This window comes from Cutibacterium modestum (assembly GCF_008326345.1).
GTDB classification, from domain to species: domain Bacteria; phylum Actinomycetota; class Actinomycetes; order Propionibacteriales; family Propionibacteriaceae; genus Cutibacterium; species Cutibacterium modestum.
On the sequence record NZ_BJEN01000004.1, the window covers coordinates 173,015 to 230,685 of the forward strand.

At 58.6% G+C, this 57,671-nt stretch carries 49 protein-coding genes and 6 pseudogenes (2 of these 55 running past the window's edge); 33 read left to right on the forward strand and 22 right to left on the reverse strand.

Annotation, left to right across the window (positions count from 1 at the left end):
- From truB to F1563_RS12435, 13 genes are all read left to right on the forward strand, one after another.
- A protein-coding gene (truB, locus tag F1563_RS12370) for a tRNA pseudouridine(55) synthase TruB (protein WP_002526968.1) crosses the window boundary here: on the forward strand, positions 1-795 show its 3' portion. It extends 102 nt beyond the left edge of the window; the window shows 795 of its 897 coding nt (coding positions 103-897); the start codon falls outside the window, past its left edge; its stop codon occupies positions 793-795.
- 320 nt (positions 796-1,115) lie between these two features.
- Positions 1,116-2,450 (forward strand): quaternary amine ABC transporter ATP-binding protein, encoded by a 1,335-nt coding sequence (locus F1563_RS12375; RefSeq protein WP_002526967.1) that lies wholly within the window; start codon positions 1,116-1,118, stop codon positions 2,448-2,450.
- 5 nt (positions 2,451-2,455) lie between these two features.
- Positions 2,456-3,322 carry an ABC transporter permease gene (locus tag F1563_RS12380; RefSeq protein WP_002526966.1) on the forward strand — a complete coding sequence of 289 codons (867 nt, stop codon included), beginning with the start codon at positions 2,456-2,458 and terminating at the stop codon, positions 3,320-3,322.
- Between the two features lie 42 nt (positions 3,323-3,364).
- Positions 3,365-4,372: a glycine betaine ABC transporter substrate-binding protein gene (locus F1563_RS12385; protein ID WP_002526965.1), complete on the forward strand. Its 1,008-nt coding sequence runs from the start codon at positions 3,365-3,367 to the stop codon at positions 4,370-4,372.
- Positions 4,373-4,561: 189 nt separating this feature from the next.
- The gene (locus F1563_RS12390; protein ID WP_002526964.1) at positions 4,562-5,464 is read left to right on the forward strand and encodes a bifunctional riboflavin kinase/FAD synthetase; all 903 of its coding nucleotides are present in this window, start codon (positions 4,562-4,564) and stop codon (positions 5,462-5,464) included.
- A 242-nt stretch (positions 5,465-5,706) separates the two neighbouring features.
- The gene (rpsO, locus tag F1563_RS12395; RefSeq protein ID WP_002514283.1) at positions 5,707-5,970 is read left to right on the forward strand and encodes a 30S ribosomal protein S15; all 264 of its coding nucleotides are present in this window, start codon (positions 5,707-5,709) and stop codon (positions 5,968-5,970) included.
- 332 nt (positions 5,971-6,302) lie between these two features.
- The gene (locus F1563_RS12400; RefSeq protein WP_002546415.1) at positions 6,303-8,510 is read left to right on the forward strand and encodes a polyribonucleotide nucleotidyltransferase; all 2,208 of its coding nucleotides are present in this window, start codon (positions 6,303-6,305) and stop codon (positions 8,508-8,510) included.
- Positions 8,511-8,671: 161 nt separating this feature from the next.
- Complete coding sequence (gene dapB / locus F1563_RS12405; RefSeq protein WP_007433516.1) at positions 8,672-9,412, forward strand: 4-hydroxy-tetrahydrodipicolinate reductase; 741 nt, start codon at positions 8,672-8,674, stop codon at positions 9,410-9,412.
- A gap of 16 nt (positions 9,413-9,428) precedes the next feature.
- Positions 9,429-10,235 carry a DUF2993 domain-containing protein gene (locus tag F1563_RS12410; RefSeq protein WP_172623720.1) on the forward strand — a complete coding sequence of 269 codons (807 nt, stop codon included), beginning with the start codon at positions 9,429-9,431 and terminating at the stop codon, positions 10,233-10,235.
- A 53-nt stretch (positions 10,236-10,288) separates the two neighbouring features.
- Entirely contained in the window at positions 10,289-12,082 is a 1,794-nt protein-coding gene (locus F1563_RS12415) for a pyruvate dehydrogenase (RefSeq protein WP_007433514.1), read from the forward strand.
- A gap of 321 nt (positions 12,083-12,403) precedes the next feature.
- The gene (locus tag F1563_RS12420) at positions 12,404-13,363 is read left to right on the forward strand and encodes a glycosyltransferase (RefSeq protein WP_002527137.1); all 960 of its coding nucleotides are present in this window, start codon (positions 12,404-12,406) and stop codon (positions 13,361-13,363) included.
- A gap of 169 nt (positions 13,364-13,532) precedes the next feature.
- Positions 13,533-14,009 carry a lysophospholipid acyltransferase family protein gene (locus F1563_RS12430; RefSeq protein WP_002527138.1) on the forward strand — a complete coding sequence of 159 codons (477 nt, stop codon included), beginning with the start codon at positions 13,533-13,535 and terminating at the stop codon, positions 14,007-14,009.
- 10 nt (positions 14,010-14,019) lie between these two features.
- On the forward strand, positions 14,020-15,711 hold the full coding sequence (locus tag F1563_RS12435) for a ribonuclease J (RefSeq protein ID WP_002527139.1): 1,692 nt from the start codon (positions 14,020-14,022) through the stop codon (positions 15,709-15,711).
- 572 nt (positions 15,712-16,283) lie between these two features.
- Here the strand turns inward: F1563_RS12435 and F1563_RS12440 are convergent.
- Entirely contained in the window at positions 16,284-16,667 is a 384-nt protein-coding gene (locus F1563_RS12440; RefSeq protein ID WP_002527141.1) for an MFS transporter, read from the reverse strand.
- A 197-nt stretch (positions 16,668-16,864) separates the two neighbouring features.
- The gene (locus F1563_RS12445; RefSeq protein WP_081414847.1) at positions 16,865-17,098 is read right to left on the reverse strand and encodes an MFS transporter; all 234 of its coding nucleotides are present in this window, start codon (positions 17,096-17,098) and stop codon (positions 16,865-16,867) included.
- Between F1563_RS12445 and F1563_RS12450 the strand changes: the two genes are divergently transcribed.
- A complete protein-coding gene (locus F1563_RS12450) occupies positions 17,052-17,414 on the forward strand; it encodes a hypothetical protein (protein ID WP_162096747.1) in 363 nt (120 codons plus the stop codon). The genes F1563_RS12445 and F1563_RS12450 overlap by 47 nt on opposite strands.
- 215 nt (positions 17,415-17,629) lie before the next feature.
- Here the strand turns inward: F1563_RS12450 and F1563_RS14470 are convergent, their stop codons facing one another.
- From F1563_RS14470 to F1563_RS15005, 10 genes and pseudogenes are all read right to left on the reverse strand, one after another.
- A complete protein-coding gene (locus F1563_RS14470) occupies positions 17,630-17,974 on the reverse strand; it encodes a MarR family transcriptional regulator (RefSeq protein ID WP_227432018.1) in 345 nt (114 codons plus the stop codon).
- A gap of 738 nt (positions 17,975-18,712) precedes the next feature.
- Entirely contained in the window at positions 18,713-20,089 is a 1,377-nt protein-coding gene (locus F1563_RS12465) for an MFS transporter (protein ID WP_227432019.1), read from the reverse strand.
- Between the two features lie 28 nt (positions 20,090-20,117).
- The gene (locus F1563_RS12470; protein ID WP_002527147.1) at positions 20,118-21,227 is read right to left on the reverse strand and encodes a sugar kinase; all 1,110 of its coding nucleotides are present in this window, start codon (positions 21,225-21,227) and stop codon (positions 20,118-20,120) included.
- Positions 21,224-21,721, reverse strand: a pseudogene (gene eda / locus F1563_RS12475) (bifunctional 4-hydroxy-2-oxoglutarate aldolase/2-dehydro-3-deoxy-phosphogluconate aldolase); the annotation flags it as partial. The gene F1563_RS12470 and the pseudogene eda, both read right to left, overlap by 4 nt.
- Before the next feature lie 20 nt (positions 21,722-21,741).
- Positions 21,742-21,888: a hypothetical protein gene (locus tag F1563_RS13770; RefSeq protein WP_002527149.1), complete on the reverse strand. Its 147-nt coding sequence runs from the start codon at positions 21,886-21,888 to the stop codon at positions 21,742-21,744.
- Between the two features lie 110 nt (positions 21,889-21,998).
- Positions 21,999-22,142 (reverse strand): annotated as a pseudogene (locus tag F1563_RS12480) (transposase-like zinc-binding domain-containing protein); the annotation flags it as partial.
- Between the two features lie 1,158 nt (positions 22,143-23,300).
- Complete coding sequence (locus tag F1563_RS12490) at positions 23,301-23,819, reverse strand: IclR family transcriptional regulator (RefSeq protein WP_002527153.1); 519 nt, start codon at positions 23,817-23,819, stop codon at positions 23,301-23,303.
- A gap of 81 nt (positions 23,820-23,900) precedes the next feature.
- Positions 23,901-24,128, reverse strand: a pseudogene (locus tag F1563_RS14945) (helix-turn-helix domain-containing protein); the annotation flags it as partial.
- A gap of 1,132 nt (positions 24,129-25,260) precedes the next feature.
- Positions 25,261-26,391: pseudogene (locus F1563_RS12495) on the reverse strand (transposase).
- Positions 26,392-27,405: 1,014 nt separating this feature from the next.
- Positions 27,406-28,122 (reverse strand): annotated as a pseudogene (locus tag F1563_RS15005) (uroporphyrinogen decarboxylase/cobalamine-independent methonine synthase family protein); the annotation flags it as partial.
- 337 nt (positions 28,123-28,459) lie between these two features.
- Here F1563_RS15005 and F1563_RS12510 point away from each other — a divergent pair.
- Positions 28,460-29,200 carry a HEAT repeat domain-containing protein gene (locus F1563_RS12510; protein ID WP_002527159.1) on the forward strand — a complete coding sequence of 247 codons (741 nt, stop codon included), beginning with the start codon at positions 28,460-28,462 and terminating at the stop codon, positions 29,198-29,200.
- 97 nt (positions 29,201-29,297) lie between these two features.
- Here the strand turns inward: F1563_RS12510 and F1563_RS15045 are convergent, their stop codons facing one another.
- The 3 genes and pseudogenes from F1563_RS15045 to F1563_RS14715 form a co-directional block, all read right to left on the reverse strand.
- Complete coding sequence (locus F1563_RS15045; RefSeq protein WP_503826443.1) at positions 29,298-29,960, reverse strand: hypothetical protein; 663 nt, start codon at positions 29,958-29,960, stop codon at positions 29,298-29,300.
- The gene (locus F1563_RS15050; protein ID WP_503826444.1) at positions 29,929-30,315 is read right to left on the reverse strand and encodes a glycosyl hydrolase family 98 C-terminal domain-containing protein; all 387 of its coding nucleotides are present in this window, start codon (positions 30,313-30,315) and stop codon (positions 29,929-29,931) included. The genes F1563_RS15045 and F1563_RS15050 overlap by 32 nt, the downstream gene beginning before the upstream one ends.
- Positions 30,316-30,470: 155 nt before the next feature.
- Positions 30,471-31,723 (reverse strand): annotated as a pseudogene (locus tag F1563_RS14715) (IS256 family transposase).
- 186 nt (positions 31,724-31,909) lie between these two features.
- Between F1563_RS14715 and rpmB the strand changes: the two are divergent.
- Both rpmB and F1563_RS12530 read left to right on the forward strand, forming a co-directional pair.
- On the forward strand, positions 31,910-32,095 hold the full coding sequence (rpmB, locus tag F1563_RS12525) for a 50S ribosomal protein L28 (protein ID WP_002527166.1): 186 nt from the start codon (positions 31,910-31,912) through the stop codon (positions 32,093-32,095).
- Between the two features lie 49 nt (positions 32,096-32,144).
- Complete coding sequence (locus F1563_RS12530) at positions 32,145-34,394, forward strand: ATP-dependent DNA helicase RecG (RefSeq protein WP_002527167.1); 2,250 nt, start codon at positions 32,145-32,147, stop codon at positions 34,392-34,394.
- Between the two features lie 91 nt (positions 34,395-34,485).
- On the opposite strand, the gene F1563_RS12535 is transcribed toward F1563_RS12530, so the two are convergent.
- The gene (locus F1563_RS12535) at positions 34,486-34,908 is read right to left on the reverse strand and encodes a pyridoxamine 5'-phosphate oxidase family protein (RefSeq protein ID WP_002527168.1); all 423 of its coding nucleotides are present in this window, start codon (positions 34,906-34,908) and stop codon (positions 34,486-34,488) included.
- A gap of 160 nt (positions 34,909-35,068) precedes the next feature.
- Between F1563_RS12535 and F1563_RS12540 the strand changes: the two genes are divergently transcribed.
- Both F1563_RS12540 and coaD read left to right on the forward strand, forming a co-directional pair.
- Positions 35,069-35,677, forward strand: a complete 609-nt coding sequence (locus tag F1563_RS12540) for an RsmD family RNA methyltransferase (protein ID WP_007433433.1) — start codon at positions 35,069-35,071, stop codon at positions 35,675-35,677.
- Positions 35,674-36,150: a pantetheine-phosphate adenylyltransferase gene (gene coaD / locus F1563_RS12545; RefSeq protein ID WP_002527170.1), complete on the forward strand. Its 477-nt coding sequence runs from the start codon at positions 35,674-35,676 to the stop codon at positions 36,148-36,150. Before F1563_RS12540 ends, coaD begins: the two co-directional genes overlap by 4 nt.
- Here coaD and F1563_RS12550 read toward each other — a convergent pair.
- Genes F1563_RS12550 through F1563_RS12560 form a run of 3 tightly spaced genes read right to left on the reverse strand, consistent with a single transcriptional unit; the run spans position 36,144 to position 40,859 of the window.
- The gene (locus tag F1563_RS12550; RefSeq protein WP_002527171.1) at positions 36,144-36,572 is read right to left on the reverse strand and encodes a Rossmann-fold NAD(P)-binding domain-containing protein; all 429 of its coding nucleotides are present in this window, start codon (positions 36,570-36,572) and stop codon (positions 36,144-36,146) included. The two genes, coaD and F1563_RS12550, sit on opposite strands and share 7 nt — an antisense overlap.
- 31 nt (positions 36,573-36,603) lie before the next feature.
- Positions 36,604-37,779 (reverse strand): glycoside hydrolase 5 family protein, encoded by a 1,176-nt coding sequence (locus F1563_RS12555; RefSeq protein ID WP_002527172.1) that lies wholly within the window; start codon positions 37,777-37,779, stop codon positions 36,604-36,606.
- Positions 37,776-40,859: an alpha-mannosidase gene (locus F1563_RS12560; RefSeq protein WP_149302715.1), complete on the reverse strand. Its 3,084-nt coding sequence runs from the start codon at positions 40,857-40,859 to the stop codon at positions 37,776-37,778. Before F1563_RS12560 ends, F1563_RS12555 begins: the two co-directional genes overlap by 4 nt.
- Before the next feature lie 1,724 nt (positions 40,860-42,583).
- Here F1563_RS12560 and F1563_RS12565 point away from each other — a divergent pair.
- Positions 42,584-43,594: a LacI family DNA-binding transcriptional regulator gene (locus tag F1563_RS12565; protein ID WP_002527176.1), complete on the forward strand. Its 1,011-nt coding sequence runs from the start codon at positions 42,584-42,586 to the stop codon at positions 43,592-43,594.
- 18 nt (positions 43,595-43,612) lie between these two features.
- On the opposite strand, the gene F1563_RS12570 is transcribed toward F1563_RS12565, so the two are convergent.
- The 3 genes from F1563_RS12570 to F1563_RS12580 all read right to left on the reverse strand — a co-directional run bounded on the left by F1563_RS12570 (position 43,613) and on the right by F1563_RS12580 (position 46,853).
- Positions 43,613-44,509: a carbohydrate ABC transporter permease gene (locus F1563_RS12570; RefSeq protein ID WP_002527177.1), complete on the reverse strand. Its 897-nt coding sequence runs from the start codon at positions 44,507-44,509 to the stop codon at positions 43,613-43,615.
- Positions 44,506-45,462 carry a carbohydrate ABC transporter permease gene (locus F1563_RS12575; RefSeq protein WP_002527178.1) on the reverse strand — a complete coding sequence of 319 codons (957 nt, stop codon included), beginning with the start codon at positions 45,460-45,462 and terminating at the stop codon, positions 44,506-44,508. The genes F1563_RS12570 and F1563_RS12575 overlap by 4 nt, the downstream gene beginning before the upstream one ends.
- An 80-nt stretch (positions 45,463-45,542) precedes the next feature.
- Positions 45,543-46,853, reverse strand: coding sequence for an ABC transporter substrate-binding protein (locus F1563_RS12580; protein WP_036974110.1), 1,311 nt, complete (start codon positions 46,851-46,853; stop codon positions 45,543-45,545).
- 216 nt (positions 46,854-47,069) lie between these two features.
- Here F1563_RS12580 and F1563_RS12585 point away from each other — a divergent pair, with 216 nt between their 5' ends.
- The 13 genes from F1563_RS12585 to rimM all read left to right on the forward strand — a co-directional run.
- Complete coding sequence (locus F1563_RS12585) at positions 47,070-47,630, forward strand: YceD family protein (RefSeq protein WP_002527181.1); 561 nt, start codon at positions 47,070-47,072, stop codon at positions 47,628-47,630.
- A 61-nt stretch (positions 47,631-47,691) separates the two neighbouring features.
- Positions 47,692-47,883, forward strand: coding sequence for a 50S ribosomal protein L32 (gene rpmF, locus F1563_RS12590; protein WP_036958268.1), 192 nt, complete (start codon positions 47,692-47,694; stop codon positions 47,881-47,883).
- Between the two features lie 10 nt (positions 47,884-47,893).
- Positions 47,894-48,634: a ribonuclease III gene (gene rnc, locus F1563_RS12595; RefSeq protein WP_172623721.1), complete on the forward strand. Its 741-nt coding sequence runs from the start codon at positions 47,894-47,896 to the stop codon at positions 48,632-48,634.
- The gene (gene mutM / locus F1563_RS12600) at positions 48,627-49,475 is read left to right on the forward strand and encodes a bifunctional DNA-formamidopyrimidine glycosylase/DNA-(apurinic or apyrimidinic site) lyase (RefSeq protein ID WP_002527184.1); all 849 of its coding nucleotides are present in this window, start codon (positions 48,627-48,629) and stop codon (positions 49,473-49,475) included. The genes rnc and mutM overlap by 8 nt, the downstream gene beginning before the upstream one ends.
- A gap of 596 nt (positions 49,476-50,071) precedes the next feature.
- Complete coding sequence (locus F1563_RS12615; protein WP_172623722.1) at positions 50,072-50,695, forward strand: GtrA family protein; 624 nt, start codon at positions 50,072-50,074, stop codon at positions 50,693-50,695.
- A 60-nt stretch (positions 50,696-50,755) separates the two neighbouring features.
- The gene (locus F1563_RS13785; RefSeq protein ID WP_002527186.1) at positions 50,756-50,923 is read left to right on the forward strand and encodes a hypothetical protein; all 168 of its coding nucleotides are present in this window, start codon (positions 50,756-50,758) and stop codon (positions 50,921-50,923) included.
- 50 nt (positions 50,924-50,973) lie between these two features.
- Positions 50,974-52,164 carry a signal recognition particle-docking protein FtsY gene (gene ftsY, locus F1563_RS12620; protein WP_002527187.1) on the forward strand — a complete coding sequence of 397 codons (1,191 nt, stop codon included), beginning with the start codon at positions 50,974-50,976 and terminating at the stop codon, positions 52,162-52,164.
- 49 nt (positions 52,165-52,213) lie between these two features.
- Positions 52,214-53,356 carry an alpha/beta hydrolase gene (locus F1563_RS12625; RefSeq protein ID WP_172623723.1) on the forward strand — a complete coding sequence of 381 codons (1,143 nt, stop codon included), beginning with the start codon at positions 52,214-52,216 and terminating at the stop codon, positions 53,354-53,356.
- A gap of 75 nt (positions 53,357-53,431) precedes the next feature.
- Positions 53,432-55,018 carry a signal recognition particle protein gene (ffh, locus tag F1563_RS12630; RefSeq protein WP_002527189.1) on the forward strand — a complete coding sequence of 529 codons (1,587 nt, stop codon included), beginning with the start codon at positions 53,432-53,434 and terminating at the stop codon, positions 55,016-55,018.
- Between the two features lie 75 nt (positions 55,019-55,093).
- The gene (locus tag F1563_RS12635) at positions 55,094-56,257 is read left to right on the forward strand and encodes an amidohydrolase family protein (protein WP_002527190.1); all 1,164 of its coding nucleotides are present in this window, start codon (positions 55,094-55,096) and stop codon (positions 56,255-56,257) included.
- A 190-nt stretch (positions 56,258-56,447) separates the two neighbouring features.
- Positions 56,448-56,867, forward strand: coding sequence for a 30S ribosomal protein S16 (gene rpsP, locus F1563_RS12645; protein ID WP_002527192.1), 420 nt, complete (start codon positions 56,448-56,450; stop codon positions 56,865-56,867).
- 2 nt (positions 56,868-56,869) lie between these two features.
- Positions 56,870-57,148, forward strand: coding sequence for an RNA-binding protein (locus F1563_RS12650; protein WP_002527193.1), 279 nt, complete (start codon positions 56,870-56,872; stop codon positions 57,146-57,148).
- A gap of 107 nt (positions 57,149-57,255) precedes the next feature.
- Positions 57,256-57,671, forward strand: partial view of a ribosome maturation factor RimM gene (gene rimM / locus F1563_RS12655; protein WP_002527194.1) — the 5' portion only. 127 nt of this gene lie beyond the right edge of the window; 416 of the gene's 543 nt are visible here — the first part of the coding sequence; it begins with the start codon at positions 57,256-57,258; the stop codon falls past the right edge of the window.

Consider the following 57,671-nt stretch of genomic DNA (forward strand, 5'->3'; position numbering starts at 1 on the left):
ACTCGCAAGGTCGGCCACGCCGGAACCCTCGACCCGATGGCCAGTGGCGTCCTCGTCGTCGGGGTGAATCGTGCGACTCGACTGTTGGGGCACCTGGCTTTGCACGACAAGGACTACATCGCCACTATGAGGCTGGGGGTGAGCACTGTCACCGACGACGCCGAGGGCGATGTTACTGCGACTACCGACGCCTCTGCGATCGACGACGAGGCCATCCGTGCCGCGATGTCGCGTCAGGTCGGGGAGATTCAGCAGGTTCCCACCGCTGTCAGCGCGATCAAGGTCGACGGCCAGCGGGCCTACGCCAAGGTACGTGCTGGCGAGGACGTCGTCTTGCAACCGCGCGCTGTCACCGTTTCTCTATTTGAGGCTACTGATATTCGACGGCAGGGTGAGGTTGTTGACGTCGACGTCGAGGTCACGTGCTCCTCGGGAACCTACGTGCGGGCGCTGGCCCGTGACGTCGGGACAGATCTGGGAGTCGGGGGGCATCTCACTGCCCTGCGCCGTACCCGCGTCGGTCCTTTCGCTCTTACGGCTGCTTGCGCAGATATTTTCGCTGAGGACGCCGTTACTCCCACCCCCATAACAATGGCTGAGGCTGCTGCACTCAGTTTCCCTGTCGTCCATGTCACTGCGGACCAGGAAGCTGCCATTCGAGTGGGTCGGCGTTTAAATTTCACCGTGCCATCAAAAGCGACCGCAATGATTGCGGGAACTGGTGAATTGCTGGCCCTTTATTGTCCCGATGATGAGAAAGATGGTCAGAGTCGCGCACTATGCGTTCTGGCTTAATGGCCTTGTCGTGCCACTCTGGGTAGAGCGCGCCATGATGCCCTTAGCTGCATATTCTCGGTCGAAGTGATTCTCGGCACGCCAGTCGGTATTCCCCGCACATGAGCACCTGTTTATGCCATTGTTGTAAATGTTCCACAATAATTCGAGTTACATAACTATAGATATTCGCATTTGCAGGTGACGATATAGCGTGATACTATTAAATGGTCGAATTGCGCTGATATTGGCTCGCCATTTCGGTGCCCGATGTCGCCGTAACGTGAGGACGTGGTGTTTATTACGCCGCCTGAGTTATTCCCCAATCGTCCATACGAAAGGTGCCGTACGACGTGGATTTAGTTCGAGCATCCCACCTGTACAAGGTTTTCGGTAAACACGAGCGACAAGTGATCGAAAGACTCAAGGCAGGGGAGTCTCGAGAAGATCTCGCCTCTCTCGGCACTGCGGCTGTCATCGACGTGAGCTTTGAGGTCGCCAAGGGAGAGACCTTCGTCGTCATGGGCCTATCAGGGTCCGGAAAGTCCACCCTCATCAGGATGATTAACGGGCTGTGGTCCCCATCCGAGGGCACTGTTGAGGTTGCCGGCAAAGTTGTTTCTGACATGAACGACGCCCAGCTGCGGGAGCTGCGTCGCGACCACGTCTCGATGGTGTTTCAGCACTTCGCGCTGCTTCCTCACCTTACTGTGCGTGAAAATGCGGCCTACGGGCTGAAGTTGCAGGGCAAGCTCAAGCAGAAGGAACGCCTTGAGAAGGCCAACGAATGGCTGCATACCGTCGGTCTCGAAGGATGGGAGGACAAGTACCCTCATCAGCTTTCCGGTGGCATGCAGCAAAGGGTCGGCCTGGCTCGCGCACTCGCAGCCGAGACTGACATCCTGCTCATGGATGAGGCTTTTTCAGCCCTCGACCCGCTTATTCGTCGCGAGATGCAGGATCAGCTCCTCGAACTGCAAGGCACTCTCAACAAGACAATCATCTTCATTACCCACGACCTCAACGAGGCCATGTATTTGGGCGATCACATTGCCGTGATGCGCAATGGCCGTATTGCTCAGATTGGTACCTCTGACGAGATCCTTACCCAGCCTGCTGACGACTACGTTGCGGATTTCGTCCAGGACGTCGATCGCAGCCGAGTACTCACCGCATCGGCCGTCATGCGTCCCACCGAGGCTGTCGTCTCCCGGTCGGCGGATCCCCGGCGAGTCCAGCGGATCATGGATCAACACGATTGGGCCGGCGTCTTCGTCGTCGACGAGCATCGTCGTTTGCTCGGAATGGTCGGCGACCAGGAGGTCATTGAGGCTGCTCGCCGCGGAGATCACAGCATCGCTAACGTGGTGGAAACCGGTGGCATCCTGACGGTGCGTGTTGACACCCCACTCTCTGAGCTGTTCGCACCATCCAAGGATGCGCGAGTCCCCCTCGCTGTCATTGACGAGAACTTCCACCTCCTTGGGATCATCTCCCGCGTCACCCTGCTCGACTCCATGTCGAGGTCCCAAGATTCTGACGGCTCTGTCGTTTCCCTGGAGGAGACCGGAAAGCTGCCGGTCATTAAGGATGACGGAGACCCCGTCGGACTACCTCCTGCTGACCAGACGACCGCGACAGTCGCGCCAACCCCAACCACTGAAAAGGAGGCCTAATCGCCATGGGCTTCAGTTTCGCCAACCCCCGAATTCCGCTCGGTAGCTGGATCGAGACCTTCTTCGATTGGTTCCAGAACGCCTTCGACTGGCTCATCACGTTCACCAACGTTGTCATCGGTGGTATGTATCACGGTCTCAACCTGGTGCTGTCCAAGCCGTTGTACCTGGTCATGATGGTGGTCTTCGCCGCTATCGGCTGGGCCTGCGCCAGCTGGAAGGTGGGCCTGCTTGCTCTTATTGGTTTTTATCTGGTGAGAGCTATGGACCAGTGGAACAACACCATGCAAACCCTCGCCTTGGTGGTGGTCGCGGTCATCCTGGCCCTCATCGTGGCGATTCCATTGGGTATTTGGGCGGCCAAGTCGAAGCGATTCTCCGCCATCATCAAACCGATCCTCGATTTTATGCAGACGATGCCTTCGTTGGCATACCTAGTCCCGGTCATCGTGCTCTTCGGCATCGGGCAGGTGCCCGGTGCCATCGCGACCATCATCTTCGCCCTGCCGCCCGGAGTGCGGTTCACTGAGCTGGGCATCCGTGGAGTCGATGCCGAAACCGTTGAAGCCGGTGCCGCATTTGGTGCCAGCCCCCGCCACATCCTGTGGCGTATTCAGATGCCGCTAGCCATGCCGACGGTGATGGCCGGTGTCAATCAGGTCATCATGCTGGCTCTGTCCATGGTCGTCCTCTCAGGCATGGTCGGCGCCGGTGGCCTTGGCGGTGACGTCGTCGCAGCCCTGTCGCAGGTTGATATCGGTCTAGGTATGGAGGCCGGTCTGGCGGTGGTCGTCGTCGCGGTATACCTGGACCGCATCACCAGCGGACTAGCTAATCGCACCCCGCTTGCCCGGGCGCAGCGAGCGAGCTGAGTTAATGCACACGAATACGAGGAAGTACCGATGAGCAGAAGCATGGTTCAACGCAAGATCATCGCCGTCGCATCCGCCCTGGCGATCGGGGCCCTGGCTCTATCCGGATGCGGTGCCACCAACAGCGGAAACGGGGAACCCGGCGGTACCGACGCCGGTTCTGACAACGTCAACACGAAGTGGGCCAACTGCACCCCGGGCGAAGGGTCAAAGGACACCACTGCTATGAAGGCTGACGGCAAGAAGGACATCACTATTGGTGCCTTCAACGGCTGGGACGAGTCCTTCGCGACTGCCGGGATTATGAAGAACGTCCTAGAGAAGGACGGATACAAGGTGACGATCAAGGGCTTCGACGCTGGCCCAGGTTATGCTGGACTTGTCGCCGGGGATATCGACCTCCTCACCGACACGTGGCTGCCCATAACCCACGCTGACTATGTCAAGCGCTACGGGGACAAGATGAAGAGCCTCGGTTGTTGGTACGACAACGCTAAGCTCACCATCGTTGTCAACAAGGACTCCAAGGCGAAGACCATCGGCGATCTGAAGTCGATAGGTGATGAGTACGGCAACACCCTTTATGGCATCGAGGCCGGTGCCGGCCTGACCAAGGTAACCCAGCAGTCGGCGATTCCGAAATATGGTTTGAACAACCTCAGCTTCAAGATTTCGTCGACACCTGCGATGTTGTCGCAGCTGAAGAAGGCCGCTGACGCCAAACGTGATATCGCGGTGACTCTGTGGCGTCCCCACTGGGCCTACGGTGCGTTCCCGATCCGTGATCTGAAGGATCCTAAGAAGGCTATGGGCGATGCTGAGGTGATTTACAGCTTCGCCCGTTCGGGCTTCGAACAGGACTTCCCGAAGGCTGCTCAGCTGATGCGCAATATGGCTTTTGATGATAAGACGCTCTCCGACCTCGAGGACATCATGTTCTCTGCGGACAAGTACGGTGGCAAGAACCAGGAGAAGGCCGTGGCCGAATGGACCTCGCGCAACGAGGACTGGGTTGACAAGCTCAAGACCGGTAAACTCGCCGGGAAGTAAGTCAGGCATCGATACCGGCCGCCTTATATGGGCGGCGGGTTCCGTGTCCCGAGGGCGCGTCTCCGCGTCGCCGGGCAGCCCGACGACAATCACGGATTCACCTCCCCTGCTGCCCTCGACTCCTGTGTTGGGTGAGGGGCGACTACGGGAATTCGGGTTGAACCGAGTTCGCACCATAGACTGCCCGACGTGTCTGTTCCCGAGGAATCGTCGACTGTCGTTATCGGAAACTTCGATGGTGTGCATCGAGGCCACCAGGCCCTTGTTCAGGAGGCCAAGAGGGTCGATCCGGACGGCTGTGTCGTCGTCGTCACCTTCTGGCCCCACCCGCTGTCAGTCCTGGCCCCTGACCGGGCCCCGGCCTTGCTGTGCCCGCTGGAGCGACGAATCGAGTGGCTCAAGGATGCCGGTGCCAGCGAAGTGCGCGTGGTCAATTTCACTCCCGAGATCGCCAGCTGGACCCCCGCAGTATTTGTGGAGCGGGTGCTCGGGCCCTTGCAACCCAGGCATGTGCTGGTGGGTCAAAATTTCCGCTTCGGACGTCACGCAATAGGTACACCAGATGCTCTGACTGAGATGGGACACGGTCGCTTCCAGGTGCACGCCATGGACCTCGTGGCTATCTCGGGGGTGACGGTCTCGTCGACTCGGGTGCGCGAAATGGTTGCTGCAGGGAAGGTCGCCGAGGCGGCGTTACTGCTGGGGCGACCGTTCGAGGTTGGTGGAGTCGTCGTGATGGGCGACCAGCGGGGACGCGAACTCGGATTCCCGACGGCCAACCTCGTTGCGCCCCGGGACCGCGCCGTCCCCTCTGATGGGGTGTACGCCGGATGGCTTGAGCCCAGCGGCGGCCTGGACGCTGGCCGTCGCCTGCCATCGGCAATCTCGGTCGGCACCAATCCGACGTTCGAGGGGGTTGAGCAACGCGTCGAAACCTACGTCATCGGTCGTGATGACCTGGAGCTGTACGGAGTCGACGTTACGGTGACCTTCGCTGAGTGGCTGCGCGGCCAGATTAAGTTCGACGGGATTGAGCCGCTCATTTCTCAGATGAGCGACGATGTCGAGGCAGCTAAGCGAGCTCTGTCCTGAGGGTACGCCGCCTGAGCGGGCTCGGGACCCCCTTTGGCTACCGGTTGGCTCTGCTGGGCGAGGGATTTGATTGGAGCTTCGCCTCTGTCGGCTACACCTGGTCCAGCGTAAGGATTCGCACCCAATGGGGGAGACCTGATACACTCACCCAGTTGCCGTCAGATCGGCCGCGGCCTTGGAAGAGTCTCCTGCAATCAGAGCGTCGGGGACGCCGCGCAACGGACAGAAAGGGACCTACTGAGATGGATGCTGCTGAGAAGAAGAAGATCATTGAAGAGTACGCGACCCATCCTGGAGACACGGGTTCCCCCGATGTTCAGGTTGCCATCCTCACAAAGCGCATTGCCGAGCTCACTGAGCACCTCAAGGTTCACAAGGGCGACCACCATTCGCGTCGTGGCCTGATGCTCATGGTTGGTCAGCGTCGTCGTTTGCTCAATTACATCGCGAAGAATGACATTGAGCACTACCGTGAGCTAATTGCTCGCTTGGGTCTGCGTCGCTGAGCATTGTAGATCGTGTGTAACGGGGTGCCCTGACAAGGGCGTCCCGTTCACTGTGTCCGCTCGTTGCGTTCGCAGAATACTCTGTTGCCCAACTTGCGACGACAACCGCGTCTACCCCGGCAATTCGTGGGACGGACTGCCGATGCCCTAGACTCAAGGCCACACTAAAAAATCACTGTAACCGTCGACTGCCTCCCCATGACACATGGGTCCTCGGTAGTGGCTACCGGGGCGTGATCCCGGCGGCTTCGATCGAAGACCGGTGTGGTTTATCAAGGGGTGCCTTGTGGAGCGCCCGTGGGCGGCGGTCGGCCCTGCGAAAGGACATCCCTGTGGAGGGACCCGGACTCGAATTCACCGAGGCCATCATCGACAATGGCAAGTTTGGCAGGCACGTCGTTCGCTTTGAAGCGGGACTGCTGGCCCAGCAGGCGGATGGATCTGCCGCCGTCTACCTCGATGGTGACACCATGCTGCTGTCAGCGACCACGGCTGCTAAGACTCCCCGCGATTCCATCGACTTCTTCCCGCTGACGGTCGATGTCGAGGAACGCATGTACGCTGCCGGACGTATCCCCGGCTCCTTTTTCCGCCGTGAGGGACGCCCCTCCGAGGGCGCCATCCTTGCCTGCCGCCTCATTGACCGCCCGCTGCGCCCTTCCTTCGTCAAGGGGCTGCGCAACGAGGTCCAGGTCGTCGTCACGGTTATGGCTCTCAACTCGTCCGTCTACTACGACGTTGTCGCCATCAACGCCGCCTCGATGTCCACCCAGCTTGCTGGTCTGCCCTTCTCCGGGCCGATTGGCGGCGTCCGGATGGCCCTCATCGATGACCAGTGGGTGTGCTTCCCCTCCGTCGACCAGCGCAAGGAGTCGACTTTCGACATGGTTGTCGCTGGCCGTGTGCTCGCCGACGGCGACGTTGCCATCATGATGGTTGAGGCAGAGTCGACCCCGGCTACCTGGAGCCTCGTGCGTGGTGGGCGCACCGCCCCGACGGAAGAGGTCGTCGCTACCGGCCTGGAGGCCGCAAAGCCGTTCATCAAGGTGCTGTGTGACGCCCAGGTCGCCCTGGCCGCCAAACTGCCCAAGGAGACTTACGACTTCCCGGTCTTTAAAGACTACGAGGACGACGTTTACGCTGCTGTTGAGGAGAAGGCCGCTGACGAGCTCTCCCGCATCGAGCAGATCGCTGCGAAACTTGAGCGTCAAGAGGCTGAGTCCGAGCTCAAGGCTCGCATCAAGGCCGAGCTCGCTGAGACCTTCCCGGAACGGGAGGCTGAAGTTTCCGGAGCCTTCAAGGCCGTCATGAAGAAGATCGTCCGTAAGCGTGTCCTTGATGAGGGCGTGCGAATCGACGGTCGTGGACCTCGTGATATCCGCTCCCTCTCGGCTGAGGTCGGCATCATCCCGCGGGTCCACGGTTCGGCTCTCTTCCAGCGCGGCGAGACTCAGATCCTCGGCGTGTCGACCCTCAACATGCTCGACATGGAGCAGAAGCTCGACACCCTCTCCCCGGAAACCTCCCGGAGATATATGCACAACTACAACATGCCGCCGTATTCCACTGGTGAAACCGGCCGTGTTGGCTCCCCGAAGCGCCGCGAGATTGGTCACGGCAACCTCGCTGAGCGGGCCCTCATCCCGGTGTTGCCGACCCGCGAGGAGTTCCCCTACGCCATCCGCGAGGTTTCCGAGGCTATTGGCTCTAACGGTTCGACCTCAATGGGGTCGGTCTGCGCCTCCACCCTCGCCCTGCTCAATGCCGGTGTGCCGCTGCGTGCCTCGGTTGCTGGCATCGCCATGGGTCTCATGAGCGAGACTGACGAGGACGGCAAGACCAAGTACCTGGCCCTCACCGACATTCTCGGTGCTGAAGACGCCCTCGGCGATATGGACTTTAAGGTCGCCGGTACGAGTGAGTTCGTCACCGCGCTTCAGTTGGACACCAAGCTCGACGGCATCCCCGCCGACGTGCTCGCCGGTGCTCTCAAGCAGGCCAAGGAAGCGCGCACCGCGATCCTTGAGGTTATGAATGACGCCATCGACTCTCCTGACGAGATGGCCCCGACTGCTCCGCGCATCATCACCGTGCATATCCCGGTGGACAAGATCGGTGAGGTCATCGGTCCGAAGGGAAAGATGATTAACCAGATTCAGGACGATACCGGCACCAACATCTCCATTGAGGATGACGGCACCATCTTTATCGGGGCTGATAACGGCGATTCGGCCGAGTCCGCCCGTTCGATGATTAACGCGATCGCCAACCCACAGATGCCCGAGGTCGGCGAGCGGTACCTCGGCACCGTCGTCAAGACGACGAGCTTCGGCGCTTTTGTCTCTCTGCTGCCCGGCAAGGATGGTCTGCTGCACATTTCCAAGATGCGCGACCTCAACGACGGTAAGCGTGTCGAGGCTGTTGAGGATGTGCTGTCGGTCGGCCAGAAGATCCAGGTGGAGATCGCCGAGGTTGATGACCGCGGCAAGCTCTCATTGGTGTTGGCCTCCGATGAGGAAGATGACGACACCGACGAGTGAGTTGTAATTATTAAAAGAATTGACGTTTGCGGGCTGCCCCGGCTTTATGCCGGGGCAGCCCGTTCGTTGCGCGGAATGAATGCGGTCTAGCATCGTCAGCCCTGCTAGGTAGTCTGGATCAGGCGCCAGGAGAGGTGCCGCTGTCAGAAAGGAAGGTCCAGATGATTAAGGTTGCCGTGTTCGGAGCCAAGGGACGTATGGGAGCTGCGGTGTGCCAGGCTGTCGAGGAGGCCGAGGACACCGAACTTGTTGCGGCTATTGACAGCGGAGACAACCGATCCGCCGTTTTGGGAGCCGACGTCATCGTCGATTTCACCACTCCCGACGCTGTCATGGACAACCTGTCATGGGCGATCTCCCATGACATCAACACCGTCGTCGGCACAACTGGTTTTGACGACGAGCGATACCAGGCTTTGCGTGACCAGCTCGCTGCTCATCCGAATACCGGCTGCTTGGTGGCCCCGAATTTTTCTATCGGCGCTGTCCTCATGATGCATTTCGCCGAGCAGGCCGCCAGGTTCTACGAGTCCGTGGAGATCGTTGAGTTGCACCATCCCAATAAGGTTGACGCACCGTCCGGTACTGCCCGCACCACCGCGACCAAGATCGCCGCCGCACGTGAAAAAGCTGGTTTGGGAGAGGTCCCAGACGCAACGAAGAGTCAGCTCGATGGAGCTCGTGGAGCTGTCGTTGATGGGATCCACATCCATGGTTTGCGCCTGCGTGGTCTCATTGCCCACCAGGAGGTGCTGTTCGGGGCCGAGGGGGAGACTCTCACGATCCGTCACGATTCCATGGACCGAGTGTCCTTCATGTCGGGTGTGTTGACGGGGGTTCGCGGAGTCCTTGATCGTCCTGGTCTCACTATTGGTATCGATGGGTTGCTGGGACTTGAATGAGCGTCCTGAGTTCTCGATAACGCCAAGCGAGCCGACTCAGGTGCTTCCGCCGAGGCCGCCGGCCGGTTCTGGCGCTGTGGTGACGGTCGGACGTGATCGTCACCCCTATCGCTTTATCAAGTGGCTGGTCGCTCTCGTCGTCATCGCGTTACTTGCGGTCGTGGCAGCGATCGTCGATCAGACATTTAGGGCGAGAGCTGAGAAGGACATTGCGGCGACTATTGCGAAGTCCATAGGAGCCAATGCCTCGACAGTTGGGGTGACCATTCACAACCTGCCTTTTCTCGGAGTGCTGGTCACCGACGAGTTACAAGGGATCGACACGACCATCTCGAAGGCGACGGTGGACCGGGATGACACCACGGTGACCTTCCGTGACGTCGATATCCATGCCAATGGGATTCGGCATGCCCGCGAGGAATCTCAAGCAGTGGCTGAGACGATGTCGGCCACGGGCCGTATTGACTGGTCCGAGTTGTCACGTTTGGCGGGTGGAAAGGTCACCTATAACGACGACACCGGGGAAACCGGCAGGGTGGCGATCGTGACGGTATTGGGAGCCCGGGTAGACGTCAGTATCACTGCCGTGCCTGGGGTGAAGACCACCTCCCGGCGGGTGACTTTGAGTAGTCCGTCGGCGAGCCTCGATGACATTCCAATCCCCGACGTGTTGCTCAAACCGATCCTCGACGGGATTACCTCACGGTTCACCCTTCCCGATCTGGGAAATCTGCATTACGAATCCCTGAAAGCCACGTCACAAGGCCTGGATTTCTCTCTGGTTGGTACCGGGGTGAAGCTGTCCGACCTGACGGGACGGTGATCCGCTTCGCGCGAAGGGTGAGACGAGGCTAGGGCGATAAGACGTATGCTGGTGTGCGGCCGGTCGGCCGCTCGTCATATGTCGTCAGTACCGCGGAGGTCCCTTTCATGAATGTTGCCGAACAGCTCGTCCAACAGCTCCTCGATGCGGGGGTGCGACGGATCTACGGCATCGTCGGTGACTCTCTTAACCCGGTCGTTGATGCGGTTCGTAAAACGGGCGGCTCCGTCAAGGGTGGCATCGACTGGGTGCATGTTCGGCACGAGGAGGCCGCGGCATTTGCGGCGGCCGCAGAGGCGTCCTTGACCGGTGAGCTTGCAGTATGTGCGGGCTCCTGCGGGCCGGGCAACCTCCACCTTATTAATGGCCTTTTCGATGCCTACCGTTCCCAGGTACCGGTGTTGGCCATCGCCTCCCACATCCCCAGCGTCCAGATCGGCATGAGTTACTTCCAGGAGACTCATCCAGACCGTCTCTTCGTGGAGTGCTCCGACTACTGCGAGCTGGTCTGTTCCTCGGAGCAGGCTCCGCGCGTCGTCAATTCGGCCATCCGCCACGCGGTCTCTGGTAGCACCGTCTCCGTTATCACCCTTCCAGGTGATATTTCCGATAAGAAGGCTGTTGCCTCCTCCCCGGTCTTTGTCCCGAGCCGTCGGCCGTCTATTGAGCCGAACCCGGAGGACGTCCGCCAGTTGGTCAAGCTGCTTAACGACGCCAAGAAGATTGCCATCTTTGCCGGTGCCGGTGTGGAAGGCGCCCACGATGAGGTCCTCGCTCTGGCTGACAAGCTCAAGGCCCCTGTCGGCCACTCCTTGCGGGGCAAAGATTTTATCCAGTACGACAACCCCTTCGACGTCGGCATGACAGGCCTACTGGGCTACGGTGCCGCTGCCGCGGGCATGAATGATGCCGAAGTTCTCATCCTGTTGGGAACCGATTTTCCCTACAACCAGTTCCTCCCCGATACCCTCACCGTCCAGGTCGACAACTGCCCGGAAAAACTGGGGCGTCGTACTGACGTGTCCTTCCCGATCCACGCTGACGTCAAGGCGCTTTGCGACGCCGTCACCCCGCTGCTGAAGCAGCATGACGATAAGTTCCTCAAAGCCACTGTCAAGCGTCACGCCAAGATCATGAAGGCCCCGGTTGGCTCGTACACTCGCAATGTTGATCACATGAAGCCGATCCATCCCGAGTACGTCGCTCACGTCCTCAACGAGGTGGCTGACCGCGATGCCATCTTCACCGCCGATACTGGTATGTGCAACGTGTGGACGGCTCGGTACATCGATCCCCTCGGCACCCGTCGTCTCATCGGATCCTTCCTGCATGGATCAATGGCCAATGCCCTGCCACACGCCATCGGCGCCCAGGCCTCACACCCTGGTCGACAGGTCATTTCCGTGTCCGGCGACGGCGGCCTCTCGATGCTCCTTGGCGAGCTCGTGACAGCACGTATGCTCAACCTGCCAATCAAGGTAGTCGTCTTCAACAACTCCACCCTCGGCATGGTCAAGCTGGAGATGCTTGTCAACGGATTGCCCGACTTCGGCACCGACGTCCACGACGTCAACTATGCCGGTGTCGCCAAGGCGATTGGATATCACGCCGAACGGGTGGATGATCCGCGCAATATTCGCCGTGCTCTTCGTGACGCGCTGGACTTTGACGGTCCGGCTTTGGTCGAGGTGCTTACTGACCCCAACGCCTTGTCTCTGCCTCCTGAAATCAAGGGCGAGCAGATGATTGGATTCGCTACCGCCATGAGCAAGATCGTGCTCAACCGCGGTGCCGGGGAGGCTGTCTCGATGGCCACGTCGAATATGAGGAACATTCCTCGGTTCTGAGTGGTCGCTGTGGGGTCCGTCCGATAGGGACGGGCCCCACATGCTTTTTCGGACCAGAAACAAGGGGTCAAGGCTGAATGGCGTCTATGCAGGCAGTCGTAAAGACGATCGGTGGCGGTGCTGCCGTATGAGAATCCTTCTTGTGGTTGACACCCTCAGGCCAGGAAACGGGACGACGGCCTCGACACTTCGCTTTTCCGACGCACTGCGCGCTCAAGGGCACCAAGTTCGACTCCTCAGCGCCGCAGCGACGTCCATGTCTGATACTGACGGCATCCCGGTGGTCGGGGTGCCAACTCTTATCTACCGGTCGTCTCGCACTTGGCTGACGTCCAGAGCGTCGACCTCGCGCGTCCGGTCAAGGTAATAGTTGCCTCGACGGTGGCTAATGCGGATGTCGTGCATGTCGTCATGCCTTCGCCGATAGGTGTCTGCGCCAAGCATGTAGCGGGCCGTGCTGGCGTCCCAGTAACTGCGGGTTTTCATGTTCAACCTGAGAACATCACCTACAACCTGCACCTGGCCAATGCTCGACGGCTAGCTGATCGCACCTATCAGATTCTGTGGCGGGCTTTCTATCACGACGTGTCCCATATTCACGCTCCCAGTGAGTTCATCGCCGAGCAATTGCGTTTTCACGGTTATCGTCAGCACCTTCATGTCATCTCAAGCGGGGTGCCACCGCAGTTTTGTCCGGGCCCGCCACGCGAGACCTGGACCCTCGATAGCTCTGACCCGGCGACCATTATGACGGTCGGTCGGCTTTCTCCAGAGAAGCGCATTGAAGTTCTCATTGACGCGGTGGCTCGTTCCCGTCACCGTGACCGGATCCATCTCGTGGTGGCCGGTCGTGGGCCGCAGCGAAACGTACTGCGGCAGCGGGCGATCCGCGTCGGTGTTGACGCAACCTTCGTCCACCATAACCTACCCGACGATCTCATCGCTGAACTGCGAGCAGCCGACCTTTACGTCCACCCTGCCGACGTCGAGATCGAGTCGCTAGCCGCTTTGGAGGCATCCTCCGTTGGGTTGCCGTGCCTCATCGTTGACAGCCCGTTATCGGCGACCAGCCAGTTTTGCCGGGTAGCTGAGCACGGGTTGTGCCCTCCTCGTGATCCAGAGACGATGGCTACCGAGATCGATTGGTGGTTGGAGCATCCGCAGGAGCGCGAGGCAGCCGGCAAGGCTCAGGCGAGCTGCAGGCAGGAATACGCCCTGGACCACTCCGCCCGCCTACTGACTGCGATGTTCGATGCTGCAGTTTCGGAGTCGACTAGATGAAGAAGGTTCAGCGGATCGCTTACGTGGCGATTGTTGGCCCGGCAGCGGTTGTTCTTACCGGGATCGCCTTCGCCTTCCGTAGGCGCGGACATCATCATCTCGCCCCAGGGACGATTGTTGTTAGCAATCACGTCCATGATTTCGACTGCCTGGCCTTGGTACGAGTGTTTTGGCCGGCCAGCCTAAGGTTCAATTCTCAGCTTTCAAACTTGACATCCCGGTAGCAGGGCTCATTTTGCGGGCTTTTGGCACTATTCCGGTTAACACCACCGACGTGCGAGGGTTTTTCGCAGGCAATGCCGAGGCTCTGGCCGAGGGGGACTGCGTCGTTATCTACCCGGAAGGGGGTATCACTAGTTACGAGACCTCGGTTAACACCTTCCGCCCCGGAGCTTTCGCTTTATCGGTGCGCACGGGTGCTCCTGTCGTCCCTGTGGCCTTGGTGCGGACGGGACGCACCGTGGGAGTGAGATGGCGCTGTCCCCAATTGGAGGCGAGAGTGGGCTCGCCTATGTATCCTGATCCGACGCTGCCTACCCATCAGGCCCGAGAAGAGTTGCGGCAGCGAGCGGAGCGCTTCGTCTCTCAGGCTCTCGACGAGACTGCTGGAACACGGAAAGGCGAACCTGTCACAGGCCCCCGATAGGCTAAATGCCGTGGCAGAGATTGGATTGACGACACCCCCGGACCTTCAACCGGACGCTTTGCGCATCATCCCCCTCGGAGGTTTAGGGGATGTGGGGCGCAACATGTCGTGCTACGAGATCAATGGGGAGATGCTCCTCATTGACTGCGGGGTGCTGTTCCCGGAGGACGACCACCCGGGGGTCGACTTGCTGCTTCCTGGGCTGGATTACCTCGATGAGGAGACGCTATCCAAGGTGAAGGCGCTGGTGCTCACCCATGGCCACGAGGACCACATTGGCGCGGTGCCGTACCTGCTTAAGCGTCGCCCCGATATCCCGATCTACGGATCCAAGTTGACCTTGGCGCTGGTCGAGGCGAAATTGCGTGAGCACCGCATCAAGGGTTACAAGCTCAATGTTGTCCACGAGGGTGACGTCGCCGAGGTTGGCGAGCAGTTCGACCTGGAATTCATTGCCGTCAACCACTCCATCCCTGACGCCCTGGCAGTGTGTGTGCGCACCGATGCCGGAATTCTCATCAACACCGGCGACTTCAAGATGGACCAGCTGCCGCTGGATGGGCGTATTACCGACCTGCGTGCCTTCGCGCGACTCGGCGAGGAAGGGGTCGATCTTTTCATGGTCGACTCGACGAATGCTGAGGTTCCCGGGTTCGTGAAGTCCGAGACCGAGATCGAGCCGGCCATCGAGAGGGTGTTCGAGAAGGCAAATAAGAAGCTTATTGTCGCCTGCTTTGCCTCCCACGTGCATCGCGTCCAGCAAGTGCTCAATATGGCCGTCCACCATAACCGCAAGGTTTGTTACGTCGGTCGTTCCATGGTCCGCAACATGGCTGTCGCTCAGGATCTCGGCTACCTCGATGTTCCAGAGAACACCGTCATTGAGTTGCGCGACGTCGATCATTACCGGGATAACGAGGTCGTCATCATCTCCACCGGGTCCCAGGGAGAGCCGCTGTCGGCCCTAGCAAGGATCGCCAACCGGGAGCACCGGGACATCGAGGTGGGCGAGGGAGACACCGTCCTGCTGGCATCCTCTCTTATCCCAGGCAACGAGAATGCCGTCTACCGCGTGATCAACGGTCTGACGAAGCTCGGTGCCACTGTGGTGCATAAAGGCAACGCATTGGTTCACGTCTCGGGCCATGCGGCGGCTGGAGAGCTGCTGTACGCCTACAACATCGTGCGCCCGCGTGCCGTGATGCCGATTCACGGCGAGGTGCGTCACCTCGTTGCCAATGCCGACCTGGCCAGGGCTACCGGTGTCGACGAGAAGAACATTGTGCTCGTCGAAGACGGCGGGGTTATTGATCTTGTCGATGGTGTACCGCGCGTGGTTGGCAAGATCGACGCGTCGTACATCCTTGTCGACGGCTCCGGGGTGGGGGAACTCACCGAGGACACTCTCACTGATCGCCGTATCCTCGGGGAAGAGGGCTTCTTGTCAGTCGTTACCGCGGTCGATACCCGCTCAGCCACCGTGGTGTCCCGTCCGGCGATTCAGGCTCGCGGTGTCGCCGAGAACGATTCAGTCTTCGCGGAGATCACCGACCAGATCGTCACCGAGCTAGAGAACGCCATGAAGGGCGGTATGGACGACACCCACCGGTTACAGCAGGTGGTGCGTCGGACCATAGGTCGGTGGGTGTCACGGTCGTTGCGACGGCGGCCTATGATCGTGCCGGTCGTCGTCAAGATCTGACGGTCGTTCCTTCGGGTGTTGGAATCAGGGGCTGTGTTCTCCTTCGAGGACGAATTCCTTCCCGGTGTGTCGTTTGCCCCAGGGTGGTTTCGCCTATAGCGAGCCGTTGATGGCGCTAGGGGTGGGCTGTCCATTCGTTTGTCCTTGCGCACCGATCTCCAGAGCGATTCGACGATGCGATGGATGCTGGATTCTCTGGTGCGGTCAGAAAGAGGTTCTACGTCGATGACGAGAACGGTAGGCCCACCGCTTGATTCCATTCGTTCTTGTGGCCGTCTGGAGGTGCGGGGGCGAGTTCGAGGTGTTCGTGGCCCCCGGACCCGCCCCGTCGTGTTCCCTGGCATTGGCGTGGTTCGTCGGCGATCGTCGTCCGCGTGGTAATCACTCGCCGGTTAGGGTCGTGGGTGCTCGCGCGTTGTGGAGTTCGGACGGGAACGATTGCCTCAGATTGTCAGCACGGGATTTTGAACGCTCGATGGTCGCCTGTTGCGGTTGTGTCGGCTGTCATTGCCGCACCATCTTGCCACGTTGTAAGCCAATGGCGATGACGGCGAGGAATGCCGTCACGATGATCAAATGATCAAATGGGCGAGGGCGGCGTGTCCGATGCCGTTGGTGGCTGTGAGCATGAGGGTGCAGGCGATGAACAGGTAGGCCGTCGTCCGGGTCCCCCATAGTCCGATCAGTCGGTTAGCCAGGCTTCGACTGATGTAGGTACCGACGCCGAGCAGCGGCAACGGGAGGCTAGCCCCCAGCGGGGTGTATCCGTGGATGTCCAGATAGCACAGCGGGATGAGGAACAGGCCGCCGTAGAAGACGATGCTTGACAGGGTGAGGGTCAGCCAGGTGCTGGTGAAGGAGGGGTAGGTGAATGTGGCGAGGTCGATGAATGGCTTCGGGGGTGTGTGGCCCAGAACCCGTAACCAGTGATAAGCGCGGTCTCGGCGACCGGACACACTGTCGCGGTGGATACATGTCCAGGGGTTGCGGTGCTGATCAGACCTTGGACGGCGAGGACGAGTCTCGGCGCAAGGAGGATGAACCCGGTGACGTCGAGTCGCTCATGGACGTCTTCTGGAGTCGAGCGTGACTGGATGCGCATGGCCAGGGCGAGTGCAATGACACCGATGGGTACGTTGATGAGGAAGATGGACTACCATCTGACCTTGTCCAACAGGAATCCTCCCAGCAATGGGCCAAGCACCGGGACGATGACGGCGGGTAGTCCCACGACCGTCATGGCCTGGGTGGCTTGGGCCTTGCCGGCGCTACTGATGAGGATCGTCTGCATTGTCGGCATGGACAGCCCGGCAGTGAATCCTTGCATTACACAGAATGCGATGAGGGATTGGATGTTCCGAGAAGGGGCACATGCCAACGAGGTCATTGTGAAGATAATGTTCGCGGTGCGCCAGACTAGCGGTGACACCGAAGCGTCGGCTTGCGAAACTGGTGATGACGATTCCTACGACCGAAGCCAGTGCATATCCGGTGATGACCCATTGAGCCACGGTGACGGTTGTGTCAAAGATCTGTGTCAGCGGTCGTATTGCCACGTTGACGACGCTGGTGTCGGGTGGGAGAAGGATGACCCCGAATATCAGTGCAAAGACGGTTCTTCGAGTGCGAGGGGAGAGTGGGGTATCGCGTTTCATGGGGATTCTTCTTTTGAGATGCGTGTTTTCCCTGATGTGTTCTGGTGAATGCAGGTGGCTTGGTGGATGCGCTTTTGTGAGGTGATTTTGGGCGCACTTGACCACGTCCCTGGGTTGGCGGTCTTCTGGGGCTGTGCTGTGTTGCCGTGGTTACTTGGTGAAGGGTCTTGTCGTGACGAATGCCGTCAGCATCGTCGCAAAGGTTGACCCTTGGTCTTCGGGCCATTTCGTCGAGAAAGTCGTCGATGATAGATGACAGACGCTCACGCATCGTGGCGACAGCTTTCTGACTTTTTTTCGGTGAGTGACAACGCCGTCCAGCGTCGATCGCGTTCGTCTGGGCTGCGGGCGAGGGGTCCCGCCTGCTCCAAGATGCTCGCATGGCGGGAAATGACGGAGCGGTCGATGTCGATCATGGCACCGAGTTCGGCGGCAGTCGATGGTCCTCGACGCTCCAGGCCTGACAGAAGCCTAACAGAATTGGATGGATTGCCTCGTTGATGCAGTCTCCCATGCCGTCGGTGAGTTTCCCGTAGAGGCGCTGGCGAATGTCTCGCTGGAGCAGGGTAGCGACGGTGTCTGCGTGGGTGAAGTATGCGTGGCACCATGCACGCGTGTTAAGACACGCATCTGCAGCTGGTGTCTGCGTACTCGACGGTGTCACCTTTCCGGTTGGTCACGAGCACAATCGTCGGACATGGTCGGTTGGAATGACGGATGCATGCATCCCCCTGGCCAGTGTCGGCCGATATCGCCGAGTCGCCGATCGACTGGATGCAGCTATCTTGTGAAGCGTTCCTCTAGGTATCTTTTTAGTGAACCGCCAGGGAACCGGGACCATCTTGAACAGGAAGTTGGCGATACTGAAGTGGTTTACGGTCTACTGACGAAGTCTCAAACAGTGTAGAAAAACACGTATACACTTACGTATCTCAGGAAGCGGTCTTGCTATCTCTGACCTCATAGTTAATGGTTCTGCCTCTGCCCCCTCGGTGAGTTCGGCTTTGGCGGTCGAGGAGGGGAACCGGCGGAATGGGCTGTACCTGATGTTGATTTCATTCCCGAGCTAGGTGAATTACTGCTGGTAGTGCTCGTTTATTCCGCGCTGGGGCTTCTGGTTGCTGAGTGGGTCAGCGGGCTTCTTGTGTTCTGGATGTATTCGGGCGTTTTCTTCGGCTAGCGCATTGAATGCTAGTTGGTATTAGTTTTGGTCGAGCGGCCGTCATGGTCCGCCGCTATACGAAATACTTCTCAATTGACGCCTTTTTCGGAGAAGACGTCGACTGAGAAGTACTTCTAAAACGAGGGAAAATCAGTGATTAGGCAATGGTTGGATCCCCTGCAGTTCAATGGAGTGCCCCTTTAGCCGTGTGCGCCTCACCATTTACAGCATCGTGTAGAAGGGTAAGGTCGCGGTCAAGTGTTTCTGGTGCGAAGAGCGACGCGATCGTGGTGCATAGCATCGTGAATGCCATGTACACAGCTACTGGCCACCACATATCGAAGGTGAGCAGAAGGGCTGAGGAGATCATTGGTGCGATGCCGCCACCGAGCACTGAGCTCAGCTCGCGGGCGATAGTCACGCCAGTGTAGCGGTAGCGGGTTTCGAAGAGCTCCGGGAAGTAGGCCATCTGTACGCCTACGTTTCCGTATGCTGCGAACCAGTACCCCAGGAAAACTGCAAAGCCCATTAAGAGCACGGTTCCAGTGGAGAGAGCTGTGAAGTAGACGAACGGCAATACGATCCCTGCGGCGGCAATCAAGATGTACATAGGCTTACGGCCGAAACAATCCGACATGCGACCCCAGAAGTAGGTGCTTACCATGCCCACTAGCGCGCCGACCAGCTGAATATCAGTGATTGTGGACTTATCAACAAAATCAGTAGTGCCCGGAATCATGACGTGTGCAGTCACGAAGGTGACGAAGAATGTCTGAACTGTGTAGGACTGGGTGTTAGGCCCCCAGTTCATCGCAGCTACGAGGAGAATGCGTTTCCATCCACTCTTTACTGCGGTTTCCAGCGGTGCTGCCGCGGCTTTGTTAACTTCGGTGTTCTTCTGCATTTCCTGAAATACAGGAGACTCACTCATTTTTTGCCGGATGATCCACGCCGCGAGGGTGATCAGGATTGACAGCCAGAATACGAGTCTCCACCCCCAGTCGATAAACACTTGCTTAGGCATGAGCCACTGGACCACTGCGAAGAACAGTGTGCCCACTACGGTTCCTGCAGCTGCGCCAATCATCACAACAGAGGAGCGACGACCGCGCTTGCCGATGTGAGCAGATTCGGTAAGGAGAGTTGCTCCTCCAGCCTGCTCGGCACCGGCTCCAAATCCCTGTGCAAGACGAAGTGTGAACAAAAGTATAGGAGCGAAGAGGCCGATTGTTTGATGTCCTGGAAGGCAACCGATCAGGAATGTTGCACCGCCCATAAGGAAAAGAGTGGTAACAAGAATCCATTTACGGCCGTGTCGCTCACCGAAATGGGAGAAAAAGATTCCGCCAACTGGGCGAGCCAGAAAACCTACTGCATATCCGGCGAAAGCCATGAGCGCGCCTGCGAGCGGCGATGACTCAGGAAAGAAAACAGACGGAAAGACGAGTGCGGCTGCCAGTCCGTAGACCGCAAAGTTGAACTGCTCCAGCATGGTTTCCAAGCCACAAGCGATAACGGTTCGTCTTTCTGCTCGCGCATCAAGCTCTACTGTGGATGTCATCGTTGACCTTTCTATTATCGTATTGGCGTTAGCGGATGACTCTTGCGTTGCCGCCGTCGGCAAGCTTGAGAACGTCCGAAAGTGTTGCCATGGAGGTATCCCCAGGCGTAGTCATCGCGATTGCTCCATGGGCTGCGCCAAGGTTCACCGCGCGCTCCAGCGAGGCTCCGGTCAGTAGACCGTAAATGAGTCCTGATGCGAAGGAATCACCTCCACCTACTCGATCGAATATTTCGAGGGCATCACGCTGGATCGCTTGTACCAAGCCATCGGTGCGAGACCATGCGATCGCGCCCCAGTCGTTAATACTCGCGGTATGTACTGCTCGAAGCGTCGTTGCTACAATTTTGAAATTCGGATAATCAGTAGTGGCTAACTCGATCATGTTCCTGAAGGAATCGACCGGCAGAGTTGAAAGATTTTCGTCCACCCCTTGGACTTGGTATCCAAGCGCCGCAGTGAAGTCTTCTTCGTTTCCGATCATGACGTCGACGTACTTCGCAAGTTCGTGATTAACCTCGCACGCTCGGTCTAAACTGCCTCGGTCTTTCCATAGGCTCGGACGATAGTTGAGATCGTACGAGATGACCGTGCCGTAGCTGCGTGCAACTTTCAACACCTTGAGGGCGGTATCGGCTGCTTGCTCACTGAGCGCGGTATATATCCCGCCCGTATGTAACCAACGAACGCCAATCTCACCGAAAACCCGATCGAGATCCAGGTCTTCCGCTTTCATCTGTGAAACTGCGGTGTGCCCGCGGTCGGATACTCCCATTGCTCCTCGGACACCGAAACCGCGCTCAGTGAAGTTGAGTCCGTTGCGTGCCGATCGGCCCACGCCATCGGATTTCACCCAGTGAATCAGAGAGGTGTCAACGCCACCCGTCATCATGAAGTCCTCGATCAGCCGACCAACTTCATTGTCGACAAGCGCAGTTAGAGTACCTGTGTGTAGGCCGAAGACTTTGCGTAATCCGCGCACCACGTTGTACTCACCACCGTCTTCCCAAGCGTCGAAGGTGCGTGCGGTTCGAATGCGGCGGGTGCCGGGGTCGAGGCGGAGCATGACTTCGCCGAGGGACAACGCATCGTACATGCAGCTGGTGGCTGGCCGAAGCTGGAGGTTCTCGGTGCTCATGCTTGGTCACTTCCGAGATCATTAACTGTAGCCACTGCTGTGGAGATTAGGTCAACAAGTTCGGCGACCTTGCCTGCGTCAACCAGCTTGGATGGAACCATCCAGCTACCACCTACTGCAGGTACGCAACTGAGATTCAGGTATTCACGAGCGTTTTCCGCGTTGATTCCGCCAGTAGGTAGAAAATCAACTTGGCGGAATGCACTGAATAGGGCCTTGATGGCCTTAGGTCCGCCAGCCGTCGAGGCAGGGAAGAACTTTACTGCTGTTATACTGAGCTTTAGCGCCTTGATTAGCTCCGATGCTGTAGCGATGCCGGGCAAGCAGGGGATGCCGACTTCCTGGCACCGGACCACAACATCTTCATCTAAGCCGGGCGACACGATGAAGTTAGCGCCAGTGTCTACTGCCTCATCGACTTGTTTAGGTGTCAGGACTGTGCCTGCGCCAACAAGGATGTCTCCGCGGTGCGAAAGGCTTGAGATCGCAGCAGAGGCCGCGTCCGTTCTGAAAGTTACTTCTGCAACTGGGAGCCCGCCGCGAACAAGATTTCGCCTAGCGCATCGGCTTGATCGGCGTCGTTGATGACTACTACGGGAACAAGCTTATGAGCCGTGATTTCAGACAGGGTGGGAAAACCCGTCGACGGTATGTCAGCCACTTTGCCAACCTTATTTCAGTGAATGAAACATGTACGTCGTTGTATGAAACGATTATTGCGTGGCTGAGGCGTTGGCGTCAACCCGTCGTACGTAAAACAGAGCGCAACCCGCGGGTCACATCCTCGCGGCGCTGGAGCGATGACGCCCCACACGATCGACATCGCCATCTGGCCCGTCCGGCTGACGTCCAACTGTTCTTCACCAACTTCGCGCCACATACACCACAACACGGATGATTCCTCGCAACCTGCACCTAACATGCTCCCGAAGCACGTTCAACACAGCATCACCCCTAGCCAGCCGCCGAACAACACCCCACCCGATACACACATGTGTGCCTATAACCCGCAGAGCACAGCCCGGTTCCTTGCCTGGCTGTTGGAAACGTCGCGGCAGCCGGCCGATGGGGCGGCCAGCGCGCGGGGGTTTAGAGCGGCAACCTGGTGGTGCTGGAACACTGAGGTGCCGCAGCCTGCCACTACCGGTGAGGTCTTGGACGTGGTGATGTGTGATGGCACCTACCTCCAGGGCTGGTGCGTGCTGATCGCGTTCGATGGCGGGCACGTGCTGGGCTGGCAGTGGGTGCGAACGGGAAAGTCGCATGGGTTGCGTTACTGGAGCGGATCCCGGCCCCGGAGGTGGTCGGGATCGGCGCGGCCGTGTCCGAGTGCTGGCCTTCCACGCGCATCCAACGCTGCTACTTCCACATCTTCGAGAGTATCACCAGACACCTGACGATGCGGCCTCGGCTGGAGGCTGGCAAGGAGCTCCGCGCGCTCACACGCGCGCTGATGCAGGTCTTGGACCTGGATCAAGCGACTGCGTGGCTGGTCGAGTACGCGGCCTGGGAGTCGCGTTGGGAGACGTTCTTAACGCATCCACGTACGCCGGCAAGCATCGCGAGCGGCCGCCGGGACTGGGCGAGACTGCCACGTAGTGATGCACCCACCGCGAACTGCGCAAGTGCCAAACCTTGCTGCGAGGGTTGATCCGGCGGCGTGAGCTGTTCGTCTGGCTCGAAAAGTCCCCGACACGCCCTCGGACGACCTCACCGTTGGAGGGCGGCCCGAAGCAAGGCCATCAAGGACCTCCTGCGGGCCCATCGAGGCATGTCCGAAGACCTCGTCCGTCGCGCAGTCAACTGACTGCTCAACCAGCTCTCCTGTAAGCCCCACGATCCCTGGAGCTTGGCCCAGCCAAGAGCCCTGGAACCCGCCCCGAAGCCACCCCACGTCGGGGTTACAGAGTCCCTCGGACCATAGCCCGACACCAACTTCTCCTGGGAAGATGGCAACGGCATCCAATGAGGCCGGGCAGGCCGACACCAACCATGACACGCTCACCCCATACACACATTTGTGCCTATAACCTCAACCTGCAAAGGGGTTGCGTTCATAGGGCTATACCGGGGCTAAGTGGGGATGACTCGCGTGTAGCCGTCTGGGAGATATTGATCCACCGTCCGGAAGGCCGTCGCGGAAACCTTTGCCATGTGCTCCGGCGTCATCCGTGCAGCAGGAGCTGTGATAGATAACGCGACGATATCTCCGTCTGGAAGAGTAATGGGGATGCCAATGCAAGCGACGTCAGGCTCGTTTTCCTCAATTTCTCGAGACCAGCCGACGTGTTTGGCTCGCTCCACTTCTCTCGTGAAATGATCAAGCGCCGATCTTCTATGCTCGACAAAATCTGGAAGGTATGCGCCAAGTGACGCTGGTTCAATAGCGCGGCCAGCCAGGATCGATCGCCCTAACGCTGTGGTGTAAGCGTACGTAGTTAGGCCAATCCGTGAACGAACGGCGATAGCACGATCGGGCTCAATCTTGTCGAGGTAGCGGACGCGATCGCCGGAGAGCGTCCCGAGGTGAATGAGTTCGTGAGCGGAACCCGAGAGCGCGGCAAGCACGGGTTGCAGATCGCGGCGCAACATCGCATCTTGCGGAAAGTGATGATGAAGAGAAAGAGCGGCTGCGCCAAGCGAGTAGTTTCCGTTGTTGCTATGTTGGACAGCGAAACCTCTTAACTTCATCGTATGGAGGACACGGTAAATAGTCGACTTGTTCGAAGCCAATGCTTGAGAGAGCTCAGTGAGTGAGATCCCGTCAGGACCGGATTCTGCAAGAGTAGTTAGGACTGAGAGAGCTCGATCAATCGCAGCAATTGGTGCTGGAGCTGTTGAACTTGCCTCGGAATTTTGCATGAATAAATAATAGCACAGACGGTGCGTTCTCTTGCACATGTCGGTGTGTGGCTATCGCTAAATCATTTTCGGTCTTAGAAATATTTTGCGTGCGCTGGTGTGGGTAGGAATTTGATCTCGGAGGTGTAATTAATACCGTTTTAGATCTGCATTTATCAGGATTTAAATTTCTATGCCACTGGCGCGTGGTATTTCGTCGTGAGTACACAACTTCGCCTGGGGCGTTTTTTCAGTATTGATCCAATGCCATAATTCAGTGCTATTGATTTAATCCTACTATCCTAATAATGCTCATCTAACTCAGGATCATGGCGCTTCAGATCAGCTCTGAAGAAACTTGTGCTTGACAACATGATGACGGTTAACGCTTGTAAGTAAGTTGCCAGAAACTGTTGCTAAGTGATGTGCTGCTGGGGCTATTAAATTGGTGGTAATTGTTCATTTTGGTCGAATTTACTGTCTGTTTTCGTGGGGACAGAAGGCCTCATCGTGAACGTGTGATTCGAGCACTGCACCTATCGGGTAATACTCGTTGGCGAGTGGGTTTTTGACGCAGGAAACGATGATTAATCAGAACCTGGTGGGTGTCGATCTTGGTAGAATAGTGGTGCATCAGGGCATGACTTTTCTCCGCTTGGGCGGGAGTAACGTTATGGTGTCCAGTTGACGAAATATTAGAGCATGAATGTGATCGGGAGGTGTAATTGTGAGTGAATGAGAGATTATAGTTTGAATTTGGGTGGGTTCGGTATCGGTTTTTATTAAAGCTAGGTTTTTGCAGTCGGTTGATTAGCTGTGGCAGTTGGATTTTCTGCTTGATCCTCGACGTTAATGTACCGGTTGTGAGATGCCGGTTTTGTTGGATGCTGGTGTCCTGATAGGTAAACGTAATGATCTGTTACATGGTCAGTATCTCGATTTGGGGTTTTGTAGAATTTCTATGTGATGAATGCGTTGTGTGGGTCTGGTTTGACTGTTTGACGAGGGTGCTGACTTGTTTCGGATGGATATTCTTTAACATTACTTGAGTGATGTGAGGTTTCGCATGGTTCGTCTGAAATTGAAAGAACGGTTCGCCCTGTCCTGTTGGCTCATGTCAGGATCTCCGCTTGTTGAGTTTGATCGGGGAGAAGTAGACGGCTTTTTGGGCTCTTTACAATCGAGGGTGTAGCTAGGGCCTGAACCCGTCTGCCTCGAGTAGCGATCTGGCGATGTAGTGGGTGAGATTCCGGAAGCCCAGCGCGGTTTCGCGGAAGTGTTCGAGTCGGCCGTTGATCGCCTCAGTGGGGCCGTTGCTGGACTCATCGTGGTCGAAGAACGCCAAGACGTCACCGCGGCGCATGGTCAGGGCGCGGTCGAGCTTGCAGACCTCGACTAGGCTGGTGGGAGATGCTGATCCGAGTGAGTCGATCAGGCTGATCATGGTCTCCCTGCCTTGTGCTCTCGTACTGGCACGATAGGGGGTGATCATGCGCTGGTAGACCGCCCACGTGGCCTCGACCTGGACACGATGCCGACACAGATTGAGCGCGTTACCGACCAGGCGGATCGTGGGGAAAGGGTCCATCACGGCGGTGGCCTTGTGAGATCTCCTCGCTGGCGGCGGTTTTGAAGCCGGTGAACCCGTCCATCGCGACGATCTTCACCCCGTCTGGCCATGTTGGGGGCTGTGACGCGAGCCAGGTCTTGAAGGCTTGTTTTGAACGCCCCTCGACCATTGCGAGTAACCGGGCCGGTCCGGTGTCAGTACTGGCGGGGGTCAGGTCGATGACCACTGTGACGTACTTGTCGCCGCGGCGGATATGCCGCCAGTCATGCTAGTCGACCCCGACGACGGTGACATTATCGAGGCGGCCGGGCGGTCGATCAGGACTCGTCTACCCTCAGTCAGGACCACTTCGTTGGCCGTGTTCCAGGCGACCCTCAACGCCGTCGTGATGCGGGACATGAATAGGTGGTAACGCTCACCGCAATGCTCCTTGTGACAGGCACGAGCACGGCTGCGCCGCGCTCGACAAGTCCTGACGCCACACATCCCGCAGTCGGTGCATTGGTAACGACGGAGCCGGACTTGCAGGATGGTGGGTCGCCACCCGAACGGAACATGAGCTAACTTGCGGACTCCACTGTCGCGGAGTTGGCCAGGACAGCCGCAACGGTGGCACCAGTCGTTCGGCTCGGTCGGGCGACACAACAAGGCGGCTAGCTCGGGCTCGAAGTGTTGACCCGTGAGCGTCAGGCCGAGGTCGTCAAGGCGGCAAAACGTGGTCAGGTCAGGCGTGGTAAAGGTAGCGTGGTCCATGTCGAGGTCTTTGACGATGGCTGTGTAGGAACCTCCATTATTCCAAGGATCTCGGCTTGTATCCGGGCATGGGGTTCAATTACCGATCCACACCCTCATCTGTAAAGAGCCGATTTGGGCTTGGCGATAATCCCGGAAAACCTCCTCTGGACTTTTAAGATAATTCCTGATCGCATGCTCTTGTTCATTCTTCTTGTGGGGATCATCCTGATCCTCGACAATTCCTTGCGATGGGAACTGATCCGCACGGGTCTACTGCTGGTTATATTTCTAGCGGTAAAATGCGCAGGTGTCGTTCTGGCGGGTTTTCTCTGGTTCAACCTTCCTACTTCGAAATCCGCAGCTTACAAGATCCAGTGCTGCTGATATATCCCAGCCTACTGGTTTTCTCTAGTGGGGTTATTTATTCTTCAAAAAGAGGTCTCAGGAGACGCGAAGGAACTCTCGACAGCGAATGGAACCCTGTTCTCGTATTCGTAGTGTGGGGTAGGATCTATTGCAGCATCTTCGAAATTCCTTCCCGGCTGCTTGTTGATGCTGGAACACTATTAGCAATTGCTCTCATAGTAGGAGTGTTTCTCTTGGGGTCTTTGATATTGCTATTTGATTCTCCGCGGCGATGGACTCAAGTGAGCATTAAAACTCTCTTGGTGAGTCTTGTTTCTACAGCTGTCGCATCCTCTATAATTTCAGCTTCCTATAATTTTTCTCGCGATCTCGGGAGAGAAAAGATCTATATTGATGACTGGAAAGAGAGCTTGATTGTCGGCTCGATTCCGTGGGCGTCTATGCAGCGGCGGGATTTTTGTTTGAGTAACCCGTACCGTCGCGCTGGTGATAATTTTAGTAGATGAACTCAGAATGCTCCTGGCATGCGTTTTTCTTTACATTGTCTTTGATTTTCATATCCGAGAGGCTGAGAGCCTCATCGTAGCCGTCGCCAAGAAGCATGAAGATTCATAATGCATGACTCCGACGGGATCACCGCCGGGGTCATGGGTTCGTCAGCCCTGGTCAGGGTACGGACAGAGGATCAAAGCACGGTTTCGCGTCAGGAGTGCTGGGCTCGCAACCTCTTGGCCGCCTTGACTGTGTTGCGCAGGGAAGCCACGGTTTCGTCATACTTTCGGGTCTTGAGGCCGCAGTCCGGGTTGACTCACAACTAGTCTGGGTCAAGCACGTGAATGGCGGCCCCAGTAGGTCGTCGATCTCGTCAGTAGGGGGACGCGAGGGGAGTGAATGTCCCACATACCGGGCCCCAGGTCGTGCGTGAAGGCGTGCTCCTCGAGGGGTCCTCAGTAGCTCCATCTTCGAGCGGGCCGCCTCCACGGAGGTGACGGCGTCGTCGAAACGCTCGAAGACGCCGTACCCCTCGACGGTCGGCTTCGACAAGGCCAGCCAGGTGACGGGGCCGACGACTGGGTGCATGGACAGACCGTGGTCCTTCAACCGGGCCAGGCGCTCGACGAGGTGACGGTCGGCCAGCTCGATCGTCGTGTCCGGGCCGATTTTGGGGACGATGTAGTGGTAGTTGGTGCCGAAGTACTTCGTCATTTCGGCAGCCGGACGAGTGGCGTCGCCTCGTGCCATGGAAAAGTACAGCTCTAAGTCTTCCAACCCCGCGAACCGCTGCGGAGCTGCCCCGAGTAGGGCAGTGGTATCCAAGACCACTGGCTCGTATAGCGACATCGAATCGGTGTAAGGAGCCTTCACACCTCCCTCACGCTGAGCTTCGACGGTGGCAAGGGCTTTACCTGGCGTTCGACGTCGATCAGGTCGTCAGCCGACGACGTACCGACCCAAAACGGTTTAATGCCTTCTTGAGTTTACGATGTGCGCCGATTGTGGGTAACCGGCGATGGTGGATGATTGAGTGTTCGTCATGGCTTCCTCGGGTTGATCCGGGCGAGGTATACAGATAACAAGAAATATGGACGAAGGCGGGGCAGTTGCATAAGACTGTCCGCCCTGCGGGGACAACGAGGGAATTGATTGCAGGGGAGCTGTGTTGGGCCAATCAGCGACGCTGAATCACAGGCATCGTCACTGTTCGAAGAGAGGATAAATCATGAGCGGGAGCTCCGTGGAGGAGGTCTTGGTAGTTGCTCACAATGGCGACGTCATGATGCGTCAAAAAGCGGCCTTGTGGTTAGGGGCTAACGCTCCGGCGGAAGCCGGTCGAGCCATCGTCGATCTGTTGGTTTCCGAGGTTGACGACGCCGTCATCGAAACCCTGACATGGGCAGCGGTCGCGGCAAGGTCCCATTCGACTAAGACCATCGTTGAGGCTCTCGAACGAGACGACCTCGATGAGGTCACCACAACGCGGCTGCTGCACGCTTTGAGCAAGCTCGAAGCTCCCACTACCGTCGAGGTAGTGCGTCGGTTTGCCAATGATCAGCGCCCAATAGTTGCGGCAAAGGCGTGGTGGGCTTTGGCTCGTATTGGTGCGCCCGAGACCTTGGCTGATATTACTGACCATCTTGGTGTGAGTAGCCCTGACCAGCGTGAGGCACTTATCAGGGCCTTGGTGCAGTGGGGGCCGTCTGCTGTTGAGGAACTATCCGATGATGATTCAGTAGCTCGAAGCCAGGCTGCCGAGGCGTTGATACGCATCGCGGATCCGGACGCTCGTGGCGTGATGCCACGTCGCGACCACCAAGTCGAGGCAGGGGTTGAGCAGGCTCTCGAGGCCTTGCGCAACGCAGAAGCTCACGAGGTTGACGACGTGTTATTGCTGTTGGCTGACGATCCTCATGGTGGTCCGTTGGAGGTCATTGTAACAGACCTCATGGAAGCAAGGTCATAAGTTCGAAAAGTATTGACAAGCCCTCTCCGGGCATGCAGGTGAGGCCGACACGTCCGGAGTCAGGGCAGCGCCTAGAAGATAGGAAAAGGTTGACGATTTACTGGCCGGTCTTAGGTAAGGCGATGGGTTTGCGTTTGGGTCGGGCGCTGGTGTTGACATCGACCTTGCCACGATGTGGTGCGTCAGTATTTACCCTGTTACTGCCCGCGGTGCCTTTTTCAGGCTGAGGAGCAGCTGGTTGCGGACTATTCAGCTGAGGCTTGTCCTCGTTGATGGGTGCGGAGCCCACGTGGGGGATGACGCGGTCGTTGGTTTTTACAGAGATAAAAAGCTCGCCACTTTCTGGGTTCCATGTGTGTGAGGGTATAGGGGCGGGTGACGCCGGGTTCGGGCTGTACCGTGATCTTTGGCTCTTGGGTGGCGTTGCTGTGGAGGGGAGTGACATAGTTCGCACATCGCGGTCGGCTAGGTCAGACACTCGTTGGCCGGTTACGGTGATGACGCGATCCTCGGCGTCGGTTTTCACAGTGTTTCCTCGGAGGACGACGGCGATATTATCCAGGATGCATTTCTGGATTCTTTCTTTGTCGAAATCATCGGTTGGGGCTACACCGTAGAGGGTGCGGTGGTAAACACCGCGTAGGTCGAGTCGGTAAGTGTCGAGTCGGATTGTGAGCGCTTGGGGTGATTCGGTGATGGTGGCATTGGTGTGGCTTAGTTCGGAGATTTTAACGCGATCGAATGGTCCGGTTTTGGGGATGAATGTTGCGTGGGCTTGGTATTTGTCGGGCTGATTGTAGTTTGTCCAGAACCAGGTGCCTTTGGGTGTAGGAGACCCACGTGTTTTCGGATTCGGTGACTGGCGGGTAAAGCTTGTTGAGGATGCTGTTTTGGCCTTCAGTGTCGGGGCTGGTGAGCACGCTGGCTTGTGGGCTGAGGCGTTTAGTGAAGGTGTTGATGTCGGATTGTTTTACGCCGGTCGGTGGGTAGGGGATGATGCCGTAGCGTCCGGTAGCCGGCATGGAATCGGAGTGGCTCCAATCCCAGCTTTTGGGATGGTAAGAGCCACGGAATACTGCTGTGGTGGTGGCGTTGATTTCGTCGCGTGAGGGTATTTTTACGGTTCCGGTTACGAGGTCGCGGAAGGTGGGGTAGAGGGAGAATTGGGCTGGAGCTAGGCGATGGCCGCGGCATGCTTGGGTAAACCAGGATGCCTCAGTAAGGAAGGCGCATGCTCCTTGAGCCTGTCAAGTTGTTTGTGTAGGCGGGGTCATAGGTAGGGGGTGATTCGGTCGGGGTAGGCCGCGGCGAGTTGGGTGAGGGCTTGTTTCCAGTTCGTGATGATCTGGCCCTCGTCGAGCCGGCCTTGGGCTTTGCGCTGGTTCGCGGGTTTGCCGCGGTCTGCTGTTCGTTTGTCCTTGATATTGCAGATCGCCAACCATAGCAGCTTGACCGCCGCGTCGGTGGAGGGGAAACGGCCGCGGTTCTTGGTGACCTTCTGCAGCTGGTAGTTCAGTGATTCGATCGCGTTGGTTGTGTAGATGACTTTCGGCAGCATGGGTGGGAACTGGATAAACGGAACGAACCGATCTCATGAGTTCTTCCAGGCCGCCACTGCCGGGGGTACGTCGTGCCGAGTTGCGAGGTCTCGAACTCGACCACTGCCTTGCGCGTGGCCTTCTCTTTGGGTGCGGTGTAGATCGGTTTCAGCGTGGCGGCAACCTTTCTGCGGTCCTGGTAGGCCACGAACCGCGTCGCAGTCCGGGTCAGGTGGACTACGCAGGTCTGGATCATCGAGTCCGGCCAGGTCGCCTCGGGCAGGCCGGTGAGCCCGTCGCAGCACACGATCAGCACGTCCCGCACCCCGCGGTCGGCCAGGTCGGCGCAGACATGAGCCCAAACGCCGACCCCTCGGTGTCGTGGACCCAGATCTCCAGCACGCGCTTGACTCCGTCGAGGTCGACGCCGACCGCGATATGGGCAGCACGGTTGATGACCTGGTTGTTCTGGCGGATCTTGATCCGGATCGCGTCGAGGTAGAACCGGGTAGGATTCCTCCAGCACCGCGTTGGTGATGTTTGAGGTCGTCTCGTGGGATGGGTCGGTGTTGAGCGTGGAGGCCGGGTGATGTTGAACGTCCCGGATCGTCATCCCACCGGCATACAGCGGAGGATCATGTCGTTTAGGCCGCCCAGGCGCGGAGTGAACGACCCCTCCCGGTCCCTGGGGACCTCCAGCCGGATGGGTCCGACCTCGGACTCCACCGTCTTCGGTGTCGTCCCGTTGAGAATTCGGGTGTTCAGCGGTGTTGGCAGAGCCTCTTCTCGTAGCCCGGATGGCTAGTCAACATCAGCCTGCAAGTCCTGCTTCAACGCGGCCTTGACCAGCACGGGCACGAACCCGCCATCACCGGTCAGCTCCATCTGACCCCCGTCGATCTGCGCGAACAACGCGTCAAGCAGCCCTCAACTGCTCGACCAGGTCCTGACCCGAAAGCCTTCCTGGTGTCTTCTCGTCAGTCATCGTCATGAGTCCTACCGTTCGTCTCGGTACGACTTACACAGACAATCTGACACGCCCTGAGTCAACGCGTGAATTTGGGTTCTGAGGGATGAAGCGTATAGGATCATTCAGTTCCCGAAGGAACCCCCGAACCCAACGATTGCGTCGGGTGCGCCTTGCACCCGGCCCTGAACAGGAGATCTCCCAGTGGCTGCTGTGTGTGACATCTGCGCCAAGCGCCCCGGTTTCGGACACAACGTCCCCTGGTCGAAGAAGAAGACCAATCGCCGGTGGAGCCCGAATATTCAGCGCGTCCGTGTCGTCGAGAACGGCACGCACAAGCGCATGAACGTGTGCGCGTCGTGTCTCAAGGCTGGTCGAGTTAGCCGCTGAGCACTGCCTTCGACGATGGAACCCGCCGGAAGGCGGGTTCTTTGTCGTTATGGGTCGATACGGTGTCGACGTGAATGCAATAACCAGGTGGCATACTCGCACCCAGCAGGAGCTTCATCGCCCCTTAGCGGAGGCGGTGGGGGCCAAGACGGCCAAAGCCTTCTCTGCGTTGCATGTCAACACGGTGGGGGAGGCCCTCGGCCACCTTCCGCGTCGCTACCTCACCGGCACGGAAACCACCGATTTGTCCCACCTGGTCATTGACACTGAAGTCGCCTTGGTGGCCGACATTGTCGGCGTTGAGGTCCACACCAACAAGACCGTCACTGGTAGGGAGAGACGCCCGCGTCAACGTCTGGAAGTCATGCTTTCTGACGGTAAAGCGCACCTGCCCGTCACCTTTTTCGGTAAACCCCACATCGTTTCCTACTGGCAGCGCATTTTTTCGGCCCATACTCACGGCATCTTTGTCGGCAAGGTGGGGGAGTTCCGCGGAAACCCGCAGCTCGTCCACCCCGACTTCGTCATGATCGACCGCAACGGGAGGGTTGTGGCAGGTCGCGAGGAGGGCAAGGTGATGGCTGCCCAGGTGCAACGCCACGGCTTGCTTGGTCTTTACCCGCAGACGTCGAAATTGCGTACCTGGGAAATCGCCTCGGTGGAGTCGATGCTGCTCGAATCTACGCCCGAACTTGAGGACACCCTGCCTGAATGGGTACGTCAAGAGGCTGACCTACTGAGTTTGTGGGAGGCTTACGACGCCATCCATCACCCGCACTCGGTGGCCGAGGCTAGCCGCGGCGCCGAGCGACTTATCTGGGAAGAAGCGATAGCCACCCAGGCGACGATGGCGGTGCGACGCCGCAGTGCAGAGCGTCATGATGCCCCCGTGTGTCCGCGTCGCGACGGCGGACTGCTGGCAGCTTTTGAGAACCGCCTGCCCTTTGCCCCGACTGCTGGCCAGGACGAGGTGAGTCGGGCGATCGACGCCGATCTGTCCTCGGATCGTCCCATGCACCGGTTGCTGCAAGGGGAGGTTGGCTCGGGAAAAACCTTCGTCGCGCTGCGAGCGATGTTGCAGGTTGTTGACGCCGGGCACCAGGCCGTTCTCCTGGCCCCGACCGAAGTCCTTGCCCAACAGCATTACCGAACTATTACCAGCATGTTGGGCGGGTTGGCCTCCGGCGGCGGATTGGACGCCCCGGAGATCTCCACCGGTGTGGCGTTGCTGACCGGCTCAATGAAAGCCGCGGCTACCCGGGCATCATTGGCCGATATCGCCTCGGGAGCCGCTGGAATTATCGTCGGCACCCATTCCCTGCTGTCGGGCCGAGTGATCTACAACGACATTGGGTTAGTCGTCGTCGACGAGCAGCATCGCTTCGGCGTTGAACAACGCAGTGTTCTTACCACCGGCGACGGCGCGCGCCCCCACGAGCTCGTTCTCACCGCGACTCCGATTCCGCGGACGGTGGCGATGACGATCTTCGGTGATCTCGAGGTTTCGAGCCTGAGAGAAGTACCGAGTGGACGTGCCGACGTCCAGACGACGGTCGTCGATCTGCCCGCCCACGGATCTTGGCTGACTCGCGCCTGGCAGCGGATCCGCGAGGAGTACGATGCCGGGCATCAGGTCTTTGTGATCTGCCCCCGCATCAGTTCCGATGACGCTGACGACGTCGAAGGTGGGCGGCCTCCCACGGCTGCCGTCGAAGAGCTCGCTACTCAACTGGCTACCGGATCTCTCGCCGGACTAAAGGTCGAGGCCCTGCACTCCCGGCTGGATTCATCCGAGAAAGACCTTGTCATGGACAGGTTCGTCAAGGGTGAGTCGCAGGTGCTCATCTCTACAACGGTGATTGAGGTTGGCGTCGACGTCCCCAACGCCACCATGATGGTCATCATGGACGCCGACCGGTTCGGTGTCTCGCAGCTGCACCAGTTGCGCGGTCGGATTGGTCGAGGCAGCCTGCCTGGGCTCTGCCTGCTGGTGACGACGGCGCCGCCCGGATCAGTGGCACGCGAACGGTTGGACGCGGTGGCGGCGTCTCGTGATGGGTTTGAACTGGCTGAGCTCGACCTAGCCCAGCGTCATGAAGGCAATGTGCTGGGATCCTCCCAGGCCGGTTACTCGTCTCCACTACGCCTGCTGCGGGTGCTCGACCACGCCGAGATCGTGACGGCATCGAAAGACCTAGCAGAACGGTGGGTGACCGAAACCCCCGACGATCCGAGGCTCCTTGACGCCGTTGCTGCCACCGAGATGCTCGCTGAGGGCGACCTCATGGAACAGGGTTGAGCCGACTCGCGGTGACGACGAGGGTCGTTTCGGTTACCAGACGTGGCGAAGGTCCGAACCGCGAGAGCGATCCGAGTCGTCTGAGATGATCTCAGTTATCTTTCGGCTCTGGCCCGAAGGCGAAGGTGCGTCCGGTGATCTGATCGGCCTGGACGCGGACGTAATTACGCTTAACGGTAGGCACCCAGGGTAGCAGCGGCATCTTGTCGCATAGAGCAAGCTCGGCGTCGTCGGTAATGACGTCGGCTTTGCCACGTAGAACGACCGACCAGCCGGTCTCCTCGGTCCAGCCATCTGCTTCGAAAGCGACGCGGTTGTTCGTGACGATGTCCTCCAACTTGCTACCAGCAGCAGTACGAAAGACGATGCTCTGTCCGTCAACGACGTAGTTGACGGGGAATACCTCTGGCTGGTCATTGACACTGGTGGCCAGGCGACCAACCTCGGCGGTGTCCAGGTAGCCCCAGCAGCTATCCTCCGGGACCTTGGTGATCGGGTTCTCGTCATTGATCATGAGCCTATTCTTCCCGACTGCGGCGCATTTCGGGAGTCGACCGGCACAAAGTCGTCGAGGTTCCTGATGCCGAGACACTGTATGACCATCTTGTGGCCTGCACACGGCCAGGGAAATTACAGGCGTGGGAATGGTCAGCTGAGCTCGCTAGCCTAGAGCAGTGAGCAGGATTATCGCGGGACGTGCCGGTGGGCAGCGTCTGGCTACCCCGTCCGGACGACTGACTCGTCCGACGACCGACCGGGTACGCGAGGCTGTGTTCTCTGCGTTGGCGGCATGGAACGGGACGGCTAACGAGGCTCCTGAGGATCAACTGGCCGGTCAAGCCTTCTGCGATTTATTCGCTGGATCAGGTGCAATGGCCTTAGAAGCCGCTAGTAGGGGGGCCACGACGGTCTTTGCCGTTGACCGTGACCGCTTCGCCTGCAATGTCATGAGGGATAATTCTCGAACAACCAGATTGAGGATCCAGGTGTCATCTCAAACGGTGACGGCATTTCTCGCGGAGAATCGTCGCGTCTTTGACATCGTTTGGTTCGATCCTCCCTACGACCTCGCTGACGACGCCATGGACGGCCTCATCGCGGCGGCTTGCGAGAGGACGCTGGCCCGAAATGGCCTGTTGGTGGTCGAGAGGTCTCGGCGCAGTCGTGGTCCCGGCTTCCCCGAGGGATACGAGTCGTGGAATTCTCGTTATGGGGAGACGGTTGTCTATTACGCCCAATGCAGGCGTGAACCGGAGACAGATGTGAGCAGGGGGCAGCAGTGAAAGCAGTTTTCTCAGGATCATTCGATCCCATCACACTTGGCCATGTTGACATCGTGACCCGAGCTGCCGAGCTCGTCGACGAGATCGTTGTCGGAGTGGCTGTGAACTCCGCGAAGAACGGCATCTTCTCCATGGATGAGCGGGTAGCTTTCGTCAAGGATGCGGTCGCCGATATCCCCGGTGTCGAGGTGGCCCTCGTTGACGGCCTGTTGGTCGATTTCTGCACTGACAAGGGGGCCGACGCCATCATCCGTGGGCTGCGATTTGGTGGCGACTTTGACTACGAGCTCCAGATGGCCCACCTCAATAAGGCTATGAGCGGCATTGAAACCATTTTACTGCCAGCTGGCCGTGAATTCGGAACTATCAGCTCCTCGATGATTCGCTCTGCTGCCTGCAATGGCGGCAATGTCTCAGAATTCGTTCCGGGAATGGTTGATATCGCGTTGCGTGAGAGATTCCCGCATCAGTGATCACTCCGGATGTGGAGGAATCCCGCTTGGAGGCTCATGGCAGAGTTATCACCGTCCCGGCTGCCCCCACCCTCGACAGATTTCCAGAAAGCATTGGCCACGTCAGTGGTCTTTACCGCAGGGAAACCCGGAGAGAATTCGTCGTAGACATCCAGGCTTTCGGCGAGTACTGAAGGGCTCACAATGTTGATACGTCGAAGCGCAATTTCCATCGCTGCTACGCGCACGAACGCCTCGAGCGCTCCGTTAGCTGCAGCGGCTGCCGACCCCTTGAGAATGGGATCGCGCGAGAGGATTCCACTCGTCAAGGTGAAGGATCCGCGCTCGGAAATGTGATTGATGCCAGTGCGTACTAGATTTATTTGCGCAAGTGCCTTATTTTTCCAGGCGCTGTCGAAATCGGTTGAAGTCAATTCGTTCAAGGGTGCGAATGGGGTCGCCCCGGAACTGCGTTCACACTCGGCGGAGCCTCGGAGCCTTTCCGGTTCGCTCAGCCTGGTCGACCCACTGGGAAAAAAGATCGCCCGTTGGGGAGCATACTGAACGACCTTCTCCGGTATCCCAGTTGGCGCTGAACTCTAACGGCTCATCGCGTTGGTGTTGAGGCTGGTCATTGTGGAGATCTGGTATTACCTCCGCCAAGGCGAGCGCTTCTGGTTTGGGTGTGCCGTCGTTCGTAAATAGGCCTAGCGAGTACTCCAGCTCTGGAAAATCGAGCAGATCGCGGGAGACGTCGTGGGAGCACCACCAGGTGACGGCTTCCAGGCCAGGCGTCGAGGCTAGTGACGCCATGGTTGTCGTCATGAAGGCGGCAGCATTGTCGTCGGGCACATGGGTTCGAGGCGCCCCTACCTCCTGCAGCCACAGTGGACGTTTCGGGTCTGGACTCCACGCCCGAGCCAACTCCAGCAGATAGCGCGGGAACCATGTCAGGGCAGGATGTCCCTCCCCGAAACGCGGCCCGACCTGGGCAAATACCCAGGAATGGACGGTCGTAGCAAACCCCTGGGTTACAGCGTGACGCGGAGTAAAGGGATGATTGTCAACGAACCACAGGTCATCGTCGAAGCCGAACCAGAATCGCCCCTCAGGCCATTGGTCCTTCATGGCGTTGTGCATCGTCTCCAGCCAGGTCTGTGCCTCGTCGATGGTGCACTCGCTGCGTGTCGGATGGGTGTGCCCTGGAGCCAGGGCTGCGTATTGCGGAAATTCGTTGCCAACCGTCATGCCTGTGGCGTTGGGTTCTTGCTTCAAACGCTCCGCCAACTGACGGATGACGTCGCTTTGCCCAGACTTGACCAGCGGATCGGTGAAGAGATTCAACTGGTGCCAGGTGATCACCCACGCTGGCAGAAAATCGTAGCTTGACAAATGCCCGTTGAGGGTATCGACGCTGACCTGAAGGTCGAACTCATCAGCGGCCCGTACCACCGAGATGACGTCATCGAGGGCCCGTGGGCGAACGAGACCGCGGTTGGGTTGCAATAACGGCCACAGCGGGAACAGGCGCACATGGTCCAGGCCGAGCTGAGCAATGCCCTCAAAGTCACGGCGGGTAGCGTCGAGATCAAGGTCAAGCCAGCTGTGGAACCATCCTTGGGAGGGTGTGTAATTGACGCCAACCTTCATCGGGTACGTCCCAACCGGAGGGTTGCAACCTGGAATGGGCGCAGTGATAGGCCGGTAGTGCCGTCTGTTAGGTCAGTGGTGACGACCGACGGCGCCACCTGGGCGCGCGGGTTGCCGTCGAGGGGGTCTTCGAGCAAGTCGACTTCGACGGCAGAGGTGGCTTCAAACCCCAGGGACATCGTGGTGTGAACATGGCGTCCATAGGGCTCATAGAGCCGGACGATGACGTCGCCAGAGCCGTCCTCAGCCAACTTGATGGCCTCGACTGCAACCCCCTCCACGCTCACCAGCGGCTCGACCGGTGATCCCTGATGACGACGCACGCACAGGTTTGCGGCATATCCGTCGCGGATAGCGTCGGTCAGTTCTGCGCCGACATGCAGCGTGTGAAAGAAGTCGTGTTCGCCCTCGTCAGCGCGCGGATCGGGGAAACGGGCTCCTTTGAGGAGAGAGGCACGAGCAACCGACCAGGTACCTCCGTTGTCTTTGGGGTGACGCGACACGTTCCATCCGTAGGTGCCCGAGTTGGCGATGGCAACGCCAAAACCGGGCTCGGACAGGTAAACCCATCGATGGGCATGGACTTCGAATCGGAAAGCATCCCACGAGGTGTTGGTGTGGGTGGGGCGAGTGATGTGGCCCATCTCGATCTCGTAGTCAGCATGATCCGTGTGGACGTCCACCGGCCACGCCAGCTTCAAGAGGCTGTCCCGCTCGTGCCAATCGACATGGGTGCGCACCTTGACGCGCGGGTCTCCCGGATTGATAGTCAGGGACTGGGTCGCGCTGGAGCGGCCAAAGGTCCTCGTTACACTGATGGTTACTGATTCACCCTTGCGGCTCATGGTGGCATGGCCGTCGTCGAGGTTAGTGACGTTGTTGGCGTAAAAGGGGTCGATGTCCCAGGCATCCCACATATTCGGAAAATCCGGATGCATTTGGAGGAGGTTGCCGCGCTGACCTGCTGGGATGGCGTCTCGGCCACTAGCAGTATCGACGAGGTGTGTAATGAGGCCGTGCGCGTCAACAGTCATGCGCAACAAGCCATTATCGACGATGAACCCGTCCTCAGTCTCCTCGGTGTGAACCCCCTCGGTGATCGACGGGGCCTTGCCGCCGCCCATCGCGACTGTGGAGGCCCACGGGCGGGCTATCGGCGCGGAGTCAAAGACGATTTCCTCGTTCCCGTCGCCGGCCAGCAGCTGCTGGGCGTGGTGAATGAGTTCAGTCAGTTCATTGGAGATGCGATGGTGATCGGCGATGACCTCGCGGTACACCCAGGCAATGGCTGATCCGGGTAGGATGTCGTGGAACTGATAGAGGCAAATCGTCCGCCAGATCTCAGCAAGGCGCTCTCCAGGGTAATCCATGAGGCCGCGTACAGCCGCAGTGGTGCACCACAACTCAGCGTCACGCAGCAGGTGTTCGTTACGACGGTTCCCCTTCTTGACCTCGTACTGGCTGGTGAACGTGCCACGGTGCAGCTCGAGGTAGAGCTCTCCGACCCAGGTTCCGGGCTCTTCATGCTCGGACTCGGCCCGGGCGAAGAAGGTGGCCGGAGGCTCGATGGCTAGCTTGGGAGATCCGTCAAGATCAGCAACGCGGTGGGCCTGAGCGAGCATCTCGCGAGTGGGACCGCCGCCGCCGTCACCGTAGCCAAAGGGCACCAAAGAAGAATTGGCGCGGCCTTTGTCTTGGAAGTTGGCTCGGGCGTGCTCGAGATCGTGAGCCGATAGGTCGGAACCATAGGTATCTGCTGGCGGAAAATGAGTGAAGATGCGGGTGCCGTCGATTCCTTCCCACCAGAATGAATGGTGGGGGAACTTATCAACCTGATTCCACGATATCTTTTGGGACAAAAACCAGCGAGCGCCAGCCAATTTGGCTAGCTGAGGCAGTGCGCCAGAGTAACCAAAGGAATCAGGCAGCCACACTTCGGGGCAATGGTGGCCGAATTTCGCCATGAAATAGCGTTGCCCGTACAGCAGTTGACGGCACATCGACTCGCCACTGGGAAGGTTAGCGTCAGACTCCACCCACATGCCGCCGACCGGGATAATGTGGCCATCTTTGACAGCCCTTTGCAACCTGGTGAAGAGATCAGGATGATCGGCTTCTAGCCAGGCCGAATGCTGGGCTGCTGGGAAAGCGAAAATGTGGGTGGGATCGTTGTCGATGAGGTTGAGCTGGTTGGAAATCGTTCGAGCGACCTTGCGTCGGGTCTCGCGCAATGGCCACAGCCAGGCGGAGTCAATATGGGCATGGCCGATGGCGGTCATCGTCTGGGCCGAGTCATGCGCGAGACGGGCTAGGGCTGGGGCTAACTCGCAGCGAGCTGTTGGCGCGGTGGCGACAACGTCGAATAGGTCGAGACGATCCATGGCCCGATCTAGGGCACGACGGATTTCCCAGCGACGTTCGGAGTCCTCCAGCAACTGGGCGGCTAAGTCAGACAAGGTGACGATGTCGGCAATGAGCTCGCGTACCTCATCATTGACGATGACGAGGTCGGCGCGCTTGAGGGTGTAGTACGCCTCGGCAGAGGCAGTGAGTTTGTCTCCATCCTCGGTGGGTTGGAACGGTGGCTGGGCTAGCAAGATGGGGTTCGATGCAGCCTCGACGTAGACATCGATGTGCCCCTCGGCATCAGCCTCGACAGGAATCCAGGTATTACGCGGATTGAGAGCTTTGACGATGGACCCGTCCGGGCGTACGACCAGCCCCTCGGACTGGAATCCGGGGGAGTTCCAGACTCCACCGAGGTCGACGATCATCTCGAGGTGGTCGTCGCGATGCTCTGGCGGCACGGTCGCGGAGAAGTGAAGCCACGTCGTTCCCCATGGCGGTCCCCATTTGTCGCCCACCCGGAAGGGCTCATATTTCAGGGCCAGGCCTGCACTGATTGAGATCGGTTCGCCCTGGCCGAGAACTCCGGGCCGACTGTTCGGCCCCTCGACGGTGTCGGTGACGGGGGCCCACTCGACGTCAAGATGGCACACCGTTGTGGTCTCGGCGGGACGAATCTTTTCAGCGAGATGGCGCTGCACCCGGCCATCAAGAATGGGAGCGTGATCATGCATGGGAGTCCCTGGCGGTTGCGGCATTGACAACGGATAGTTCAGTTAGAAGTGTAGTGACTAATACGGTTTAGTCAACTTGTCGACGGCCTCGCATCAAGTCTCCCGCGAACGAGGGGCCGTTCCTCGCGTGCTTTTTCGCGAAACGGGGGTGGTGGCCACGAAGGGGCTGTAGGTCTAGGAGTGGGGCTTGACCGACTGGGGCTGAATCCATGTGCACCAGTCTTCTCAATAACAGTGTTTAGGACGGGGATTGACGTGCGTTCTGATTCTCGGTCACAGAAGGCTGGGGGCGAGTCCCTCGAACATCAATGGCGAACCCGTTTACCGTCCTGTCCTCCTCGTGGAAGGGATGATCAGAAGAACGCATAGGTGCACAACTACCTCTCCGGCATTCCTGATCACATCCGGCAACGATGCGTCGTGCCGACCCTGATAGAGCACAGTCACAACAAGATAGACATGCCTTCCACTAAAACCGATGATAATGCCATTAACTATGATGATACTGATAGTGATGTATAGATTATGTTGTCCTCGCTTTGGGGAGCGGTGTTGAGGTTTCGAAAACATCCAGGGAGTAGGGGAGTTTGGGCTTATTCTCAGCATTATCGGCATCCGTCACATTGATAGAATATGGGTATAAAAATCTGCACAGATTGCTCGAGACTAGTATTGAGATTTCCCAACGCATCCAATGCAGCTTCCCGAGCTGTTTCGCAGCCGTTCCCTAGGTGACAGGTGGGAGGTCACCTTGCCGAGAGAGGCCGACATCGATCCTTCGCTGGAATGACTGATGGCGATGGTTCGGCATTGGTGAGTCCCGCCGTGGTTCGACGGCAACGGTGACAATCCTCGCAAGAACTCCCCGTAAACTGCGTCGAATAAGTAGTCCTGTCGCTCTTCCATGGGGTGTACGGCACGCCGTGAAGAAGACCACGTCGCCCCGCGGTAAGTCACAAGCGAACGGACGGCACTCACATGGAGTGCGCCTATGGTGGGATGTACTTATATTGGCTTCCTGCGACATGGCAGCAGTGTTAGCGCGGGGGCTGGTCGCGCTCGCGGGGTGGATCCATGCTGGTCAAGGTGTGAATCGTCAGGCATGACCCATCCTTGTGTGCTGAAGATGCCAGCCCCGTATCCAACGGCTGTTGACGCAGTCGAGGGTGCGCGCGGTTCTCCCGAAGTTCGTCGGTGTAGTGAGGGGATCGTGCAATAACGGGTCGTCACACCAATGCCATACTGCGTGGTAATTGTCGACGTACGAGACCGAGGCATGCAGGCCCTCGGGCGAGAGGGGCCGCCGTCGAAATGAAGCCCGTAATACGAGTTCTGAATAACGATGTCCTGGCCCGTGTGGTCGATGGTGCTGGTTACATGGTGTGCAGTCCGGCCGACAACGACCTGGGGGTGATCCTCAAAGGATTCATTGGGGTCATCGCGCCTTCGAGTCGGATGAGTCTATCCGTGATGAGGATAATGCGGTAGTGATCAGTGGAAAACAGGTTGTCTGAGCCATGACATCTTCCGGCGTCGGGGACTTTCACGCTAGTGACGGATATCTAATTGGCAAGATCGACTCAAAAAGATGCTGAAGCGTTTTACCTATCCCAGTGGATAGGCCTAAAATATTGCCGCGCGGGTCGAGACAGTGGGCCTCAGGCGACGACAGGTCTAGGCCTCACCCGACAGAGCATTCATGCTTCGGGAAGGACCGTGGCGTCATGGACAGGACGACAATCAAGGACATCGCCAGGGTTGCCGGTGTGTCTCCCGGTGCGGTGTCTTTCGCCCTCAATGACAAGCCGGGTGTCTCCGATGCCACGAGAGCCCGGGTGAAGGCAGTGGCCAAGGGCCTGGGTTGGCGGCCCAATGTGGCTGCGAGAGCGCTATCAGCCAATCGGGCCGGAGCCGTCGGACTCGTCATCGCACGCGACGATCGCAGCTTCGCTGGTGAAGGCTTCTTCCTCCATCTGATCGCCGGCATGGAGGAGGTCCTCACTCCCGCGCGCACCGCATTGGTGTTGCAGTTGGTTGCGTCGCGTGAGGAGGAATGCGAGGTCCATCGTCAGTGGTGGGCGCAGCGTCGGGTTGACGGTGTGGTCCTCGTCGATCCGGCCCGTAATGATCCGCGGTGGCCGCTTATGTCAGAGATCAACATGCCGTGCACGGTTGTTGGGGCTATGGGTGACACGCCGTTGCCCGGTGTCCATATCGATGATGCAGCTGCTGCGGGATGCATCGTCGCTCACTTGGTTGATCAAGGCCATCGTCGCATTGCCCATATTGGTGGCGACCCCACTCTTGAACACAGTATGGTCCGGCGACAGGCTTTTGCTCAGGAAGTCGCAAGACTGGGGGTTGTTGTTATCGAGGCTGCAGCCACGGATTATTCCGAGCAGTCCGGGTTGCGAGAGACGAGCGCGCTGCTGGAGGCCGAGGATCGTCCCACCGCAATCGTCTATGACAACGAGGTGCTGACACTGGGCGGTCTGGCTGCCGTGGCCGAACACCGGTTAAGGGTACCTGGTGACGTTTCGGTGGTGTCGCTTGAGGACTCCCCGGCATGTCGGGTGATGTCGCCAGGAATTACCGCTTTGCGACGCGATCCATCGGTTCTGGGCCGGGATGCCGTCACAATGCTGATGGAAATCATTGGTGGTGAGGACGTCGAGGACGTCACTGAGCAACCTCCCGAACTTGTCGTAAGAGGATCCACCGGTCAAGCTCGGTAAGGAGCCAACACGACGATGTCAGCCCTTGACCCCGCCGCCCTCAACTCCGCGGAAGAACACCTTCTGCATCGACGCGAAGATGATGACGATCGGAATGAGGGCAATCACCGTGCCGGACGCGACTTCGCGTGGATCGGTCGACATCGTTGAGCTGAGGTATTGCATACCGACCGTTAGTGTGTACTTTTCCGGATCATTGAGGACGACCAGTGGCCACAGGAAATCGTCCCAGGCCCCGATGAATGAGAACACTGCGACCACGGAGGCCATGCCTTTAATGTTCGGCCACACAATGCGGCAAATTTTCGACCACGTGTTCGCGCCGTCAACAGTTGCGGCGTCTAACACCGACGGAGGGACGGCCCGACAGGCCGTCGCCATCAGTAGGACATTGATGGCACCGACGACCCCCGGAATGGCCACGCCGGCGAGCGTATTCGCAAGACCCATGCTTTTGACGATGAGGTACTGGCTGGTCAATGTCACTTCGCCCGGAAGCAGGAGAACCGACAACAGGATGCCCATCACAACCTTCTTGCCGCGGAACTTCATGCAGGTCAATGCGTAACCGGCCAACGACGCCAGCACGACATTACCGACAACGCATACCGCGGCAACGATTACTGAATGCCAGGCATACCGGAAAATCGGCACCACGTGGGCAACGCGCCGGTACGCGTCAATACTGAACTCCTGGGGGATGAGGTGGGGTGGAAAGGAATAGATGTTCTCATTGACGCCCTTGAAGGAGGTCGAGAGCTGCCACAAAAACGGTCCGATCGAAATGATGACGACGAAGATCAAGAGAAGGTAACGCCCAACGAGCCCGGCCAGGGTGGGGCGGGTCGGGTCGAAGGCGCGTTGGCTGCGCCACGGCTTCTGCCTGGGCGGAGGGGTTGCTCTTGCAGTGCTCATGCCGTGGTCTCCTTGGTGGCGTTCTTGATGGCGGCGGTTTGGCGGACGCGACCGTCTCCCCGACCGGTCCGATGCCCTGATCGGAGGTCCTTGTTGTTGGCCCATCCGATAATCGTCAATGGGATGAGTGTGAGGAGGAATAGCACAACTGATAGGGCAGAGGCGTATCCGAGCTGTCCAGACAGTCCGGTTCCGACTTGTTTGATAACCATGACGAGGCTGGAGTCCTCACCGCCTGGGCCGCCTGTGCCGTTCGTGAGAACGTAAAGTTCGGAAAACACCCGCATGCCGGATACGGCGATGAGAGCGATGATGAGGATCATTGCAGGGCGGATGCCTGGAATGGTCACGTTGCGGAACCGCTGGAAGGCGCTCGCCCCATCCAGGGCGGCCGCTTCGTAGAGATCATGGTTAACGTTTCCCAGCGCAGCGAGGTAGACGATCATGTAGTAGCCGAGACCCTTCCAGACCGTCAGGAGGATCGCGCAGCCGAGCAGCTTCCAGCGATCGACGAGAAAGGGAATGGGGCCATCCGTGACGCCCATCCATTGCAAAGACTGGTTGATGAGGCCGCGCGAATCGAACATCCAGCTCCAGATGAGAGCGACCACGACGACCGATGCGATGACGGGGAAGTATGCCACTGTGCGAAAGAACGAGATCCCTGGGATCTTCTTTTCGAGCAATAGGGCTAGCAGCAATGGCAGGATCGTCAACAGCGGGATGCAGATGATGACGTAGACGAATGTCGTCACCATGGCATTCCAAAACACGTCGTCGTGCCACAGCTCGACGTAATTCGCGAAGCCGATGAACTCCCCGCCGACGAGGGGCCGGGTGTTCGTAAAGGACAAAATGATCGTGTTGATGAAGGGGTAGAGGGCGAACACGACGGTCCACACGACTGCCGGAGCCACCAACAACCACGGTGTGTACCAGCGGTGGGAGTTCATGGAGCGCAATCCTTGGGCAAGATAGGTGTAGCAGTGTCGATGATTGCTGGCTCCGCAATGAGGCGGAGCCAGCAGACAGGTCATTTGGCGGCGTGGTCGTTGCAGTACTTGACGGCCCTGTCGAGTGCGTCTTTAGCGGAGATGTCGCCTCGCATTGCCGAGGAGATCTGCTGGCCGACATAGGTCTTCATAGCGTCGGTGTAGGCCATGGGCTCTCCGATCTTGGCGGTCTTCATCTCGTTGGCAAGAGCTTCGGCAGCCTTCTTCATCTGCGAATCAGAGATAACGGAGGTGAAGGAACTTGGGTTCTCGTTGGCCTCCTTCGTTCCTGGCAAGAAGCCCTGTGCCAGCTTAACGAAGTCAACCTGGTTGGCGTTATTGGTGACGTATTGGGCGAATGCCAGAGCCAGATTGGGGTTCTTCGAGTCTGCGGAAACGCAAATGCCCTGTACGAACAGCGGAGGGACGCCGATGCTCTTGGTCATGGCGACATGGGGGAGGAGCTTCGGCGCGTACTTCTTGAGGTCGACGGGGAAGGAGGCCGATCCAGTGGTCCACGCAACCTTGCCCTGGATGAACAACTTCGAGTTACCGAGGTAATTGTTCTGCAACACCTCAGGGGGCATAGCTTTCTTGGCGTAAAGTTCGACGTACTTTTGGATAATCTCGACGGCTTGGTCGGTGTTGAAGGTGAATTTGCCGTCTTTGTAAACCTCGACACCCTGGGCGGCAAGATCGCCGAGGGTCGGCGCGGTGGAGATAAGGGGCATCGTGCCGTGGGACTTCTCGGCCATCGTAATCGCTTGGTCATAAAGCTCATCAAGCGTGCTCGGCAGTTTGTTAGGATCGAGGCCGTATTTTTCGAACGCGTCAGTGTTCCACCAGTTCAGGTCGGTACCCAGGTACCACGGATAGCCGTAGACACCGTCGTAACCGTCGAAGGTGTAGGCGTCAATGCCACCCTTAGTGTATTTGTTGATGGCAACGCCGGCAGCCTTTTTAAGGTCCATGACCTTGTTCGCTTTGAGGATCTGCCACGCGAAGTTCGGCGGCATGTTGACGACGTCAGGCAGCTGCCCAGCGGTGACTTGCTGTTGGACCTTCTCCTCATATCCCTCGCCGGGCTGGTCGACCCACTTGATGGTGGTTCCGGGATGTTCCTTCTCAAAGGATTTGACGAGTTTCTCGAAGTAGGGGGTGAACCTCTCGTTCTTGAGGGACCAGGTTTGGAACTGGATGCTGCCTTCGAGCTTAGCGGACGGATTAACAGATTCCTGGCTTGACGGCGTGTCCTTTGAACCGCTCATGCCACATGCGCTCGCAGCGAGCACGGTCGCTAGTGCGGCGGTGCCGCCGAGTAGTTGACGTCGACCGATGGCGAGGTTTCCCATGATCTTGCTTCTTCCTTGAGGGGATAGGTCCCGGGCAGGCTCCAGTGCCACCATTGGCACCAGATTCCTTTCGAACTAATACGCTTTAGTACAGTATTGCCCGAACGGGCGTCGACAGTCAAGGTGTCAGTTGGTTTGGTTGCTCGACGATCCGTAGGTAAACTAAGCGGCCGGTCATGACTTCGTCGTGTTCCACTGGTCGAAGGGATCTTTGCGATGAACACCACCCATCGCCACCCCGACGCACACTCGGACCTCGTTCTCGAGACCCATTCGTTGCGTCGGCAAGTGGGTCAGATGATCCGGGTTCAACGGACGGTACCGGCTCCAGCGGATCTCGGTGTTGACATGATCGGCGTTCCCGAGGGCTCTCCGCTCGAACTTAATCTCCGCCTGGAGTCAGTTGGAGAGGGGGTCCTCGTGACCGGGACCGTCGAGGCCGCCCTGAAGGGGGAGTGCTCTCGCTGCCTGGATTCCATCGAGGAGGAACTCCTCCTTGACATCCAGGAGCTGTACTTCTACTCCGACACGGAGGCCGACGAGGATGCCAGTCGGGTCAGTGCTGAGGAGACTATCAACCTTGACCCCGTCGTACGCGCCGCAGTCGTGCTGAATCTTCCGTTCAGCCCGCTGTGTCGCGATGACTGCGCCGGGCTATGCCCAGACTGTGGCGTCAACCTCAACGACGACCCGAACCATGACCATCCGGATCGGATCGACCCGCGCTGGGCGGCCCTCGAAGGTCTTATCAGCGGGGATGACTCGGATCGGTTCTGAACGTCTTCATGGGCAACCGCCGCGTGCGGGTGCCGACCCCTAGCACACCAAGGAGAAAATCGTGGCCGTCCCGAAGCGGAAGATGTCCCGCAGCAATACCCGGCACCGTCGTTCGCAGTGGAAGACGGTTGCCACCAAGCTCGCCACCTGTGCCAACCCAGCGTGCGGTGAAAAACACTTGCCCCATACCGCCTGCCCATCGTGCGGCGAGTACGGCCCTCGCGGTGACCGTCGCCAGGTTGTCGAAGTCTGAGACCGGCACAGTGCGCGCAAGTAGGGATCAGAACGTCAGTTGCCCCGATGTCGGCGGTTGGCCCTTCCTTACCCTTTTAGAGGAGTTGGGAATCCGGTGTGATCCCCAACTCCTCGATCTTGCGCTGACACACCGCTCATATGCCTTCGAAAACGGTGGAATTCCCACTAACGAGAGGCTGGAATTTTTAGGTGACGCCATCCTCGAGGTTGGTGTCACCGACTATTTGTACCGGGCGTTCCCGGATAAGCCCGAAGGCCAGTTGGCCAAGTTGAGGTCGGCTGTTGTGAGCACCGTCTCGCTGGGACAGCTCGCCCGCCGGCTCGGTATTGGTCCTCAGGTCAAATTGGGCAGGGGAGAAGAACGTACCGGCGGCCACGACAAAACATCGATCCTGGCTGACACCACCGAGGCACTCTTGGGCGCCGTCGAACTGTCGTCGGGGCTTCCGGATGCACTTCGTCTGGTCCACCACCTTTTCGATCCCCTCGTTGATGAGGCAGACCGTTCTGGTGCGGGCACTGACTGGAAGACAGTCTTGCAGGAGTACTGCGCTGAGCATGGCTTTGATGCTCCTCGATACGAAATTGTCGGATCCGGCCCAGATCACAATCGTCGCTACTGTGCCAGAGCGAATGTGGACGGCAGGCTGCATGCCGCCTATACCGGCCACAACAAGAAAGAGGCGGAGCAAGGCGCAGCCCGTCGTGCTGTCACCGCGCTGATGCCGGGCTCTCACACCGGTGCCTGAGCTCCCCGAGGTCGAGACCGTTCGAGCCGGGCTTGAAGATCACGTCATTCCGGCTGTCGTCGAGGGTGTCGATGTTATTGATGCTCGCGGACTGCGTCCCAGTGGTGGACCGGAGGATGCCGCGCTCTTCCAGACGGCCTTGACCGGCCATCAGTTCACCGCTGTTCGCCGCCGGGGTAAGTACCTGTGGTTTGTCCTTAACGATGGCACCGCGATGTTGGCTCATCTGGGCATGAGCGGCCAATTTCGTGTCGTTGACCGTCATGCCACACGGCATCGCCATACCCGTATTGTTATTGCCCTCAACGATGGCCGTGACCTGCGCTTCCTCGACCAGCGCACTTTCGGTGGGCTAGCTTTAGCCCCGCTTCTTGACGGCATTCCCGGTCCGGTAGTCCACATCGCACCCGATCCGTTCGAAAAATGCTTCGACGTTGACGAGGTTGCGCGGAGGTTGCGCACACGTAAGTCCACCCTTAAGAAGAGTCTGCTCGACCAGACTCTCGTCTCCGGGATTGGCAATATCTACGCAGATGAAACTCTTTGGCGAGCCCGATATCATCCCGAGACACCGTGCTCTTATTTGAGCCAACCTAAGGCAGTGGAGTTGTTGCAGACGGCCCGTGAGGTGATCGCCGAGGCCATCTCGGCGGGCGGTACCTCTTTTGACGCCCTTTACGTCAACGTCAACGGGGAATCCGGTTACTTCTCGCGAGTTTTGGATGCCTATGGCCGCGAAAACCAGCCGTGTCACCGCTGTGGCGCGCTGATCGTCCGGGAGCACTTCATGAACCGCAGCTCATTCCGCTGCCCGCGGTGTCAGCGGCTGCGGGAAACATGATCGGGCCATTCGCGGTGCACTATTCCCGTTTACGGCATTGCCTGTAAGAGAGCGAGGTCACGCAGGAGCAGATCTAGGCGTGGGCAGACCAGGCTGAGGTTGGCTACGGCGTCGAGCTGCTCAAGAAGCGCGGTCGTGGCTGTCCTGGGCGTGGCGCTAACTCGACATATGAACGTCAGAAGTCCTGACGCGAGTATCCTTCTGGCGCCTCAAGTCGCTCCCATTGCGCTACCGGTTCGGGGATGACCACGGACAGCGGATGTGGCCGTGGCGTGTTCAAATGTGGAAGCCATTCGAGGTACCTAGCGGCAACCTTGCCCCGTAGTTGCGCTATCTCATGGTCAGCTGACCCGTCGTGATGGTAAGGGATTTCCACGACGCTGGGGCGCTGATGACTCGGGAACGATCGAAGTGGTACCCACGTTCATTGGCCTCGTCTGCTAGTCCTGTTAAGAAGGCTGCGATCAGAGCGCCCGAATTTGGGCTGCGCGGTCGGGGAGAGATGGTTCAAGATTCCATAGCCTCATTGGCTGCCTCCCTTCGATCAGTATTAATCTTGGTGACGCGGTTTCGGGTATCTGGGTATCAGGCCTATGATGTCACGAGTGATCACTGAGCCGACTACATCTACGAGGAGACGCATCAAGAAGCGTCACTTGATTGAATTCATCAAGTTCGGGGTCGTCGGCGGATCAGGTTTTCTTGTCAACGTTGTTGTCGCCATCATCATGAATAAGGCGAATGGTGGTACTGAGCATGCCCAGGACATTCTGTTTAACCTTGCGGGTACTCGGTGGAATTTCCGCTTCACCAGCCTGGTATGGCTAGTCGGTTTCGTGGTAGCCAACATCACGAACTTTCAACTTAACCGTTCTTGGACGTTCAAGCGCAATTACCGTCGAGGGTGGTGGCGCGAATTCTGGCCTTTCTTTGCCGTGGGGTCGGTAGCTGCCATCATAGGTATGTTCATCAAGATCTTCTTTACCAACCCAACCTCCCCGATCTATCTGCCCGAACCGTGGTTCCATGAGGAAAGGGGAATACAGTCACGCGAGTACTGGTCCCAGATTTTCGCCATCGTCGTGACGATGCCTATCAACTTTGCCATCAATAAGTTGTGGACCTTCCGGACAGTGAGGAACTCCGGAGAGCTTCCGATGGCTGCCTCTGAGGTTGTTCCCGAACGTCTTGAAGACGACGATGTCGCCGAGCCGCGTTAGGGAGGGCGACATCTCGGGTACTCTGCTATTTGCGTAACCTGACGGAAAGGTCGTTCTCGGATGGTCGTCTTTATCATCGCGATGGTCCTGATTCTTGCGGTCGCCTTGGGTGTCTGCGCCGTGGTGGTGTTAGGTCTACGTCATCCTGGTGACGATCCTGATGCCAGTTTTTGGCGTCACACCGCCACCCGTGTTAGTGAAGATCTCAGCGGTGTCCGACGTCACTGAGGTGGTTCGTCCTCGTGGTCTTGTGAATTGACCGACTAGTATCGGCGGACGTGAACGCCATAACCCTGATCTGGATTATCCTCGGCATCCTCGTTCTGGCGACGGTGGTTGCTGCCGTCACTGCTGGAATCTCGCGGCGTAAAGCTCTGCGGGAGGGGTCGAAGCCTGCGGAGGTGCCCCCCGCTCCCACAGCGGGTGCGAAGTTAGCTCCCGAAGCGGGGGCTCCAGAAGGTGGTGCGACTGCTGTCGGACGTCCTGAGCCGGAAGCGTCGGAGGACCTCAAACCAGCGGTTGAGACCCCCGAAGCGCCGGGGTCTCGGATGGCTCGACTTCGTCGTCGACTGGCCAACAGCAACAACGCGCTTGCTCGCGGTCTGGCAGAACTGTTGAGCGCTGACAAGCTCGACGATGACACCTGGGATGACTTCGAGACCACCCTCATAACCTCCGATCTGGGTGTTGGTCCGACGACGGAGCTCGTCGAGAAGCTGCGTTCTGGATTGGCTATTGATGGGGTTTCTGATCCGGTTCACGCCCGCGAAGTTCTGCACCGTGAGCTTGTCGGCCTAGTTGGGCCGGACATGGATCGGTCCATCAGCCTCGATCACCAGGAAGGTAAGCCGGCCGTCGTCCTTGTGGTGGGGGTCAATGGCACGGGTAAGACAACGACCTGCGGTAAATTAGCGCGTGTTCTCGTCGCCGAGGGAAAGACGGTCCTCCTCGGTGCAGCAGACACCTTCCGCGCCGCTGCTGGCGAGCAGTTGGAGACGTGGGGAGAACGCGTCGGCGTGCGCACCATCCGCAAGGACGAAGGCGCCGATCCTGCCTCCGTTGCGTACGAGGCGGTTCAAGCGGGCGTTGATGAGGGCGTTGACGTCGTGCTCGTTGACACCGCTGGTCGGCTTCACACTAAGGCTGGCCTCATGGACGAGCTGGGCAAGGTCAAGCGCGTTATCGAGAAGCTGGCCCCAGTTAGCGAGGTATTGTTAGTTCTCGATGCCACCACTGGCCAGAACGGCCTGGCTCAGGCTCGCATCTTCTCGGAGGTCGTCGACGTGACTGGCATCGTGTTATCGAAACTTGACGGTTCCGCGAAGGGTGGCATCGTCGTCCAGGTTCAGCGTGAGCTAGGCGTGCCCGTCAAGCTCATTGGTCTGGGCGAGGGTGCCGACGATCTGGCCCCCTTTGATGCCGATGACTTTGTCACCGGGCTTATGAGTGACGATCCCGTCGAGCGCTGAGGACCGATACGTGACAGATATCGCGTGGTTTGCCCCGACCTGTGGGGTCATGCTGATCAGTATTCTCAGCCGTAAGCTGTGTGCCGCGGTGCTTATCGCGGCTTTCGCCCTGCCTCTAGCATTCGTCATATGGCGGGCCATTGTGGGTCGCGGCAGTTGGTGGCTCAAGATCTTGCGTGGCCTCGGGCATCTCGTGGTGATTCTGCTCGCGCAGGCCCTACTGGTCACTGGCGTCTTTCTCTACGCCAACCGCGAGTATGGTTTTTTCGTCTCCTGGTCCGACCTACTGGGAGAGGTCCAGCCAGAGGCTCCGGTCCATGATCTGGTGCCAATTCGGCGCATGAAGGTCAAGGATATTCCGATCAGTAAGTCCAATCCCCATCCCGACGGTCAACTGTCTGGCATGATGATGCCGGGCACGGACGCCCGATATGCACACGTTCCGGTCTGGCTTCCGCCTCAGTATTTTGAAAAATCGGAGCATGGCACCCGATTCCCGGTGCTGTTTTACATTGGGGGTGTCAATGACACCGGCGAACATGACAACAAATCGATCGACCTCATCGGTCCGGCAACCGAGTTCGTCAAGAGCAGGAAGGTCAATCCTTTCGTCATCGTGTTCTTGCCAGGCAGGATCCGCAACGGCATCGACAGCGAGTGCGTTGACGTCGGCCCCTACAAACACGAGACATGGATCATGAAGACTGTTATTCCGCAGATCGAGTCGCACTTCCGGGTCGGTCACGAACGCGGATCACGGTTCATCGGTGGGTGGAGCACCGGTGGTTACTGCGCTGCCAATCTGTCGACCAAGTACCCCCGAAAGTTCAATGCCGGCTTCTCTATGGGTGGGTACTACCACCCCATGTTCGAGAATCCGAACATCGCCAGGATGGCCCGACCCTTCATGGCCCAGAACTCGGTGGTGCGTAGGGTCCAAGAACGCAAGATTAATCGCAGCGTGCGTTTTCTGTCCGTGCTCAACCGCAACGATGTGCAAAGTTGGGGACCTGGTCCCCAACCGGTGTTCTCCAACGGACAGGTCGGCCCGGACGGAGGTCAGTTTCATCATGTCGCCAAGGACATGAAGCAGTTCGCCTTCATTGTTCTCACCGGTGGGGGGCACCGCGACAGTGTGTACATGCCATATACCGAGCAGTCGTTGCAGTGGCTTGGCCAATTCGGGCTGTGATTACGGCAGGGCGTCATTATGGAGACCGGGACGGTAGTCTGTCCCGGTAAGGAACTAACGCGCTGAAGGACAACCGTGTTCGACACTCTCCAAGACCGCATCGCATCAACCTTCAAGGGATTGCGTGGTAAGGGGCGTCTCACCGATGCCGACATCGATGCCACGACTCGTCAGATTCGCATCGCCCTCCTTGAGGCCGACGTTAATCTGTCGGTCGTCAAGGAATTCGTGGCGGCTATCAAGGAGCGTTGCCATGGCGAGGAGCTTTCCAAAGCGCTCAATCCGACTCAACAGATCGTCAAGATTGTCAACGAGGAACTCGTCGAGATTCTCGGAGGGCAGACCCGCACAGTTCGGTTTGCGAAGAATCCTCCGACAGTCGTCATGCTGGCCGGCCTCCAAGGCGCCGGTAAGACGACGCTGGCTGGAAAACTGGCTCGCTGGTTCAAGGAAGAGGGCCACTCTCCGCTGTTGGCTGCTTGTGATCTCCAGCGACCCAATGCCGTCACTCAACTGCAGGTGGTTGGTGAGCGTGCCGGGGTGCACGTCTTCGCCCCTGAACCCGGCAATGGGGTTGGGGATCCCATCCAGGTAGCCCGTGATGCCGTCGCAGAGGCCGAACACAAGCTCTACGACGTCGTCATTATCGACACCGCTGGTCGTCTGGGTGTCGACGCCGAGATGATGGCTCAAGCGGCTGACATCAAGGCTGCTACCGACCCAGATGAGACCCTCTTCGTTGTCGACGCCATGATCGGCCAGGATGCCGTCAACACTGCAGTGGCCTTCCAAGAGGGAGTTGGATTCAACGGAGTCGTCCTGACCAAGCTTGACGGCGACGCCCGCGGTGGCGCGGCTTTGTCCATTGCCCGCGTAGTCGGCAAGCCGATCATGTTTGCCTCCTCGGGTGAGGGTCTCAAGGACTTCGACGTTTTCCATCCTGACCGGATGGCCTCGCGCATCCTCGATATGGGCGACATGCTCACCCTCATCGAGCAGGCCGAGAAGGCTTTCGATCAGGAGCAATCCCAGGCCGCTGCGGCCAAGCTCATGGCCGGCAAGGGAGAGTTCGGTCTTGACGACTTCCTCGGTCTCATGCGTCAAATGCGTCGCATGGGCCCGATGTCCAAGGTTATGGGAATGCTCCCTGGTGTCGGCCAGATGAAGGACCAGATTGAGAATATCGACGAGCGGGAGATTGACCGCATTGAGGCCATCATCTGCGCGATGACTCCGGCTGAGCGCGCTAACGTGTCGATTCTCAATGGGTCGCGTCGTGCTCGCATCGCTCGAGGGTCAGGCGTGGAGGTTCGTGACGTTAACAACCTGGTCAATCGATTTGTTGACGCCCGGAAGATGATGAGTCAGATGGGCCAGATGATGGGCCCAGGTGCTGGCCGCATGATGGGGTCAATGGCTAAACGCGGCGCCAAGCAGTCCAAGAAGAAGCAAAAGAACCGCAAGGGATCTGGTAATCCCGCCAGGCGGGCTGCCCAGGCTCGTCAAACTGCAAAGAAACCGCGGCCTCACAGCGGTGAGGCGTTTGGGTTGCAGGAGCAGCAACAACCCAGCCGGGAAGATCTGCAGAAGGCGATGAGCGAGTTTACAATGCCGCCGTCAATGCAGCAGATGTTCAACCAAACCAACAAGGGGCCACGTTGAGTCAGTGTTGGTAATGTGTCACGAGGTCGTGGGTTTGACATTACGTCTCCCGCGACCTCGTGACACGATGGGGCCATGACCGAGGACCCCCAGCCGCTGTTTCACACCCACACCCACGACGGATGGACTCACACCCACGTATTCCCGGAAGCCCAAACCGCTCCCGCCGAAGACTTGCGTATCCGGGGGGTTGTACTCCCCGATGGGGAAGAACGTGAACTGTGGGTTCACGATGGAGTCCTCGTGCAAGGGCCACTCCCGGGCGCCCGGACTTTGGCCGACGGCTGTTGGATCATTCCCGGTTTGGTTGACGCCCATAACCACATTGGCCTCGATACTCACGGCGCCGTCGACGAGCAGACTGCCGAGGAACAGGCCCGGATCGAAACGAGGACGGGCACCCTTCTCATCCGCGATGCCGGATCCCCGAGTGACACTCATTGGATCGACGACCGCGACGACCTCCCACGGGTTATTCGTGCCGGACGCCACATTGCTCGCCCCAAGCGCTACATCCGTAATTACGCAGCCGAGGTGGATTCGGAAGACCTTGTTGCCGAGGTCGACCGTCAAGCTCGCTCCGGTGACGGTTGGGTTAAACTCGTTGGCGACTGGATCGATCGCGACGAAGGGGATCTCGCCCCACTGTGGCCTACAGACATCGCAAAGGCCGCCATCGATCATGCCCATAAGCTTGGTGCCCGCGTCACTGCGCACTGTTTTTCCGAGGAAGCCCCCGCACAACTCGTTGACGCCGGTATCGACTGTATCGAGCACGGCACTGGACTCACCGACGAGACGATCGCCACGATGGCCGAGCGTGGGGTCGGACTCGTCCCGACGTTGATCAACATTGAGACCTTCCCCTCCATCGCCGCTCAGGCCGACGGCAAGTTCCCGACGTATGCCGCTCATATGCGTCACCTCCATGCTCACCGTCGTGAAACGATTGCCAAGGCCTGTGACGCTGGAGTGCCGATTTACGCCGGTACTGACGCCGGCGGCACCATTAAACACGGCCTCATCGCTTCCGAGGTCCGGTTGCTGGCTGCCGTAGGGGGCGCGGAGATGGCATTGGGGGCGGCGTCCTGGCGAGCTCGTGTGTGGCTGGGTGGTGAGCAACTGGATATTGGCGACTCTGCTGACCTCCTCGTCCTAGACCGTGATCCGAGGGTCGACGTTGGGGTGTTGGAATCTCCCATCTACATCTTGCTGAGAGGACGAGTAGTTATCCGATGACATCCGTTCCGGCTCGCACCATCTGCATATCTGTGGCATAATACCGAGAGTTTCTGTCCGTTCGATGCCCTCTCTTATCGGCGGATAGTTCCACCCGAGTTCGGGGGCGATGTCCCCACGTCGTGTCCGCGCTCACCCGCAACTTCCCGGGTTTCGTCCCGGGCGTCTCATTACAGGAGTTACCACACACGTGGCTACCAAAATTCGTCTGAAGCGTCTCGGCAAGATCCGTACTCCGCACTACCGCGTCGTCGTCATGGACTCGCGCACTAAGCGCGACGGTCGTGCTATCGAGGAGATTGGCCAGTACCATCCCAAGGCTGATCCGTCGGTCATCGAGATCGACTCCGAGCGTGTGCAGTACTGGCTTGGCGTCGGAGCCCAGCCGACTGAAGCTGTTGTTGCTTTGCTGAAGCGCACCGGTGATTGGCAGAAGTTCACTGGCGATACCTCGCCCTCCGGAGTGATCCCGCAGCCCGAACGTCCTAACAAGGATGACCTGTTTAACGCTGCCCTGGCCGAGGCTGACGAGGCCCCGCGCGAGGCCATCACCAAGAAGTCCGGGGAGCCCGCAGCTGAGGAGGGCGCTGGCGAGAAGGCTGAGGCCTGATCGTGCTTGCCGACGCCCTGGAGCACCTCGTCTCCAGTATCGTCGTCAATCCTGACGATGTCCGTGTCCGGGAGAAGGACCTGCGACGCGGTCGGATGCTTGAGGTGCGCGTCAATCCCTCCGACATCGGCAAGGTTATCGGTCGTCAGGGCCGTACAGCCTCTTCGCTGCGCACGGTCATTGATGCCCTAGCCGGTGACGAGCAGATCAGGATCGACTTTGTTGACATCGATCGTCGTGGTTCGGGACGGGGTTCCGACCACCGTGGCCGTCGTCACTGAACTGCCAATGCGACAGTATGGGCCGTGGCCCCGCTTGGGCGGGGTCACGGCCCATACGCTGTGTCTGGCGCTATCTTGTCTAACCTCATTAGTCTTCAGGAGTCACAGTGGAACAGTTGGCAACGGTGGAGGTCGTCGTCGGGCGGGTGGGTCGTGCCCACGGTCTGCGAGGCGACGTGGTCGTTGAGGTACGTACTGACGAACCAGATGAGAGGTTCGGAGTAGGTGCCACGGTGCGTGTTGAGGGGGCCAGGCGTGATGATCTGACGGTCGTGCGGTCCCGGTGGGCCAAGGGCAGCCTCATTGTTGCTTTTGACGAGGTGAGTAATCGTAATGGGGCAGAGGGTTTACGTGGATCCGTTCTTGTCGTTGACGTTGAGGCTGATGAGGACCCGGACGACCCTGACGAATTCTGGGATCGTCGGTTGCGTGGGCTGACAGTGGTTGACGAATCTGGTAGCACCCGCGGGACTGTGAAAGATGTGCTTCATATGCCGGCCCAAGATGTACTCGTGATTGACGT

Coding starts and splice junctions, on each gene's coding strand:
- F1563_RS12470 (WP_002527147.1), bottom strand. CDS start 21,227: ATGAGCACCGAGAACCTCCAGCTTCGGCCAGCCACCAGCTGCATGTAC.
- F1563_RS12445 (WP_081414847.1), bottom strand. CDS start 17,098: ATGACCTCGTTGGCATGTGCCCCTTCTCGGAACATCCAATCCCTCATC.
- F1563_RS12530 (WP_002527167.1), top strand. CDS start 32,145: ATGGGTCGATACGGTGTCGACGTGAATGCAATAACCAGGTGGCATACT.
- F1563_RS12585 (WP_002527181.1), top strand. CDS start 47,070: ATGAACACCACCCATCGCCACCCCGACGCACACTCGGACCTCGTTCTC.
- rpsO (WP_002514283.1), top strand. CDS start 5,707: ATGGATGCTGCTGAGAAGAAGAAGATCATTGAAGAGTACGCGACCCAT.
- F1563_RS12615 (WP_172623722.1), top strand. CDS start 50,072: ATGTCACGAGTGATCACTGAGCCGACTACATCTACGAGGAGACGCATC.
- F1563_RS12555 (WP_002527172.1), bottom strand. CDS start 37,779: ATGAAGGTTGGCGTCAATTACACACCCTCCCAAGGATGGTTCCACAGC.
- F1563_RS12575 (WP_002527178.1), bottom strand. CDS start 45,462: ATGAACTCCCACCGCTGGTACACACCGTGGTTGTTGGTGGCTCCGGCA.
- F1563_RS12570 (WP_002527177.1), bottom strand. CDS start 44,509: ATGAGCACTGCAAGAGCAACCCCTCCGCCCAGGCAGAAGCCGTGGCGC.
- F1563_RS12450 (WP_162096747.1), top strand. CDS start 17,052: ATGAGGGATTGGATGTTCCGAGAAGGGGCACATGCCAACGAGGTCATT.
- F1563_RS12510 (WP_002527159.1), top strand. CDS start 28,460: ATGAGCGGGAGCTCCGTGGAGGAGGTCTTGGTAGTTGCTCACAATGGC.
- F1563_RS12380 (WP_002526966.1), top strand. CDS start 2,456: ATGGGCTTCAGTTTCGCCAACCCCCGAATTCCGCTCGGTAGCTGGATC.
- dapB (WP_007433516.1), top strand. CDS start 8,672: ATGATTAAGGTTGCCGTGTTCGGAGCCAAGGGACGTATGGGAGCTGCG.
- F1563_RS14470 (WP_227432018.1), bottom strand. CDS start 17,974: ATGGTGCCACGCATACTTCACCCACGCAGACACCGTCGCTACCCTGCT.
- F1563_RS12580 (WP_036974110.1), bottom strand. CDS start 46,853: ATGGGAAACCTCGCCATCGGTCGACGTCAACTACTCGGCGGCACCGCC.
- F1563_RS12490 (WP_002527153.1), bottom strand. CDS start 23,819: ATGTTGCGCCGCGATCTGCAACCCGTGCTTGCCGCGCTCTCGGGTTCC.
- F1563_RS12625 (WP_172623723.1), top strand. CDS start 52,214: ATGCTGATCAGTATTCTCAGCCGTAAGCTGTGTGCCGCGGTGCTTATC.
- F1563_RS12465 (WP_227432019.1), bottom strand. CDS start 20,089: ATGACATCCACAGTAGAGCTTGATGCGCGAGCAGAAAGACGAACCGTT.
- F1563_RS12635 (WP_002527190.1), top strand. CDS start 55,094: ATGACCGAGGACCCCCAGCCGCTGTTTCACACCCACACCCACGACGGA.
- F1563_RS13785 (WP_002527186.1), top strand. CDS start 50,756: ATGGTCGTCTTTATCATCGCGATGGTCCTGATTCTTGCGGTCGCCTTG.
- F1563_RS12535 (WP_002527168.1), bottom strand. CDS start 34,908: ATGATCAATGACGAGAACCCGATCACCAAGGTCCCGGAGGATAGCTGC.
- F1563_RS12385 (WP_002526965.1), top strand. CDS start 3,365: ATGGTTCAACGCAAGATCATCGCCGTCGCATCCGCCCTGGCGATCGGG.
- F1563_RS12560 (WP_149302715.1), bottom strand. CDS start 40,859: ATGCATGATCACGCTCCCATTCTTGATGGCCGGGTGCAGCGCCATCTC.
- F1563_RS12565 (WP_002527176.1), top strand. CDS start 42,584: ATGGACAGGACGACAATCAAGGACATCGCCAGGGTTGCCGGTGTGTCT.